The organism is Desulfotomaculum sp. OF05-3 (genome assembly GCF_003435535.1).
In the GTDB taxonomy this organism is placed as follows: Bacteria; Bacillota; Clostridia; order Lachnospirales; family Lachnospiraceae; genus Pilosibacter; species Pilosibacter fragilis.
Map to the genome: position 1 here is coordinate 1 of NZ_QWGO01000027.1, position 47857 is coordinate 47857.

Here is a 47857-nt window from a genome sequence, read left to right on the forward strand (position 1 = left end):
GTATTATAATATCAAATCCCCACGGAAAAGTCAACACTTTTTTCCAGTTTTTTTGAAGTTTTTTCTTTTGTTTGTGCAATTACAACATATTGCGGTTCATAATCGTTTTACATACAACATATGCAATTCAGTATTCAAGCCATCATTTGAGCAATTTCAAATTGCTCTTTTACACTATAAAAACAGGGATTGCAGCTCAACGTTTTCTCCTGCTGCAATCCCTATTATCAAACTAACTTGTCCTTTTTAAATATGAATACCATATAAGTCCGCATACTTCTCTTTCATGTAGTCAAGGAATGGCACAGCGTCCAATGTTTTTCCTGTCAATCGCTTCAACATTTCTCCCGATGTATAACAGCACCCATACTGCCAGATATGTTCCTTCATCCACATGTTCAGCCTGTCAAACTCTCCGTGGCGTATCTGCTCATACAAATCCGGAATCTCTGATAACAATGCCTTTCGAATCTGTCCATCATAAATATTTCCCAAAGCATAACTTTGGAAATATCCAATATAGTCTCCAGCCCAATGCATATCCTGTAAAATTCCTTCAGTATCGTTTTCAGGACAAACTCCCAGATATTTTTTATATTTATCATTCCATGCAATGTTCAGATCTTCCGTTCCTATTTTTCCGCTGAAATAATCGCGTTCCAGCTCATATCGCAAGATAACATGAAGGCTATATGTAACTTCATCTGCTCCAATTCTGCGCAGACTTGGATGGACTGCATTCATGGCTCGATAAAATTCATCCATTTTTATATCTTTGAAGAACGGGAATGCTTTCTGAAATTGTGGATAATAAAACTCCCAGTATTCCCTGCTTCTTCCCACGATATTTTCATAGAATCTGGCATTTGCTTCGTGAAAGCTGCCTTCTATTCCTCCCCACATGTTTGCTGCATTGACCTGGTCGTTTCCGCCGCTGGAAAACATTGCATGTCCCGCTTCATGAAGACAGGTGAAGATCAGATGTGGACTTCCGCTTCTCTGTGTTGATACGCGGGCATCCTGCGGTCCAAGAAATGACGTAAATCCGTGAATAACCTTGTCATTAAATCCACCCTTTCGCTGATCATATCCGGCTTCCGCTGCTAATCGTCTTCCAAATGCAGACATTTCATCCGGATCCTCTTCTCTGAGAAATATTTCTTCATTTACTCCAAGATCTGCTTTTGTAATCTTGTCAAGAATTTCTCCGATTCCCCGTTTTAATACATCGAATTCTCTGCTTACGTCTGCACTTTTCAAACCTTCATCCACAGCTCCGATCATCGTGTCAAACGCAGGGGCATCCGGATCTATCGCCAGGGCAATCTTCTTTTTCAGATCAAATACCTGTTTCAGCCACGGTTCAAACACATGATAATCTTTCCGCTCCCGTGCATGTTTCCATGCCGACATCACATCCGCACGCAGAAGATTATACTGTTTCATCGTTTCTTCCGGTACACGGACAGCATTCCGGTACCTGCTTTTAAATGTCCGGATCAGTCCATGTTCTATTGGGTCCTCTATTTGTCCTTCATCTACATTTGCAAAATATTCAAAGGCCTTTTTCGCATCTTCTGTTTGAAACAGCCCCGCCTTCTGTGTCCCGACAAAAGCGCTCATCTGCTGGCGATACGCGCCTCCAAGCTCCGGAAGACCGGACCATTGATCCAGTTCAAACAGGGATTCTATACTCTTATAATAGCGAAAACGGTCATTTACCGTCCGGATTATATCCATATATTCCTGACATCGCATATCTACTCTCCCCTTTCCTCCTTTTTCTCTGTTTTCAGATAATCCATTACCGCGACCGCTGCTGACACGGCAATCACAATCAACATATAATATGCACTTGCCACTTTTGTACAGTAGCAGAAGAACAGGCAGACTGCCAGTGGAATCAGATAGTGAAAGATTTCTTTTTTCCCTTTTATCACAGTCTGAGCCACAAGTCCTCCAAATAGCGCCGGAACTACATAGTCAAATGCAGGTTGGAGAACAGGTGCCTGGATAATCGGGGTAAGCGGTCCTGATACAACGACCCCGAGTGCAACAATCACTATAGATGTGATCACAGAAGCGCCGCAAGCAATAATTGCCAGCGTATGACACTCATCCGTATTCGGTTTGATTCCCAGTGCATTGATTGTGCCAATCGTAGCAGGCATTCTAAGATTGGTGACATTGCCGGTAATGTAAGAAAGGTATAATGCTCCTGGTCCCATAACCGACATATAGCCGATCGTTTCCGATGGAAGATATGGTGCCATAAATAAAACAACTGCAACAAATCCAGGCCATAGTTCTCCAAAGTCCGGCCAAATTCCGTAAATAAGACTGGCTGCTACCGGAAGCCCTATCATTGCCGCAAGAAGAAGGAGGCTTGTCGAAATTCCGAACTTATGGATCCATTTTTGATAATTGCTTTTCATTTTTCCTGCCCCCTAAAAAATAACACAGGCTGCCGCCATTGCCGCAAGCATGCTGATCGTCATAATATAATCTGTGAGCCATTTTGCCTTTTCTACTTTGTTCGCAACGAGCATAAGAAATGCTCCTACAGCAAAGCTGATGCAGAATACAACGCCTTTCGTCGACATGGCGCTGAAACCATATGACACTGATACATAGGCCATAACACCTACCAGGCATCCGCTTCCTACCGCCAGAACAAGTTTAATATTGATCTTTTCTGCTTTTTCATAAAGCATCGAAATCGGTTTAATGGCAAATGCCGACCATAAAATACACACGCTTCCTCCAATCGTCATTACCCACAAGGCCGCGATCCATCCATTCGCGCTGTACCCGTTGATCTGGAATGTCTCTCCCAGGCACGATAACGCAGTTGTTGCTGCATATGTTTCATAATAAGCAGAGCCGATAACCGAAAGACGCAGCCACGGAAGCGGGATTCCCAGGAGTGGTGTGAGCGAAAACAACACCAGTAAAACCGGAAGTGTTGGCATGATACTGATCGTGATCCCTGTCTTTAAACCCTTTTTTAGCTGCGATTGTTTCAGACCGATCTCCATGCCGTGTTTCCATGCTTTGCTCATGAAGAGCATACATTGAGCTATTACCGCAAAGAGCAACAGTCCGACCCATATAAACAGCCATTTATCATTACATATCTCTGTATATTTCATTTCAAAATCTATTGCGTAACTTGCAACATTCCTTTCCTACATAAATACATATGCCCCTGGTCCAATTGGAAGATTTAATGTTACCCAAATCACCAGCTGAACGATCCATCCCAGCAAGAATGCAACTGAATACGGGAGCATCATGGAAATCAAAGATCCCATTCCAAAGTTTTTATCATATTTCTTAGCCATTGCGATCGCAATCGGAATATATGGATAGATCGGAGTGATCGCATTCGTTGTGGAATCTCCGATTCTGTATACAACCTGGGCAAATTCCGGGCTATATCCAAGCATCATCATCATTGGCACAAGAATCGGCGCAAAGATATACCATTTTGCTGTACCACTTGTCATAAACAGGTTAACCACACAGCACAGGAGAATAAAGAAGAGCATTAACGGGATCCCTGTGAATCCTGCCGCCTGCAATGCACCCGCACTCTTGACCGCAATGATCATTCCCAGATTCGTGTAATTGAACATGTTGATAAACTGTGCGATTACAAATACCAGCACAATATATCCTGTGGTTCCCTCCAGCGACTTCGCCATGATCGTTGGCACATCACTGCTGCTTTTGATCGTTCCTGCTTTTAATCCGTAGACAATACCTACCAGAATAAAATAGATGATCAGGATCGCTACCAGTCCCGTAATCAAAGGTCCATTTAAAACAGAGCCGTCTTCGCCCCTGAAAAAGCCGTTTTTCGGAACTGTAAGTATGGCAAGGAGAGCAATATAGGCGATGCTGAAAATACCAGCCGCTCTCAGCGCGCCAGCCTGAACCGGTGTGATCTCCCCCGATGCATCGGCTGCCCCAGCCTCTCCATTTGCCGGATCATATTTGCCAAGACGCGGAACAATGAAATATTTGTTTACAACAACACCAACTGCGGTAAGCATGAACACGGAAACGATCATAAAATACCAGTTGGCAGTTGCATTAACTGTAATCGACGGATCTACAAGCTGCGCTGCCAGTTCAGTAACGCCGCAAAGGAGTACGTCTGTTCCTGATACGATCAGGCAGGCTGTGAATCCTGCATTTGTTGCCGCATAACCAGCCAGAAGTCCTGCGATCGGGTGCATTCCAACAGCCTGGAATGCTGCGGCTGCCAGTGCCGGAACAACAATGATTGCTGCCTCCGAAGCAATACTTCCATTAATTCCAAGGAATAACACGGTTGCAGTTAATGCCCAGAGTGGTACTCCAAGAATCGCTTTTCTCATAGCTGCAGTCAGTAATCCGACTCCTTCAGCAAATCCAATTGCCATCTGCATCGCGAGTACCAGACCAAGTGCTGAGAAGCCCTGAAAATTTTTTAGTAAATTTTCGAGCAGCCATACAATTCCATCTCTGCTGAAAATTGCTTTTGCCAGAACAGTTTCTCCAGTTGTCGGATTGATCACCTGAACTCCTGCCAGGCTGCACACTGTACTGATTCCAGCAAGAATCAGGCAGAGCCACAGGAACATAATATACGGATGCGGCAGCTTATTGCCGACCGTTTCGATCACATCCAGGATCTTTCCTCCTTTTTTCTTCTCCACAGTGTTGTTCATACAAACATCCTCCTCGTATTTTTAAAAATGACTACAGTCATTTTTATCTATCATACCTTCTCTGCATGAACTTGTCAATCATTTTATGACCATGGTCATTTATAGCAACCTGCCTTTTAATATAAATGCTCATTGTTAGTACGTCAGTGCCTTTTTGTTTGGCAGTATCCCCCGCAGAATTTCCTGTCAAATAAAAAGCTGAGTACAGAATCTCTTTCTATACCCAGCTCCTCTTGTTATTCATTATTTAGACTCGATATTCTTACTTTCCCTGCGGATTGCGCGGCAAAACATCCTCGCAAAGTTTTCACATTCTTGTTTTAGAACAAACTCATCTCCCTGTATACACCACTCAAAAAAGATTCCCCTGATACAGGTGACAAATCGATTTGTCAGCACAATACTGTTTTCCTCTGCCGAAAAAATTCCCACATTCTGTCCTTCTTCAATTAATTCGTGCACAACCCGGTACAATGCACGCTTTGTATAAAGATCTCCATTTCCCTGTTCCATCAGCTGGTTACTATACAAGACCCGTATAACATCCCGCCCCATCACATTTTCCGTAAACTCACTGGAACTTTGGGTAATGACGAGAAGTCGCTCTTCAACTCCCATCTCCGGCAAGAAACCTGAAGCAACTTTGTCATAGTAATCATCATATGCTTTCAGCATGTAAATGAGAACATCCGCTTTTGTCTCAAAATAGATATAAAAGGTTCCTTTTGCCGTTCCTGCACACTTAACAATCTCATCTACAGAAACCTTGTCATATCCTTTGGTTCGGAATAATTCGATCGCACATTCATAAATATGCCGTTTGGTTTTTTCTCCTTTTTTCATGGCATTCCTCCGTTTAATCTACTCCCGTTACAGGACAGACTTTACCAGACCGACTACAAGGTAGGAAAGTATATTGTGGTCATACAGCCACGTCAGCCAGATACTTCCATTGATCTGGGTGATCATGCTCTTTCCGATCTCACTGCCTGAAAACAGGGTAAGGACCAGGGCGCCCACCCATATAAAGATCAATGCTTCCGCGAGTCCCAGAACCGCACCGGCGATCTTGTTAAGCCCATACAGGATCGGCAGTCTGGAGATCAGGTTCAGCCAGACTATGATGATATGAAGGAACGCATAGAATACTATAAACAGCACCGTAAATATGATCACGCGGATCACACGGTCTGCAAGGTATTTTCCCACATAGTCCTCAAAGATCTGGACGCCCATCTCCTGATATATTTCTCCGTTGTTATTCTCGATCAGAAGCTTTTTGATCTGGTCCGGGATCTCCAGGCTCTCTATGACCGCGCGTTCCCCGGCTTTTCCCGCGAGACCGGCTGTCTGAGCCATCTCTTCCATCTTCTCATCAAGGCCGCTGGCCTTCAAAGCACTCTCCTTCATCGTTTCGTATACAGCCGTATTATGTTCCAGCCAGGCTGCCGCCTGTGGAATCGCTACACGCGCTGCAAACAGCGTGATGAAAAGGGACATTGCGGAAACTGCTATTTTTATAAAACCTCTGTAATGACCGTAGAGCATCATCCCGATGAGATATACCGCTACAGCCACTTCCAGCCAGCGGCTGGATAGAATCTCCATTATTTCCATTATTACTCCTGTCACATATGTGCATAGTTCTTCCGTAAAACAGACAAAGCCTGGATGATCCAGATACCCCGCCGCGTCTATTACCTGAAAGTCCTCATATGCCCATCATTCCTGTTATATCTGAATTCCTGTAAAATGGCAGATCGCCTTCGCGACACCTGCCTCATTGTTGGTCTTCGTGATATAATCTGCTGCCTCCTTTACGGATTCATGGCCATTTTCCATGGCAACGCCAATTCCAGCCATGCGGATCATGCTGAGGTCATTCTCCCCGTCTCCAAAGCCCATGGTGGACTCTCTGGCGATTCCCAGACGTGCGGCAAGACGGAGCAGCGCTCCGCCCTTATCAGCTCCCTCCGCGTTGATCTCGAGGTTATTCGGGATCGATGAGGACACAAGGATCCCCGGGAGCTTCGAGAGTTCCTCTCTCATCCGCTTTCTGGCATCCATGTCACGGAAGAACATGTTGATCTTCTCCGCGTCCTGTCCCCGCTCTTTTAAGTAAGCGATATTATCGGGAACCGTGTCCCTGGTTCTGCGCACCAGCTCCGCCAGTCCCTCCGATGAGACATATTTATATACATCATTGTAGAACTCCGGCATGGTGTAGCCGATTCCGCCCACATATACATCATACATGATCTCATCCGGACTTGTCCGGGCCATCATCATGATCTTTTCTGCCAGAGCCACCGGGATCCGGCAGGAGTCGATGATCTCGTTTTTCGCAAGGTCTACCACCTGTGCCCCGTTCGTGAGGATCGCATAGTGTACGCCCGGCAGATTCCGAAGCTCATCCGGCAGTCCGCGCATCGTGCGGCCTGTCGCCGGGACGATCTCGATCCCCTGTGCCGCGCATGCGCGGAAAGCGCGCAGGTTCTCCTCCGGGATCCCTTTTTCGTCATCAAGCAGCGTTCCATCCATGTCCGCCGCGATCAGCCTGATCTCCATATCTTTTCTCCTATAAGAAATCTAGCGCACATGCAAAACATTGTTTACGGCGATACTCCGGAATTGAAAATATCTGTTGCAAAAGGGCCGCATGCGCATTCGTCTTGTCTGTGTTCAGCAAACATTAGTTCGTGTGTATTGGTGAAAAATTTGCGCACCCACTCATCGCAAAAACAATGAGCTTATGGTGCGCATATATTCAGTTCCTATAAGCATGTCACGGAATTCCTGTGTGCCGTCTGAGCTTGCCCAGAACAGTGCGCAGGGATCCCATCACACTCTTTATCAGTCAAAGAAATCCTTTTCATGAAGGATCAGAAGACCTTCTTTTGTATAAGTCGGAGAGAAAAGTCCCGAGATCTTCTTTCCAAGAGACTTTTTCTCTGCCTTGTCAGCAGCTTCCTCGATCAGATCTACGGCTGCTGCCTTTGTCAGGCGGACTTCATCCTCCTCCATCATCTCGATGCGCTCATAGAGGGCGAGAAGGCTCTTTCCGGTGATGCTGCAATCGATCTCCGTCGCATACTTGCACGCGTACTGGGCGAACTCATCCGGATCCATCTCTTCTTTGTCATCGTAGTCTTCCGGAACAACTTCCTCTTCCGCTGCGGACGCAGCCTCCTCCGGGAGTTCCGGCTCTTCTTCAGTCACTGGCGCCTTTTTCTGAGGTTTCTCCTGCTTTGCGAAGAGTTTTGCCTTCTTCGGCGGTACGTATTCCTCTGGCTCCGGTTCTTCCTCGTCCTCTTCATCTGTTTCCGGCTCGGATGATTCTTCCAGGATGTCCGTTTCCTCTTTTTCGTACTCCGGTTCTTCCTGCAGTGCTTCAGCGTCTTCCTGTTCCGGCTCCTCTTCTGTCTCCTGCTCCGCGTTTACCACATCACGGGCGATCTGTTCCTGCTTTTCTGTGGAGCGCTTCAGCGCAGCTTCCATCTCGGTATCTGCCTCTTTCTGCGCAGACGCGTTCTCATCGCTTCCGATATACTGGAACTTGCTTGCAAGGGATGTATTATGGGCATGGAGTGCCTCAAGGTTTTCCGGTGTATCGATCAGGACAACGATCATTCCGGAGCGGTCTTTCTCCATCAGATCATCCAGTTCGTTCTGGACAGCATCAGTGAGTCCTGCCGCATGCTGGATGATCAGGTCTTTTCCTGCCAGCATATCGGCTACCGCGCTGATTCCGCGTTTATTTAACTTTTCACTGCTGATCTTTGCAACCGGATTCTTGATGCCGAGCTCACGGTGGATCTCCTTTAAGGAGTTGACAGCCATGGAAAGCCCTTCCTCGTCCGTCTCCGCCTCGATCATCAGGTTGTTGGTATCCAGCATGTCATCCAGGGATTCCAGCTCCAGCTCTCCATCGTCGTCCTCCTCTTCCGGAGCCGGGATGTTGCGGACCTGGTTTCGGCGGGCACGTTCGCGGTCGATCTCCGCCTGCTTCTTCGCACGGCGTTCCTCTTCCTCGCGTCTGGCGGCTTCCCGCTCTTCCTCAGCACGGCGGAGAGCTTCCTCTTCCATCTCTTCCCGCTCTTTTGCGGCGCGGATCGCCAGCTTCTGGCGCTCGATCTCACGCTCTTCCCCGGTCGGGATCGTGTTTTCTTCCTCCTGTACTTCCGGTGCAGCCGCCTGTCCGCCTCTGCGGACCTGGCTTAAGTCAGCGATGGTTCTTGTGGCACCCATGTCATCGTCTTCCTCGACAACAGCAGTCCGTCCCTCTTCCTCAGAGAGTCTGGACATCTCGTCTGCCAGCTTTTTCGCCTGGGCATCCTCATGAATCTGCATGGCAACCTGCTTGGAAGCTTCGGAATCCGGGGTTCCCTCATCATAATCATCCAGCTCCGGGGCATTTCCGCTGTACTCTTCCTCAACAGCGCGCAGCTTTGCCTCGTATTTGTCCCTGTTTTCCACAAGGTCCATCTGGTATTTGTTCAGCGGCGCGTACTGGAGCTTCAGATCCATTGCCTTATCCACATATTTGCCGAGACCAAATAAGAGCATGATGCGGTCACATGTGGCTACACACTTGTCCTCGATCCCGGCTTTGTGGTAGAGGTCAGCCAGTTCGTAGAGCCATTTTTCATCCACCTCGGATGCTGTATACACTTCCAACGCGCGGATCAGCTGATCCACCGGCGCTTTCTTCGCTTTTAAGATCTTGTAGCGGAGCAGATACTGGCGCGGATCATCCTGCGCGAGATCACAAAATTCTCTGTAGTATGCCTCCGCTTCGGCGGTACTTCCGTCCTTTAAGGCGAGATCCGCCAACTTATAGAGCAGGCGCTTTCCTACCGGCGCGCGCTCGAATGCCAGGAGCAGAATATCCTTCGCCTCCTGGTACTCTTCATTTTTCTCATAGATCTGAGCGATCATGGACAGCAAGCTTGCGTTGCGGACACGGTGCCAGTCAATGGTATCTGCGATCTTCATCGCAGTTCCGTAGTCTCCGCGGCTGACCATCTTTTTGATCTGCTCAACTTTAATATTAAACTCGTATTTATCCATTTCTTTCGCATCTCCTGAAACCGCCCAGCTGTCCAGCTGCCGGTTTTATAACTCCACCCGGCCTTCTAACGCCCGAAGAAGTGTGACTTCGTCAATATATTCCAGATCGCCGCCGACCGGAACGCCGCTGGCGATCCTCGTCACCTTGATCCCTGTCGGTTTGATCAGTTTACTTATGTACATTGCGGTCGTCTCACCCTCAAGGCTTGAGTTTGTGGCGATAATGACTTCCTTTACTTCCTCTGTCTGAAGACGCATCATCAACTCTTTTAATTTGATATCTCCCGGGCCGATTCCAAGCATCGGGGAGATCGCGCCGTGAAGCACATGGTACACCCCGTCGAATTTGCCCGTTTTCTCGTACGCCGCCAGATCGCGCGGGTTCTCCACGACCATGATCACGCTGTGGTCCCTCGTCTGACTCCGGCAGATCGGGCAGAGTTCCTGATCCGTCAAGGTAAAGCACTCCTTACAGTAATGAACATTGTGCTTCGCGTCGCGGATCGAGCTGGAGAGACGTTCTACCTGTTCCTCCGGCATGTTGATGATATGGAATGCCAGACGCTGGGCTGTCTTGTTTCCGATCCCCGGAAGCTTCGACAGCTCCTCGATCAATTTTGATATCTGACTGCTGTAGTAATCCATAATTAGAAGGAAAGTCCTCCCAGGTTTCCGAGACCGCCTGTGAGCTCAGACATCACTGCGCTGGATTCAGCTTCCATCTGGTGGAAGGCCTCGTTTGTAGCGGCAACGATAAGGTCCTCAAGCATCTCAACGTCATCCGGATCTACTGCCTCCGGTGAGATCTTTACAGCGACAACTTCTTTTTTACCGGATACGGTAACGGATACAGCTCCGCCGCCTGCTGTTGCTGTGTACTGCTTCTCCTCAAGCTCTTTTGTCTTCTCTTCCATCTGGCGCTGCATTCTCTGCGCCTGTTTCATAAGATTTGTCATATTGCCCGGCATACCGCCCGGGAAACCGCCACGTCTTGCCATGGTGTAATTCCTCCTGAATATTCATTATTTTCTATGTGGCTGTCTTACAGCCATTTTTCACTCCCGTCAGGCGGGAGTAACGGGTCCTGCTTTCAGCTTTCGACCCGGATATTTTATTATTAATCGCAGCATGCTGCTGCGGCTAATCTTCGATCGTGATATCCATATGGATGTTTTCCCTCAGCTCATCATCGCTGATGTAGCGTGTATCCATCCGTTCCCCGCTCTCCCGGACACGGGATTTAAAATACAGGGATTTTCCGTATTTCTGTTCCACATACCGTTCCAGGTCCCCGAGAACACTCGGGCGGCTTCCGATGGCAAAGTTCATCGGATCATTGAATACGATGCAGAGACAGCTGTCGCCCGCCGGTTCCACAACCGTCTCCCGGAAACTGGGGCGGATGGACATGCCCATATCACGGACGATCTTTCCCCACTCGTTGCGGATCATGTTGAGATCTTCCAGCTGGGCTTTCGGCAGGGATACGGTCCTCGGCTCATAATTCTGGCCCGCACCTTGCTGGTTCTGCATATCTGCCGTATTCTGTGCAGGCTGCCCTGAGGGGACCATGCCGTTTCCCGGCGCACCAGCGCCGCTGTAGACCGGCTGCGCGTATGCCTGCGGCGGGATCTGCTGCCCGGCATTTATCATGGGATCGCCGTCCATTCCGGCAGTCTGTACCGGAACATAACCGCCCGCGGACATTTCCTCCACCATGCGCTCCAGCTTCTCCAGCCGTTCCAGAACAGAATCCATGCTCTGTTCCATCTCCGGCTTTGTGAGCTTGATGAACGCGAGTTCGATCAGCACACGTTTCTGGTTCGCGAAGCGGATCTGGTTCGACAATTCTGAGAACACGCGGATATACCGCATCAATGTATTCTCATCTACAAGCGCCGCATCTTCCCGCAGCTGTGTCAGATTATCCTCTGACATATCTAAAAGGTCTTCCGCGTCATCTGCTGTCCTTAAAAGCAGCAGATTGCGGAGGAACCAGATAAAATCCACTACAAACTGGGACAGTTCCCGGCCCTGGACTACCATCTCCTCGAGTTTCAGGATGCAGTCCTTCGTCCGGTTCTCCCGGATCGCATGGAACAGGTCCCGGAATACGCTGTTGTCCACAGCGCCGAGAACATCCAGCACATGCTCATAGGTCAGTGTCTCGCCGAAATGGAACGCCGCGCACTGGTCCAGGAGACTTAAGGCGTCTCGCATGGAACCGTCTCCGGCTTTTGCCACGTAGCGGAGTGCTTTGTCCTCCACCGGCATGTTTTCTGCTTCTGTCAATTCCTTCAGCCGGGCCGTGATCGTGTCCAGCGTGATGCGCCGGAAATCATATCTCTGGCATCTGGAAAGCACCGTGATCGGGATCTTATGAACCTCCGTGGTCGCAAGGATAAAGATCACATAGGACGGCGGCTCCTCAAGTGTCTTTAACAGGGCATTGAACGCGCCTGTGGACAGCATATGAACCTCGTCGATGATGTATACACGATATTTTCCTTCCGTCGGCGGGTACTGGACCTGTTCCCGGATCTCACGGATATTCTCAACGCCGTTGTTGGACGCAGCATCGATCTCTACCACATTTAAAGATGTTCCAGCTAAGATCTGCTTACAGCTTGGACATTCCCCACAGGGGCTTCCGTCCACCGGGTGTTCACAGTTTACCGCCCGGGCCAGGATTTTTGCCACCGTCGTTTTACCTGTTCCGCGGGTTCCGCAGAAGAGATAGGCGTGACCGATTCTGCCGGAACCGATCTGATTCTGTAAAGTTTTAACGATATGGTCCTGGCCTTTTACATCCGCAAAGACCTGCGGACGCCATTTCCTGTATAACGCTTGATATGACATGTTCTATCAGTCTCCGAAACTGATTCCGATAAGCTTCGCTTCTTTTACAATATCGGACTGCGGATCCACATATTTCAGTTTGCCGGCAGATTCTGCCAGCGGGATATCCGTGATCACATTGTTTTTTACAACGACCAGCTTGCCGAATTCATTATTTTTGATCATGTCGGCCGCATGTGCGCCGATTCTTGTGGAGAGCACACGGTCATACGGAACCGGAGTGCCGCCGCGCTGCATATGACCCGGAACCGTCACTCGGATCTCCTGGCCTGTCATCTCCTGGATCTTCGCGCCGATCTCATACGCAACGGATTGGTATTTTGTGGCGCGTTCTTCCAGATATTTCTTATATTCTTTCTTGGAAAGGGCTGCCTGCTCTTTTGAGATTGCGCCCTCTGCCACCGCGAGGATCGAGAAGCGGCTTCCATTCTTTGTGCGCTCTTTGATCTTCTTTACGACCTTGTTTAAGTCATACGGGATCTCCGGGATCAGGATGATATCCGCGCCGCCGGCAATTCCCGCGTGAAGGGTGAGCCAGCCGACCTTATGTCCCATGACTTCCACAATGAAAACACGTCCATGGGAGGACGCGGTGGTGTGAATGCAGTCGATGGCGTTTGTGGCGATATCCACAGCGCTCTGGAATCCGAAAGTCATGTCCGTTCCCCAGAGGTCGTTATCGATGGTCTTCGGGAGACCGATCACATTGAGTCCTTCCTGGCTTAAGAGGTTCGCCGTTTTCTGGCTTCCATTTCCGCCGAGGACCACAAGTGCATCCAGCTTCAATTTATAGTAGGTGTGCTTCATAAGCTCCACCTTGTCGAGTCCGTTCTCGTCCGGCACACGCATCAGCTTGAACGGCTGTCTGGAGGTACCGAGCATCGTTCCGCCTTTTGTGAGGACACCTGAAAAATCTGACTGTTTCATCATCAGGTAGTTTGCGTACATCAGACCTTTATAGCCGTCTTCAAATCCGATAATTTCCACTTCATCTTTGTAGATCTGGTACAGACCTTTCGCGACTCCGCGCATCGTTGCGTTTAACGCCTGGCAGTCGCCGCCGCTCGTAAGGAATCCAACTCTCTTCATCGTCTTGTCCTTTCTCCGATTTCTTTCAGTCGAAATATGAATGCATGTATCCAAGATAAGATTATAATACAAAGAAAAGAGAGGGGCAAGGAAAAAATCTTTGTACGGAATTTTCTGAACTGAAAATTCCGTACAATACAGTGGTGGTAGTGGATTTTGCCGATTTGGAATGCGAAGCATCGGCAAAATCAGTTACTGTTTGCGCAAAGTGTGAACAGTAACCAGAAAATCCCTACCCTGGGCAGTAATAACTTGCTGCATCTCTCTTTTCTTACGGTAATATTATGGCCGCTTCAAGTGGATCGGATTCGGGATCTCCGCGTGATTGTTCGCCGAGATCGAGTCGCGCATCATTCCGTCGAGCTGGCGGAACTCAGTGCTGGGATCCATATAGCGGACCCAGAGTCCGTAGCCGAACTCATTTTTCTTCTCCGAGTAGCTGATCGGCACACCGGCATAGTAGTCTTTATACAGATCCGTATAAAAATCGACCATGACTTCCCTTAATTCTTTCGGAACATCTTCCAGCTTCCGGGCTATCTGGTTTTTGAGGACCGTCTGCAGATAATTTTCTGTGTAGGACGAGAAGTCGAGAAGATTCTCATCGGTCTCCCCATTCGCAGCCGCCCAGCTGGAAACATCCACGGTCTTTGCCATGTAGTCGATGCTGCCGTCCGTATTTAATGTCACTGTTCCGTACTGGCACGGCGGCAGGATCAGGGAATTGCTGACGATCTCCCATATTCCGTATGTATCTGAATCCATTCCCGGCTCCGTCAGGTGTTTCATGACCTTCTGTGTATGCAGATGGCCGCTGAAGTACACCGGTGTCAGGTAGCGCTCGAAGAGTTCTAAAACCTCGTCACAGTTTTCGATCACACATTCTTCCACGTAGACACGGCTCAGGCGCTGGAGATTATGGTGGCCCACAGGAATCACGGTGATTCCCTCGGCGTACGCCTCCTTCAGGCATTCTTCCATCCACTCGAGCGTGCCCTCTTTGATCTCGCCGTAGACCTCATTTTCCGGCTCGCAGACCGTTGTGTCCAGCATCATGAGCCAGGTGGTATCGTTTAACTCCACCAGGTAACTTAAGGAATCCGGCGCCCCGCTCTTCGCCTCGTTATAGCCGAAGTCCGCGTAGATCTCCCGGAATTCTTCCGATGTCACACTCTCCACATCGGTTCTCTGATCCCCGAAGTATTCTCCGGCGTCTGGCTTATTGATATCGTGGTTTCCGGGGATCACATAGACCGGAACTCCCGCTTCTTCGATCTCATGGAGCTTTTCGGAAAATTCCAGGTGGTTTGCCTTTTCACCGTTTAAGCTCAGGTCTCCGCTTAAGATCAGGGCGTCAGGGTTGGCTGCGAGGACTTCCGATTTAAACGCCTGCCATAACTGTGGCTGATAGCGGATCACTTTTCCATCATTGCTATTTACGAGACTGTCAAACGCCGCGCCGTAATCCGTCATGGATGGTGACATATAGTGCGTGTCAGAGGCAATAATCAGATGAGTCTCCACCTTTTCACGGTCCACCGGGTCTCCGGGACCTTCCGTCTCCTCCTCAGTCGTTTCTTCTGTCTCGGTCTCAGATTCTGTTTCCGTCTCTGTGGGCGTTTCTGATTCTGTCTCCGTTGTTGATTCTGTCTCTTCTGTGGCACTCTCTTTCGTCTGATCCGGGGCATGATCCCGCACCGCGGGCAGGACAAAGATCACTCCGGCCAATAAAAAAAGAAGCGCCAGCAATAACAGAAATTTCTTTCTCATTAGCTGTCACCTCTTAAACTTTCCTTTTTTGTCCGCACGTTCTGCTTTGAATACGTCTCATGAACGTTACCCTGGCAGCCAGCTCGGTCCCGGCTCCCTCGCGGCACATGGAAGGTTCTCTTTAATGCTGCTGCATTCCTGCCCTGACATGGTTCAGAGAGTCCCATTGCGCGAGACCAAAACGTCAGCGCCGCTTACCCGGGGCAGCTTCACAAGGAAGTACCCGAGGCAGAACAACACCCCTGCTGTAGCGGATTGCAGGTACAGGGCACCGCTATCTCCCCGGCTGTGCGGACCAGTTAAGTATACATGGATGGGAGCATTTTGTCAAGTTTGGAAAAATTGCGTGTATCCAATGTAAAGTATTTATTTTTGCTGAAATAAAGGCATTTTTGCGATCGGAAATGTCTGGTTCTCCAGCGGTGCATGCCAGATTCCGTACCAGATGTCTTCCAGCTTGTCACCGTCCGCTGCCAGGAAGCCGTAGACCTCGCTGTCAAACTCCGGGATCGCCACCGGGCCGTACAGCAGTGTGCTGCCATATTCGTTGTAGATATCCGATGCCATCTGATTCAGACGGTCGTCCGTCAGATATGCATCCTTGAAGCTGCCGTTTTCTTTATTCTCTCTGAGGATCTTGCAGACTTTTTCCGGAAGCTCCGTCACATCTCTATAGGTGTTGGAGTAGAGGTACATCGGATTCTTTTCCTTCATATACGCCTTCGGTGCCACCACGCAGCCATCCGCGCTTCCGAGAACTTCCGTATACTCATCGCCCTGTGTCACGATGGGACCGGCTTCTTCCAGGGTGTAGGCTGCCACCGGCTCCATTGTCGCAGAATCATCGGAGCCATTTATGTCGAAAGCAATGTATCCGAAGGAGCCGTGGAGGGAGATCCTGTCGATACTCACATAGTCGAGCTCCACTACCTGACCATAGGGCTGTTTTTTTGCGGTCCCGAGGTCCAAAATTGCGGCTTTTGTTCCTTCATCGGCGGAATTGTCAAGTTTACCGGCAAGAAAAATCGATGTCGGTCCGTCCGCACCGCCGATAATGCTTACTGATGTCGCCACCTGAGTTTTATTTTTCTTCCATATATAAAATGCCATCGCGGTAGCTCCTGAGAGAATCAGGATGCCTGCTGCCGCCAAAATTTTCTTTTTATTATTCATTGTTTCCCCACCTTTTATTTTACTCGTCGTGTTATCGGGCAGAACCGCTTGTTCCCCAGCTGATTATATGGTCTATATTACCACATACTTTTTACTCCCATATATAAATTCCCTTAACATTTCCTGTCTATTTTCTTCCCGTCTTACAACAGCCTTTTAACATGGTCACACTTCACTACATGTTCTTGCACTTCATGTACATCCAGTATATACTTGAACCGAAAATTATAGCTGTGGGAAAGACATAACGCATAATGCTCACAGCAGATCACCAAATCACAAATGGGAAAGGGTTCTGTATTATGAACAACAAGGGATTGATCAAAGAAATTTTTGTCATGACCCTGGCTGACGCAATCACGGCCATAGCGGTTTTCTTTTTTCTGGTACCAAGCCACACATCGATCAGCAGTATTTCCGGTCTCGGAATTATTCTGACCCACTTTATCCCGCTTCCGCTTTCTGTGATCACGATGGCGCTCAACATCCTCCTACTGATCATCGGATTTATTTTCTGCGGTAAGGAGTTCGGCGCAAAAACTGTGTACACGAGTGTCATGCTGCCGGTCTTCTTAGGTATTTTCGAGAAAATCTTTCCGGATTTTACGTCCCTCACTGGAAGTCAGGAGCTGGATGCGGTCTGCTATGTGCTGGTAGTCAGCATCGGTCTCGCGATGCTCTTTAACATGAATGCATCATCCGGTGGACTGGACATCGTTGCAAAGATCATGAACAAGTATCTGCATATGGATCTCGGAAAAGCAATGTCTCTCTCCGGCATGTGCGTGGCGCTTTCTTCCGCGTTCGTTTATGACAAAAAGACCGTCGTGCTCAGTGTACTCGGTACATATGTGAACGGAATCGTCCTCGATTACTTTATTTTTGACCAGAATGTCAAGAGACGTGTCTGCATTATCACGAAGAAAGAGGAAGAACTCCGCGAGTTCATTATTAACAATCTGCACAGCGGCGCAACGATCTATGAAGCGATCGGTGCGTATAATTTTGAGAAACACAATGAGATCATTACGATCGTGGATAAGCGTGAGTATCAGGCGCTGATGAACTATATCAGTTCCAGTGATCCGGAGGCATTTATCACGGTGTATAAGGTTTCGGATATCCGGTACCGGCCGAAGAAGATCAGTGCGTGATAGAATCAGCACTCTTCTTGGCCTTGGACACTTCTATCGTTTGCTTCTTCCGCTTTCCTTCCTCCCGCAGTGCCTTAAAGAAATCCTTCAGCATCTGTGAGCATTCCTCTCCCAACAGTCCTACTTCCGTCTCCACCTGGTGGTTGAATCCATCCTCGTGGAGCATGTCGAGCACGGATCCGGCACAACCGGCTTTTGGGTTCATGCAGCCGATCACCACCTTCGGAATTCTCGCCTGAACGATGGCTCCGGCGCACATCGGACATGGCTCCAAGGTCACGTACATCGTACAGTCCTCTAATCTCCAATCGCCGAGAATGCGGCAGGCCTTCCGCATCGCGATGATCTCCGCGTGGGCCAGTACGTTTTTATCTACCGTCCGGCGGTTATATCCTCTCGCGATGATCCTTCCGTCATAGACAATCACGCAGCCGATGGGCACTTCCTTAAGCGCAGCCGCCTTTTTCGCCTGACGGATCGCTTCTTTCATATAATGTTCTTCTATCGTCATCTTTCTCATACGTTTCTCCAAATTCATTTCAAATACTCCTGCCTCTTATTTTACCGTATTTTTGATTTCTGGCAAGAGAAAATCACCCGATGTCCGGTCTTCTTCCCTTTTTCATGTGCAGAATGTCTAATAAATATCAATCTCGATTACAGCTTCTGTTTGATTCGTCAACAAACATACAACTTTATCCAGAAAATGGTAAAAGTTGTTGAAAATCACATTTCCAGTATGTTAATCTTGTATCACAAGATACGAGAAAAGCACTCATGAATCATCAATTTTTAACAAAGGAGAGGTAGTATGAAGAAAAAATTATTAGCACTCGGTCTCGCCGTTATGACGGTGGCTATGTCACTCGTGGGATGTTCGGAAAAGGCGGTTACATGGACGGTCACATGTCCCTGGGCTCCTTCCGGAGTCGCTGCTATGGTAAGCCAGAAGGCAGCAAGTCTTTCAAATACTTATTCTGATAAGATCATTCTCGTCGCTGACGCAGTAAAGGGTGACGCGGCAACGGTAAATAGCTGGGTTGCTGAAACGAAAGCAAACGATCCGGAACTCGTTTTCGCAGGTGAGGGACTTTTCTCCATCACCTCCATTCTTGATCCGGCAAAGATGCAGTTCACTTACGATGATTTCGAGTTTGTTGAAAACCTGTATTCTTCCGTTTTCGTTATGTCTGCTGATTCCAAGCTCAATATCAAGAATATTGATGATTTGAAGACATACATGGAGACAGGAAATCAGATCTCCATCGCCGCAAACGGCGCAACCGGTTCTGAAGCATTCCTCGCAGCCGCGTTATTCGGCTCAATGGGATACGGTGATCAGATCAAGATCGTTGCCTATAGCTCTGCTGCTGAGGCTGCACAGGCAGTTGCAAAGGGCGAGACAAACTTCGCAGTCTCCCACCAGTCCCAGATCCTTGAAACCTATCAGCAGGGCGGCGTTACCATCGTGTGCGCGTTCGACGGTGAAGACATTGCCGATGGTCCGTTCGCAGGAGTTGAGGGTGTTGGCAAATACGGTTATCCATACTTCAGAAACCGCTGCCTGATCCTCGCGAGAAAAGGTACTGACGCGAAGAAAGTTGCCGAGTTAAAAGAACTCTATGACAAGATTCTCGCAGATAAGAGCGTTACCGAGTGGCTTTCCGACACGATGCTTCTTGAAGTTGATACGATGACAAATGATCAGGTTCTTGAACATATCCAGAATGTACAGGATATCGTAAATGAGTACAAAGACCTGGTTGTCCAGTAAGTAACTTTTCAAAACCGGGATGCTGCAAAAGCGGCATCCCTCTTTTATTCTATGATGCCGGATATCCTGCGGCACGTTCCGCGGAAAGGAGAAAATCTTATGTTTAACGAGAAAAAATTAGATGAGCTCGCAACACGCATGAAGGAAAAAGAGATTTCGATCCCAACCGACCTCGCCGGATCCATCCTGTTCTTTCTCCTGGGCGCTGTCCTGTTTTTCATGCTGCCATCTCAGGTGCCGATTTCCGAAAATGATGTCATAAACGGGCGCGTCTTCCCAAAGCTTCTTTTTTCACTCATGATGATCTGCAGTGCAGTCCTCATCATCCAGAATATCATTAAAATTTCAAAAAAACAGCCGGTTCAAGTCAGCACCTTTAATCTTCTGACTGAGGTGAAGGCACTCATGATCCTGACGATCCTTTTTATCACTTATTTCATCTGCCGGATCACGGATCTGTTTGTTCTGGGAGCAATTTTCTGCTCCATTGCGTTCCTTGTCTATTTCCGCTGCAAAAAACGGTCCTACTATGCGATCACCATCGGAATGGCCGTGCTCATCTGGGCGGCATTCCGTTTCGGTCTGAACGTAAAATTTTAGAAAGGAGGAACAGAATATGCTCCAATATATCATCCCTGCTATGAAAATGCTGTTTACCGTTGAGAATTTCATCTGGATCAACCTGGGTGTCTTCATCGGTTCCGTCTTCGCGGCGATTCCCGGTCTGACCGTTATTCTCTGCATCATCCTGTTCCTGCCGTTTACCTACAAGATGACGGCGATCCCCGGCATGATGTTTCTTCTTGGAATCTACTGTGCCGGCGGATACGGCGGCAGCGTATCTGCAATTCTGATCAATACACCGGGTACTCCCCACGCGGCGACCACCATGCTGGATGGTCATCCGATGTCAGAAAAAGGCCGTACCAAGGCAGCGTTGAAGATTGCCCTTTACGCGTCCACCTTCGGCGGGATCTTCTCCGCACTGACTCTTTTATTTCTGGCTCCCCAGGTTGCAAAGGTCGCAGCAAACATCGGAACTGCCGAGTACTTCCTTGTCTGTGTCTTTGGGCTCACGATCATCGCCGGAATCTCCGGTAAAAGCATGATCAAAGGGATCATCTCAGCCTGCCTGGGCTTATTTATCTCCTGCATCGGCGCTGACCCGCAGACAAGCTATGACCGGTTTACCTTCGGAATTTCCAGACTTTATCTCGGACTTGATCTGGCGATCTGCCTCATCGGTCTCTTTGCCCTGATCGAGATCCTGAAAAAGGCGGAGTTAAAACCGGACCGTCTGAAGCTTGACACCTCAAAGATCATGGATGACGGAAAGATCACAAAGGACGAGTACAAGCGCATGGCCCGCCCGGCGCTGCTCTCTTCCATCATCGGTGTCATCATCGGAATCATTCCGGGTACCGGCGCTTCCATGGCATCCTGGTTCAGCTATGATGTAGCGAAAAATATGTCCAGACATAAAGAAGAATTCGGTCACGGCTCTGTTGAGGGAATCGCAGCGGCAGAAAGCGCCAACAACGCGGTTACCGGCGCTACACTGATCCCGCTTCTTACACTCGGTATCCCGGGCGACGGCTGTGTCGCGATCATGCTTTCCGCGCTTATGATCAATGGACTGAATCCTGGTTTGAGCCTGTTCACGACCCAGGGCGATATCATGTACGCCATCATGCTCGGACTGCTCTTCGTCAACCTGTTTATGTTTTTACAGGGCAAATATCTGACAAAGCTTTTTGCCAAAGTCGTATCGATCCCGCAGGAGATCCTGACTCCGATCATCGTGATCTTCTGCTTTGCAGGCGCTTACTCTGTCAATAAATCTTACTTTGACGTTGCCGTTACCCTGACGTTCGCAGTCATCGCGTGGCTTCTCTATAAGCTCGATTTTCCGACTGTTCCGATCCTGCTCGGTCTTGTTCTCGGAAACATGACAGAAACAAATTTCCGCCGGGCACTCCTGATCTCAGAAGGAAATCCTTCCATTTTTGTCAGCAGTCCATACTGCATCGCATTTATCATCCTGATCATCGGCGCTGTAGCAATGATCATCCGAAGCAAATTACGGGACCGGAACGTTCAGAAAGGGGCTTAACCATGAGAGAAAACATCATCTTCTATTTTACTGACCAGCAGAGGGCAGATACCTGCGGCTGTTTTGGACAGCCGTTAGATATCACTCCGAATCTCGACACACTGGCTGCGGGCGGTGTAAAATTCGACAACGCCTTTTCCCCGCAGCCGGTATGCGGTCCCTGCCGGGCATTATTCCAGACCGGAAAGTATCCGACAGAAACAGGCTGTTTCCGCAACAATATCATGCTTCCAAAGAACGTAAAAACTCTCGCGAATTATATCGAGGAAGCCGGTTACGAGACAGCTTACATCGGAAAATGGCATCTCGCAAGCGACGGTGAGCTTGAAAAACCGCCGACCATCGATCACACGATCACCGCTGTGCCGAAGGAACTCCGCGGCGGATATACCGGATTCTGGCGGGCGGCCGATGTGCTGGAATTCACCTCCCACGGATATGATGGATATGTGTTTGATGAGAACAATAACCAGATCGATTTTAAGGGCTATCGTCCAGACTGCATCACAGATCTGGCTCTTCAGTTCTTTGATCAGTATGACCGGAAAAAACCATTTTTCATGACGGTTTCCCAGATTGAACCGCATCATCAGAACGACCACAATCATTACGAAGGACCTGCCGGTTCCAAAGAAAAATATAAGGATTTCGTTCTTCCGGGCGATCTCGCCGCTTTAAAGGGAAATGCTGCCGAAGAATATCCTGATTACCTCGGTCAATGCGCAAGTCTTGATGAAAATCTCGGGAGACTTGTAAATCGCCTGAAAGAAGAGGGACTTTACGATAATACAGTGATCATCTTTGCCTCCGATCATGGTTCCCACTTTAAGACCAGAAACACCGATGAGCATTTAAACGGCTATGACGATTATAAGCGGAGCTGTCACGATGCCGCCACCCATGTCCCACTCGTGATCTCCGGCGGTGCGTTCAAAGGCGGAAAAGAAATCACGGAACTCGTCAGCACGGAAAGTCTTCCAAAAACGATCTTAGCCATCGCCGGGGTCGATGTCGGCGATGCCATGATCGGTGAGAATCTTCTTGACGTAGTTCAGGGAAAGAACGATAATAGAGCTAACGAAGTTTATTCACAGATCTCCGAAAGCCGTGTCGGCCGTTCGATTCGCACCGAGGACTACATGTACGCGGTATATGCGCCGGGAAAGAACGGCGGGGAATACGCGTCCGCAGACCTCTACGCAGACGATTTTCTCTACGATCTGAAAAAGGATCCATATGAACTTACAAATCTGATCCATGACCATGCTTATGACTCTGTTCGTCTGAAAATGAGAGAGAAGCTGCTCGCATGGATCGAAAAAGCGGAGCATACGCGGCCAGTAATCGTTGATCAGGCGTAATGCCGCAAAACAACTGGGATGTATCATCCGGCAGGACATGCTGTCAGTGTGTTTTGCCGGATTTTTGTCAGGGGGGACTCCATATGCTTGATTCTGGTATACAGCCAGGCCGGAAAAAGGCCGATAAAATTTACAACTGGCTTCGGGCTTACATCGATGAAAATAAATTTTCTTCCAACCAGAGGCTTCCATCTGAAAATGAACTCTGCCGCAGACTGGATGTAAGCCGCGAAACAGTACGTGCCGCCATGGCACGGCTCGTCGAGGAAAATCTCGTTACCCGTGTCAAGGGAAGTGGAACCTACATCAATAAAGATGCCGCCGTTTCCGGACCCGCCAGAAGTTTAAACGCTGAATATAAGATCGGACTGATCCTTCAAGGGCAGGACTCTCACGCAAATTCCCGCCTGATCGATGGGATCCGTGATGTGATGTCTGACACAGACGTAGATCTTCAGATCTTTTTTACAGACAATAAATTTTCCAACGAGAGAAACTGTCTCGATGTGGTAGCACATCAGGGATTCGACGGGTTTATTGTGGACGGGGTAAAGGCAAGTCTCTTAAATCCCAATCTTGACTGCTATCGGAACATCTTTGCGAAAAAGATCCCGGTCATCTTTTACAACAACTACTATAAAGAATTAAATTATCCCCGCGTGATTAACAATGACTACAAATGCGCCAGAGAATTGATCGGTCTTTTAACCAGAGCGGGGCACAAAAAAATTGCCGGGATCTTCGTCTACGACAATTATCAGAGCATTGAAAAGTTCCGTGGTTATGTAGGCTCTCTCCGCAGCGCAGGACTGAAATTCGAGGATGATTACATCAAATGGTGTATTTCCAACGAAGCCCATGCCGATGGATTCTACAAGGAAATCGGCAAGTTCTTAAAGGGACTTCCGAAGTGTACCGCCATTGTCTGCTGCAACTACATGATCCTGCAGTCTGTCCTGCATTTTCTTCAGGAAAACGGTAAATCCGTCCCAAACGATTATTCTCTTGTCTGCTTTGACTATTCCGGTCAAGACTGGGAACGCAGTGGAATTACCTGTTCCATTCATCCGGGTTATGATATGGGAATTCAGGTTGGCAAACGCCTGCTAAAGATGATTCAGAATCATGAATACTGCGGAAACGGATACTCATATCTCATGGATCTGCGGATCTATGAGGGGCGTTCCATCCGGAAATTATGACATAATGAGCCCAAAAGGAAAATGTTTTTGAGGAGAGCAAAACCATGAAACACCTGACCATCATGCTGAAACCGGCATCTTCACTCTGCAATCTACGCTGTAAATACTGTTTTTATGCGGATATTACGAGTCTCAGAGAGGTTTCCTCTTTCGGAGTCATGAAAGAGTCCGCAATGACCGCTGTCATGGATCATATATTTATAGATCTTGATGATGGGGACTATCTAACACTGTCATTTCAGGGCGGTGAACCGATGCTTGCGGGACTTCCTTTTTACCGGAATCTGGTACAGTATATTGCGGGAAAAAAACGAAATATCCATATAAACTATACCCTTCAGACCAACGGAATTCTTCTGGATGATGACTGGTGCAAGTTTCTTGCCAAATACGGGTTTCTCATCGGAATCTCCCTGGATATTCTCCCGGAAAGCCACGACGCGGTCCGGGTCGACACAGCCGGACAGGGAACATACGAACAGGTTCTTCGTTCCATCTCCCTGTTGAAGAAATATCACATCGAGCATAACGTGCTCTGCACCTTGACGCGGCAGACAGCAAGACATCCCGCGAAGGTCTGGGCACAAATCAAAAAGCTGGATCTGTCTTATATCCAGTTTACCCCCTGCCTTGGGGATCTCAATTCTCCCGGCTCTTCCGCATATGCCCTGACCCCGGAACGCTTTTTTCACTTTTATTCTGATCTTTTTGATCTCTGGTACCGGGATTTCGCCACGGGAAATTACCGGAGCATCAAGCTATTTGACGATCTTCTTCAGTTGCTTGCAAAGGGGCTCGTGACTTCCTGCGGAATCAGCGGGTACTGCCAGCCCCAGATCGTCGTGGAAGCGGACGGAAGCGCTTATCCCTGCGATTTCTACTGTCTCGACCAGTTCCGGCTCGGCAGCCTGGTTTCTGACTCTCTGCGGACGATCTATGAAAAGTCCGCAGTGTCTCCATGTAAGGTCAGAGATCTGCTTCCGGAATTATGTTCCGCCTGTCAGTATCGAAAATTTTGTGGCGGCGGATGTAAACGCATGCAGCGGGAAACTGCATGTATGCCTGGTGATACATTCTGTGGTTATCAGGCGTTCCTGGACCACGCGCTCCGCCCGCTCATGCAGATTGCTGCCGGAATACCCGGCTAAAAGGAAGGATTATGGAAAATAGAAAGAAAATTCTTATGAAGCTTTTCGTCTCGACCCTGTATCTCAGCGCTTTTACGTTCGGCGGGGGATATGTGATCGTGACCTTGATGAAGAAAAAATTTGTAGATGAATACCACTGGATCGAGGAGAACGAGATGCTGGACCTTGTTGCGATCGCGCAGTCAGCTCCGGGGCCAATCGCCGTCAATGGGGCGATCGTGGTCGGTTATAAACTGGCCGGGATGACCGGCGTGGTCACAGCGATCATCGGCACGATCATCCCTCCGTTCCTCGTTATCTCCCTGATCTCGGTCTGCTACAACGCGTTCCGTGACAACTTTATCGTCAGCCAGATGCTTTCCGGCATGCAGGCCGGTGTCGGGGCTGTGATCGCCTCTGTGACATATGAGATGGGGGCGGGAATTGTCCACGGGAAGAATGCCGTCTCCATGTGCATCATGGCTGCCGCTTTTCTTGCTTCCTGCGTTTTTCATGTCAACGTCGTCTTCGTTGTCATCGCCTGCGGGCTGATCGGCGCGCTGCGGACACTTGCGGCGGAAAGGAGAGCACAAAAATGATCTATCTACAGCTTTTCTTGAGTTTTCTGCAGATCGGCATGTTCAGCTTCGGCGGCGGGTATGCGGCAATGCCGCTGATCCAGGGACAGGTCGTGACTGCCCATCACTGGCTTTCGATGGAGGAATTCACGGATCTGATCACGATCTCCCAGATGACACCGGGACCCATCGCCATCAATTCCGCAACCTTTGTCGGAACAAAGATTGCGGGAACCGGGGGCGCCCTCGCGGCCACCTTCGGATGCATCCTGCCGTCCTGCATCATCGTGACCTGTATCGCCAGACTATACTTAAAATACAGAAATCTGGCACTCTTACAGGGGATCTTAAACTCCCTGCGTCCCGCGGTCGTCGCTTTGATCGCCTCTGCCGGGATCTCGATCCTCATCACCGCGTTCTGGGGCAGTCAGGCAGCGGTCGCCCTCGCGAACACAAACTGGCTTCTTGTTGTGATCTTCGCTGTCTGCGTTGTCCTGCTTCAGAAGTTTAAAATGAACCCGATCTGGGTGATGGTGCTGGCCGGAGTCATAAAGACCGTCGTTTCCCTGATCGTCAACGTATTCTAAGGTCCGTATACCAGTACCCAAACCGTCCGTCTCCCACGGGCTGGCGTCTGGAGAGGACGAAATTCGGGAAGCCGAACATCGTTGCCATATATTTTTCACTGCTGTAATAGTGGCCCGGAACCCCTAAGAGGTATCGGGCTTTCTTTTTGTTTCCGCCGAGTTTTACGAGGATCAGGTAGCGGAAATTGTAGTAACCGTGGAGAAGAAAGCTGTTGTTTCCGTGGATCCAGCACTCCCGCGGAAGTTTTCCGATGTCCTGGGGGCGGATCGTTAAGATATCGCATCCGTCCTCATACTCGAATGGCTGGATCTTCGGGTATGATTTTTTTAGTTCTTCCCAGAGTTTTTCCGGGTCCGCTGCAAGATCCTCAGTCTCCTGTAAATAACGCAGGACTTCCGGATTTTCGAGTTCCGGGGAGACCATGGGGGCTGGGGCGGCATTTGTCCGCGCTGTCTGGCTGTTTTGCGGCCGGGAGGGACATGGTGCAGCCGATGCAGGGGCAGTTATCTGAGTTTGAGTCTCCGCTGATGAAGCAGACTTGGACATTACCGGCTGCCCACCCACAGGATTTTGCGTTGCATTCTTCATCGACCGCATCGGATCCTGACGCGATTCTTCTGGTTGTTCTGTTATTTCTGCCCGATCTGTCTTTTCCTCTGCCTGGTCGATCTCTTCGGTTTCCTCCGACAGGTATACCATCCCATGCTCTTCACTATTCTCTTCCTGCTTCGGCTTCTCATCCTTTTCTGCATCATCCTGCACCGTTGTCTCACCCTGTGCCGATGAAGCTTCTTCCGTCTCCTGCGCTTCATCCCGCAGCTCCGCCGCATGCGCAGTCTTTTCCTCCTGTTCCCGGCGTTCCTCCTCTTTGGCGATCTCGGCCTCGATCTCTTTTACTACTTTTGAGACTGCCTGCGGTGTCATCTCTTTTTCTGCTTCCGGCAACATCTCCGCAGTAAATTTCGGCACAGAAAGAACTGGATTCTCCCCGGTATTTCCCTCTTCTGCTGCCAGCGCGTCCTCCCAGATCGTCTTGTAGCACCGCCAGGAATTTTTCACGTCATGGACCGAGAGTCCGAAATATGTATCAAGACCTGTTCCTGTTCCTTCCACGTTCTTCGTGTCCACATTCGCACGGAATTCCCCGTTTCCGCCCCGCACGAACACATTCCCTAGAAATGTCTCGCGACCGCCTGTCCCCAAAAGGTACACTCCGATGGCGTTTCCGCCCATATAGATCCGCTTCACGTTCACATTGATCCTGCACTGCCCGTTCCGCGCCTCCAGCTTCGCGAATCCCACATTTTTTCCTTTTTGTTTTCCTTCGTACTCGTAAATATAAGAAATCAGTCTGCGATAATCTGCCATAATCAAAAACACTCCTTCTGCACTTATGTATATGCGGAAGGAGTATTCTTCATGATCATTCTATGAAATTTATCATTTGATATTTTTTATTACTTACGGATCGCGCCGGACTTCACAGCCGCCTCAGCCACACGCTTTGCGACATGCTCCGCAACGCCTTCTTCGAGGGCACCTGGGATAATGTACTCTGCGGAGAGTTTATCCGGTGTTACGAGTTCTGCGATGGCCTGGGCTGCAGCTACTTTCATATCATAGTTGATGTCTCTTGCGCCGCAGTCTAACGCGCCGCGGAAGATTCCCGGGAACGCGAGGACGTTGTTGATCTGGTTCGGGAAATCGGAACGGCCGGTTCCCATAACTTTTACACCTGCTGCCATCGCCTCATCGTACATGATCTCCGGGTTCGGGTTTGCCATTGCGAATACGATCGGATCCTTCGCCATTGTTTTGATCATTTCCGGTTTCAGTGCGCCTGCTACGGACACACCGATAAATACGTCCGCACCGACGAGGGCATCAGCCAGTGTTCCGCGCTTATCCTCAAGGTTTGTGATATCGCAGAGCATCTTCTTGTGATCTTTAATGCCGACTCCGCGGTCTTTGTAGAGGATTCCGTTCTCATCACATGCGATGATATTCTTTACGCCTGTCGCAAGCAGCATCTTGATGATCGCGGTTCCGGCAGATCCCGGTCCGTTTAATACGACATGGATCTCATCGATCTTCTTTCCGACAACCTTTAATGCATTTAAGAGGGCTGCCGTAACGACAACAGCGGTACCGTGCTGGTCATCGTGGAATACCGGGATATCGAGCTCTTTCTCCAGGCGCGCCTCTACCTCGAAGCACTTCGGGGAAGCAATATCTTCCAGGTTGATTCCGCCGAAGCACGGAGCGATGTATTTTACTGCTTTGATGATCTCTTCTGTGTCTGTGGTGTCAAGGCAGATCGGGAACGCGTCAACGCCGCCGAACTCTTTAAAGAGGACTGCCTTTCCTTCCATAACCGGCATAGCGGCTTCCGGTCCGATGTTTCCGAGGCCTAAAACTGCGGTTCCGTCGGAGACAACCGCTACCAGATTGCCCTTTGCGGTGTATTTGTAAACGTCTTTCTTATTATCATGGATCTTTCTGCACGGCTCCGCAACGCCTGGTGTATAGGCTGTGCTTAAGTCATCTCTCGTCTTTACCGGAACCTTGCTGACAACTTCGATCTTTCCATGATGTTCCTCATGGAGCTTTAACGCTGCTTCATTGAAATTCATTGCGCTTCCTCCTGCGAATTCGTTTTCGTTGCTGAACTGTCTTTCCGTTTCATATCCAGAATGGCTTACATTTTGCCATTTCTGACAGCCATATTCTTTCATGCTATTTCAATGTATCTTTTCCTAACAGTTCTTTATCTGCTTAATTTCGAGTTTACCACAATCACTTTAAAAAGGAAACTGCTTTTTACTGTGTTTTCCCACTCGCTCTTTCTTGGCAGAGATGCTGTATTACCACACCGCCACCGCACCGTCCGCCCGCGGCTCCGTCGCCCCACAGAGCACGCCGTTCTCATCCCGCCAGATGATCTGTCCACGGCCAAAGGTCAGGGAACTCTCCAGAACTTCCATCTCATGTCCGCGGCGCTTCAGTTCTTCCACGATCTCCGCCGGGAATGTTTTCTCCACCTGGATCTTCTTTCCGCCGACCCACTGCCATCTGGGCGCATCTAAAGTCTCTTGCGGATTCATCATGAAATCCAGCGTGTTCATGATTACCTGCACATGTCCCTGGGGCTGCATGAAACCACCCATGACGCCAAATGGACCTACTGCTTTTCCATCCTTCATCAGAAATCCCGGAATGATCGTATGCAGGGACTTTTTTCCCGGTCCCAGACAGTTTTCCATTGTCTCGTCTAATGTAAAGTTCGCCCCTCGGTTCTGCAGCGCGATTCCTGTCCCCGGGATCACGATGCCGGAGCCAAATCCCATATAGTTGCTCTGGATGTAGGAGACCATGTTTCCTTCCCCATCCGCCGTGCAGAGATAGATCGTTCCGCCGCGGAACGGATCGCCTGGCTCCGGATCTTTCGCCATTTCCCCGATCAGGGATCTCCGCTCTGCCGCGTATTCATCCGACAGAAGCGTCTCCACCGGCGCGCGCATATACTCCGGATCCGCCACATACCGGTTGCCGTCCGCGAATGCCAGCTTCATCGCCTCCAGCTGCTTGTGCACCGTGTCCACACAGCTTCGGTCCGTGAAGGAATATCCTTTCAGGATATTTAACGCCATCAGCGCAATGATTCCGTCCCCGTTCGGCGGGATCTCGCAGACATCATATCCCCGGTAATTGACATGGATCGGCTTTACCCACTCACACCAGTAGTTCTCCAAGTCCGATTTTCGGAGATAACCGCCGGTCTTTCTCGAATATGCGTCGATCTGATCCCCAAGTTCTCCCTGATAGAACGCCTTTGCGTGAGTTTTCGCGATCTTTTCTAACGTCTTCGCATGAGCTTCCGATTTCCAAATCTCTCCCGGCTGTGGGGCATGTCCGTCCCGGGCGAACGTGTCGAACCAGGGCTTAAAGCACTCGTCCTTGAGTGTCCCGGAAAATTCCTTGTATGCATTGTTCCAAAGCTTTGAGATCACCGGACTCACCGGATATCCCTCTCTCGCGTATGTAACTGCCGGCTCCATCACCTTCTCAAGCGTCAGTCTTCCAAACTTTTCCGAGAGCTCTGCCCAGGCCGAAGGAGCGCCTGGGACCATCACCGGAATCCAGCCACGCTTCGGCATCGCGGTGTATCCCTGCTTTTTTACCTTCTCTGCCGTGATCGCCATGGGCGCTCTTCCACTGGCATTGAGGCCGTGAAGCTCCCCTTTCGTCCAGACCAGGGCAAAGGCATCGCTTCCGATCCCGTTGGAGGTCGGCTCCAGCACGGTCATACAGGCCGCTGTGGCGATCGCCGCGTCAATGGCATTTCCTCCCTGTTTTATGATATCAAGCCCCGCCTGTGCCGCCAGCGGCTGGCTCGTGCAGACCATGCCTTTCCGGCCGTATATCACGCTTCTTCGCGATGGATAGTCGTTTTTCAGCGTGTCAAATTTCAGCATAGTTTTCTCCTCCAGGTCTATTATTTTCTGCAAACAGGTCATCGCCTGTTCCAACTGCGTGGATTATAGATCTATATGTCGAAATCGTACCACTTTAACGTATTAAATGTCAATCTGTAAAAAGATAATGTGCCCCAACATATTTTCATGTCACAGGCAGACTTTTCACGATCTTCTGCTTTGTCTCGTCATACAAAAACGGTGCAGGAACTTTTTCCCGCACCGCAGCTTCTACTCTAATATAAAACTCTCCACCAGCTTCTTCGTAAATTCCGCCTTTGGATGCCCGATCACATCTTCCGTCCGGCCGGTCTCCACGAATTTTCCTTCTTCCATGACCGCAACCTCATCGCAGAACCAACGGACCACATCGAGATCGTGGGAGATAAACAGGTAGCTGAGACCCAGTTTTTCCTGAAGTTCTTTTAGGAGTGTCATGACCTGTGCCTGTACGGAGACGTCGAGCATACTCGTTGGCTCGTCTAAGATCAGGATCTTTGGATCCAAAGAGAGCGCCCTGGCGATCATGATGCGCTGTGCCTCGCCTCCGCTGATCTGGTGCGGATAGCGGTCCAGAAGTTCTTCCCCGAGGTCTACCAGGTCCAAAAGCTCTTTTACACGTTTCTTTCTTCCGGCTTTGTCATACATTTTATGGATGATCATCGGCTCTTCCAAACTGTAACCGATCTTTTTGGCCGGATCTAAGGATGTTTCCGGGTGCTGGAAGATGATCTGGATCGTCCCGTCGATCTCGATGGTGCCGGAATCCGGCTTGATCAGGGAGAGCAGCATGTTGGCGATCGTGGACTTTCCACAGCCGGAATTCCCGACAATTCCGAATGTCTCCCCGTTGCAAATCGTAAAGGACACATCTTTTACCGCATCCACACGGGTCTTCCTGATGATTCCGCCCGTAAATGTCTTGCAGATATGGCTGACCTTAAGCATACAGGACACACCTCACTTTCCGTCCATCCGGAAGCTCCGCCTCCGGGACCGGCCCGTTTTTGCAGGCGTCCGCCGCATACGGACATCGCGGATAAAAACTGCAGCCGGAGTTTCCTTCGTTCTTTCTCACCGCGCGCCCGATGGGGTTCATCCCTTTCGCCGGAAGCGACGCGACCAGTCCTTTCGTGTACGGGTGAGCCGGATGTTCCAGGATCGTCCTCGTGTCCCCGACCTCCATAATACTTCCTTTATAGAGCACCATCAGCCGGTCGCAGAGCACGCCCGCCAGGGCGATATCGTGGGTGATCACGATCATTCCTTCGGTGTCCGTCTCGGAGATCTCCTTCAGTACCTGGTAGACCTGCCGTCTTAAGATGGCGTCCAGACCTTTTGTCGGCTCATCGGCGATGGCCCACTTCGGCCGGTTCATGAGTCCCATGGCGGAAATCACACGCTGGTTCATGCCGCCGCTGAGCTGAAAGGAGTAGGCGCGGCTGATCCGGTCCGGGTCAGCGAATCCAAACCGGCGCAGGAACTCATCCCGCCGGGAATTTGCAAGTTCTTTATCCTTGTTTCCATGGACAGTCATGCACTCCGTGAGCTGTTTTCCGATTCTTCGGATCGGGTTTAACGACTCCGTGGGATTCTGTGGGATCAGGGTGATCTCTTTTCCGCGGATCTCCTGCATCTCCTTTTCCGGCAGCCGGTACAGATCCATGCCCTTATACATGCAGGTTCCTTCCACCTTCGCCTGACCGGAGAGAAGTCCTAAAATGGACATGCCGAGAAGTGATTTTCCGCTGCCGCTCTCCCCGATGAGTCCGGTGACACTGCCCGCCGGGAAGTACGCGTTGACGCCCTCCATGGCATGTACCGTCTCGCCGCCGTCCTGGAAGGAGACGGAGAGATTCCGGATCTCAATGTCGCTTTTTTCTCCTGTTTTCCATTCTTTTCTATCTTCCATTTAATCTTCCCCATTCTCTGTGCTCTGTATCTGCTATCAGCCCCTGTACTTTGCACGCTCACGCTGCTCATAAATTTTCGTGATCCGAGCTTCCTTCAACAACGTTAAGCGTTAAATTTCTCAGGCGGGCTTACAGCGGATCATTTCCCTGGCACTACATGTTCTTCATGACATCTTTCCTCACATCCAGCCGGTCACGCAGCTCATCCGCGAGAAGGTTGATGCTCAGGGAAAGCAGTAAAATACATAGCCCCGGCGCGACGACGAGCAGCGGTTCCTGGCGGAAATACTGCCTCGCGTCGTTGATCATAACGCCCCAGTCCGGTGTCGGCGGCTGGAGTCCCAGACCCAGATAGCTCATGGATGCCACGGAGATCACGTTTCCGGCAATTCTTGTGGCAAAGAGCACACATAAGGTTCCAAGGATATTGGGCGAAATGTGGAGAAACAGGATCCTGAGATCACTGGCTCCGATGGTCTTAAGTCCCTTGATAAAGCTCTCCTGCTTTAATTTCATGACCTCGCCACGGGCGATCCTGGAAAAACCTACCCAGGAGTTGATCACGATGGCGATCAGCATGCTCTTTACGCCCTGTCCCAGGAGACCTGCCACAGCGATCATAAGTGTCAGGCCCGGAAGTCCCTGGAAGATGCTGGAGATCGTCGTGATGACTCCGTCGATCCAGCCGCCGAAATATCCCGCGAAGAGTCCAAGAGCAAAGCCGAGCAGCATGGAGAGCACCGTCGCAGCCAGTGCGAGAAGAATGGACTGTCTTCCGCCGTAGAGAACACGGCTCAGGGTATCCCTGCCGATATTATCGGTGCCTAAAAGGTGCGCAGCCGACGGTTTCTGAAGCGCCTCTGACAGGTTCGATACCAACGGATCATAAGGCGCGAGAACCGGTGCCAGGACGCTGGTGAGAAGAATGATAAATAAGAGCACAAGACCGGTCTTCGCCTTCACGGTCAGACGGGGTTCTTTTAATTTTCTCATGATTCCACCGCCTCTCCCGCACGGATCTTTGGATCCAGCGCGATGTAGATCAGATCGATCAGGATATTTGTCAGCACATAGATGCATCCGGAGAACAGGACGTAGGCCTGCACCACATAGTAGTCTTTCGACTGCACGCCCGCGATAGCGTAGCTTCCGATTCCGGGGATCGCGAAGATCGTCTCCACGATGGACGCGCCGCCAATAATGCCCGCCATATGGTTTCCCAGGTAGGTGATGATCGGGATCAGGGCGTTTCCGAAGGCGTGGCGGATCACCGCGCGGCGGCGGCTCATGCCTTTCGCGTCAGCCACGGTCATATACTGGCGTCCGATCTCATCAAGGATCGCGCTCCGTGTCAGTCTCGCGCAGACTCCGATACTCGGGAGTGCCAGCGTGATTGCCGGGAGAATAAATCCGGAGCCGTCAGAGATTCCGCTGCTGGGCAGGATCTTCCACTGTTCGGCAAAGATAAAGATCAGGACAATGGCGATCCAGAAGCCGGGGACGGACAGGGCCACTGTGGAAAATGTCCCCAGAACATGGTCCAGCAGCCGATCTTTTTTCACCGCCATCAGGACACCAGATCCCACGCCGAAGACGATCGTTAAGATCATGCTGAAACCGGCCAGCTTTAACGAGATCGGGATCCGCTTCGCGAGCTGGTCCATGACACTTTTATTCGTGAAAAATGAGCGGCCCAGGTCGCCGTGCACCAGACCGTCGACCCAGTTGAAATACTGGACTACCGCCGGCTGGTCCAGGCCCATTTTTGCCGCCATGGCATCATACTCCGCCTGCGTGTAGGATTCATTTCCATTTGGATTCAGCACCTGGTCCACCGGATCCCCCGGCGACATGATCCCAAGCGCAAAGGCAATGATACTGATCCCGACGAGTACCGGCAAGAGCATCAGCATTTTTTTCAGAATGTACTTTAAAAGTGCCATATGTGTTCCTTTCAAAAACAGCAGAACTGCCTTTTTCAGACAGTCCTGCCAAATTCATGTCTTATCTGCCTGACCGGCGGATATCTGACCCGCCGGATCGCTCTCAGATATTATTTTACCCAGGAAATTGTCGGAAGGCCGACACCGAAGGTCTTTCCTGCGTAGTGTGTGATCGCTTTGTTATGGATGTTAACGTTGATCTGGTAGCAGATCGGAACGCATGCGCTGTCATCGAAGAGTTCCTGCTGGATCTCATCATAGATCTTGCTGCGCTCTTCTACGTCAGCGATCGTCGGAGCTTTTGCAACGAGCTCATCGATCTTCTCGTTATAATAGTTGTAATTTAATGTCTTGTTGCTGTTTCCTTCGCTTGCGAAGTACTGCTTAAATGTGGAAGTCGGATCTGCGTTGTTGATTCCGAATACGGTGAGTGTCATGTCGTAGGTGCCTTCCTGCTGTCTCTCTTTATAGAGGGAGGAATCTACGATCTCGATGTTGATGTTGACGCCGAGTTCAGCGTAAACCTGCTTTAAATACTCTGCAACCGCCTTGCAGTTGTAGTCAGATGCAGTGCTGGAACGGATGATCATGGTCATGTCCACAGTTTTGTCGCCGAGAACCTCTTTTGCGAGGGCTTTTGCCTGCTCCATGTCATAAGTTCCCTGAATATCCAGATGGAATGTAGACTGGGTGCTCAAGAAGGAGTATGCCGGCTGTAAAAGTCCGCCATAGATCACGCTGCAGATGCTGTCGCGGTCTGTTGCGAGGTTGAATGCCTCTCTCATCCGCTTGTCCGCAAGGTACTCATTTTTATCGTTGAACATGATATACTCGGTCATATGGCTCGGAGTGCTGTCCATCTCGAAGCTGGAGTCTGTGTCGCAGAGGTTCTTTGCAGCGTCCATGGTGATCGCGCCGTTGTCCGCAAGTCCCATAACTTCACCGGATTTTAATGCGGATACACGTGTCTCTGCATCCGGGATGCAGCGGATCTTGAAGGTCTTTACCTTGCCGTTTTCACCGTAGTAATTGTCGTTTCTTTCAAGTGTCACATACTCGGACTCTACATGGTCAACGATCTTGTACGGGCCTGTACCGATCGCGTAGTCGGAGATCACGCCTGTCTCCTCGTCGAAGCAGTTCGGGCTGTACATCGGGCTGCCATAGTCGGAAAGGACATACTCAAGCGTTGTGATCGGCTGTGTGAAGGTGAATTTTACGGTGAAATCATCGACTTTTTCCATCTTATCGAGGTTCGGGAGAGATTTCTCGATACTGAGTGTCGTATATGTGGAGGTAATTCCATGACCCCAACGCTCGATATTCTTTAAGCATACATCAGCATCAAACTGGACACCGTCTGTAAAATACGCGTCATCCCGCAGGTTGAATGTCCACTCAGTACAGTCATCGTTGTGCTCCCAGGATTTTGCGAGCCACGGATCGATCACGCCGCCGTTGTTTGCCGTGAGCGCTTCCCATACATAAGCGCCTTCCCAACAGTAGTAAGCGTCTCCGCTTCCCTGTACAGCGTCACGCGGAGTCGCAATAACGACCTCATCTGTCTCGTTTTTCTCTGTGTCTTCCGCTGCCTCGGCTGCTGTTGTTTCCTCCGCTGCACTTGTCGCTGCCGCTGCAATTGTCTCTGTCTTTTCTGTCTCTGCCGCACTGTTGTTCGCGCTGTTTCCGCATCCTGAGATTACGGATGCCGCCATTGCTGCCGCTAAGAGCAGACTTGCATGTTTCTTCTTCATGTTCTCCTCCAGGTTGTGTAAATATTGAATTGTTTTGCCTCCCGGCCTATCCTTATCTGTAACGGACCCGGTAACTGTACAGGGCTGATGGATAGCTGTATTTTATTTATAACTTCGGAGTTGGTATGGAGATGTTCCATCTGAGAATTTTCAAATACCGAAATGCATATGCATCAGAAAAAGATGTCCGTTGGAATCAGCCGACATATAAACGGTACGATCAATGCCTCGTGACCTGGAAATTTTCTTCCTGTACCAGCAGTCCGGCAGGTTTCCTGACTTACAGATCATCACACAAAACCGCCTTCCCAAAGCTTTCACGACAGTTTATCCAACTGTCCTTCTTCCTCAGTGACCGCGCTTTCGCGCATGGTCTTGTATTCCCTGCTCACAGTGACGAGATCGTACAGGTCTTCCACCTGTTTCCCTTTTACCTGCTGTCCGCCTGTTCTCATGAACTTTTTCACAGCGGCAGCAGCACCGGATGCCTCTTCGATTGTTATGGGAGATATTTTAACATCCTGGTAATTATAATGCAAGGGAGCAATTTAAAATAAAGAATGACGCTGGCCGCTTTCGGTTACTGTTTGCGTAAAGCATGAACAGTAACCGCTTTCGGAAAAATATAAGAAAAACAGGAGTAGAATCCTCATAATCCTACTCCTGCCTCATATATCGCCTATTCTTTTGTCAGATACTCCAACGCTGTCATCGCCATTGCTCTTGTACAGAGCTTGATATAGCGCTCGTCGATACAGAATCCCGGACTGTGTTTTGGAGAATTTCCACCGACACCGACCCATATCATGCAGGACGGAGCTTTCTGGGAATAGAATCCAAAATCCTCAGCACCTAAAAGCGGATGTTCTCCGGTAATCAGCCAATCTTCCGGTTTTCCGTCCCCGAGATCCACATGGATAATGTCCTCATATTTGCGGAAGGTGGCCGCTACAAAATCAGAGAACTTCTCATCGTTGTAGACTGCCGCGTAACCGGCACGGAATGCCAGATCACAGCTTCCCCCCATAGACTCGGCGATTCCATTGGAGATCGTCTCAATTTTTTTCATCATCGCTTCTCTGGACTCCTTTGAGAGATTTCTCAGCATGACGCCCAGCGTCACTTCATCCGCAATGATGTTCGGCGCTGTTCCACCGTGGATCATTCCCACATTTAAGGTCGCCCGATCCATCGGAGAAAGATTTCTGGAAATGATTCCATGGAGCGCTGTGACAATGGACGCGGCAATGTATACAGCATCCACACCCTCTTCCGGGGTGGAGGAATGAGCGGCTTTTCCATGGACTGTGATCTTATAGCTGTCGGAATATGCAGTCAGATAACGGCTTCCAACGACTATCTTTCCCGGGACCCCATTTTCCACATGAAGCGCAAAGCACGCATCCGGAATCTCATCCATGAGTCCGGCTTTGATCATCTCTCTTCCGCCGCCGCCATTTTCTTCCGCCGGCTGGAATACCAGCTTCACCTTTCCTTTCCACTGATCCTTTGTCCGGTTTAAGATCTCTGCTACTGTCAGAAGATTGGAGGTGTGGATATCATGGCCGCAGGCATGCATCACTCCCGGTACCTTTGATTCGAAGGGAAGTCCAGTCTTTTCCTGAATTGGCAGTGCATCCATATCGGCCCGCAGCATCAGGAATTTACCCGGCTTTCCACTGTCGATGGTTGCGATAATGCCCGGTTTACATGGACTTTCCTCATAAGGAACGCCAATACGGTCCAGTTCCCGGCATACGATCCTGCTTGTCGCAAATTCGTGAAACGAGAGTTCCGGATTTGCATGGATCTCATGCCTGATCTCAATCGTATGCTGTTCCAGTTCATCTGTTAAGCTTCTGATAAGTTCCCCTGTGTCCATCTGATTTCCTCCTTTAGAAGCCGATCGCTGTACCTACAAAGATCGATGCGATCATGATCACAAACAGCATACCGTAACACGGTATCAGGAATTTATACCACTGTTTTAAATCTACCTTTGCCATCGCAAGGCATGCCATTAAGTTTACGCTGGTCGGAGCGAAGAGGTTTGTGAAGCCATCACCGTACTGTAAAGTTAAAACTGCCATCTGACGGGTAACACCTACAACGTCGGAAAGCGGGGCCATGATCGGCATCATAACAGCTGTCTGTCCGGAACCGGAGTTGATCACAAAGTTGATCAGACCATTCGCAATGAACATTCCGATCGCTGCGAAAGCACTGCTCATATGGTTTAACGGAACTGAAATATAATAGACGATCGTGTCAAGGATACCGGAATTATTGAGAATAACGCTCATAACGCTGGCAAGGACCATAAATACCATAACGCCGCACATATCCTGTGTTCCTTTTACGAAGCGTCTCATGGTCTCATCAATATCGTAATGCGCAAGGAAACCTTCGATGAAGGCAACCGGCAGCATGATGGAGCCTAACTGTGTCATGCCAAGTCCGAGAGTCGGTCCGCCTGCCGCGAAGAAAATGAATGCTCCGAAAAAGATCACGAGGATCGCGATCTCACGGACAGTCATGGGACGGTACTCACCTGCGCCCGGAACATCTCCCTCTTCTACCGTGTTTTCTCCGCCAAAGTTTTTCGCATAGATTTCCGGATTCTTCTGGCATCGTTTTACCCAGAAGATCAGATATGCAGAAACCACCGTCAGATTCAAGATCGTAACAATTGTTCGGAGACCGGAACCGGAGTACGGAGCCAGACCCGCAATCTCCTGTCCGAGAAGGCCTGTTAACGGGTTGATCGGAGATGTCATAAATCCGGTAAAGGATCCAAGAATCACAAGACCGACTGCAAAAATACGGTCTGCTTTTAACTGCTTTGCGATCGTGATTCCAAGCGGAATAAAGAGCACAACTGTGGAAATCATGGATCCAACACAGCCTAAAAGCGCCGTTGCAAAAATATAGATCGGAATGATGATCAGGGCTTTATCTTTTAAGCGATGGATCAGGTTACTGAGCGCCCGGTCCAGAACACCTGTGGAATTTACGATTCCCATCATACCACCCATGATGATCAACGTTACAAATAATTTGCCGAACGTACTGTAAACAAGATCGCCGACTGCCAGAATTACCTGTGCCGGATTCAGATAGATCTTATCGATAATCTGGTATGTACCCGGAATTGCCATCTTTCCATCGCGTTCATAGGCGCCGGAAGGAATGATGAAGGACATCACGTAGACTACCGCGATAACAATGAGGATAACTTTCCACATGCTCAACGGTGCTTTTTTCTTCTTTGCTTGTGTTTCACCCATAGTGTCTCTCCTTTTTTGTCTACAAATGTTTTTTGTTTGAATTTTTTTACAAATCCCCACAATGAATACTATACTCTGACTTTATCGGACACGCAAGCAATATTTTATTTGCCACGAATATTCCTTGTTATTTATGTTTTCAGGGTGTGTTTGCTATACATTTTTATGACATGTATAGTGACGGAGTTAACTTCCGGAACATGAAGTATCTATCATTTACCTGCCCGCATTCGCTGTTGTTTTGCAAATATGTTTACATAATTCGCTCACATTTTTTAGTACCTCACCGTTATGATCCATTTTTAATTGCCATTAAATTTTACAGCTTAATACTGTGGAATATCTCTCCCTCCAGAGTTTTCCAGACAGCTTCTCCGGCCTTCAGGATCATATAACTATGCTCACTTCCCTCCTTCGGAATCGACACAGAACCCGGATTCAGGTACAGATTTCCATCGCCGAATGGTTCCCACGCCGGGATATGGGTGTGGCCATGAAGAAGAATGTCCCCTGGCTGCATCGGCGGAAGTGCGTTTAAGTTAAAATGATGACCGTGAGTGGCGTAGATCAGGCGGTCCGCCGTTGGGATCACTGCGTAATCCGCGAGGATCGGAAATTCCAGAACCATCTGGTCTACCTCTGTATCACAGTTTCCGCGAACGCAGAAAATCCTGTTTTTCCGCTCATTTAACATTTTGATGACTTCCTTTGGGTCGTACTCTTTCGGGAGGTCGTTTCTCGGTCCGTGGTATAAAATATCGCCCAGAAGCAGGAGACGTTCCGCCTGCTCCCGGTCGAATGCCTCCAGCATCTTTTTGCAGTAGTACGCGGAGCCGTGGATGTCGGACGCGACCATAAGTTTTATCATTTCAGCAAATTCCTTTCCTTTTACAGATCAGCACATCTATCTCCATGCTGCTCTTGCCTTCTTTAGATTTCATCGTTCCTGCGGTTTTTTTCAAGCACATAGACATGTTCTGTCACAGTTTTATTTAACAATTTCCACTCCAGATCCCTGTTCGTATGATGATACCGGAAGCCGCATTTTTCTGCCACGCGCTTCGATTTTTCATTCCCGTCAAAATATGCGTACCAGATTCGTTTCAGCCCCAGTTCTTCAAATCCGTACCGAATCAGCTCCTTTACCGCCTCCGGGATGATTCCCTGCCCCCAGTACGGAGTTCCCAGCCAGCAGCCGATCTCTCCTTCATCTTCTGGTACTGGCATATTGCATGCCTCGCCCACTGTAAGGCCTGCACAGCCCACCGGCTTTCCGGTACTCTTTAAAACCACCGCATACGTTCCATCCGCCGATAAAACTTCCCGGATGATCTCTCTGCTGTTCTCCACACTCATATGCATCGGCCATCCTGCTTCCGGACCGACCTGCGGGTCTTTTGCATATTCGTAGCAGCTCTCCGCATCGCTCTCCTTCCATGGTCTTAAAATCAGGCGTTCTGTCTGTAATTCCATCTTTATTTACCTCTCTTCCATTTTTTATACAGGTGATTCTCCGTTAATACTACCAGATCACCTTCATCAATTCCCTGCTCATAAAGCCAGTCATCTTCCTGACGGATCATCCTCTCGTTTTCCTTAGCATCTTTCAGCCGGACGAAAACTGTTCTCTTTGCCCCTACAGGGCGTTCCTCACAGCCATAGTCATCCTCCTGAATCTGGAGAATGATGTATTCCTGTTCGTTTTTCATTTTACACACTTCCCTCATAATCTGGCTTTTCACTTAACTTTTTTATAAAACAATATTTTCCTTTTCCATGCCCTTTGACCGTTTCAATGATCTCTGCGCTTATCAATAACTTTATTACTTCTGATGCTCTGGTTGCTTTTAATCCTGTCAACAGCATTATATCTTTTCTTCCAAACGCTTCTGCTGTTCCGTATGCTTCATATATACGCAGAATATGGTCCACTGTTTTATCTGATAATCCAGGAATTATTTTTCCAATCTGTTTACGAATGTTCGCTTTTATACTCTTATCGTTCACTTTTTGCATTTCAATGTCCGCTTTTATACTCTCATCGTTCGCTTTTGGAGGAAACACAAACTTTCCGCTGATATGCATGACCCGATTATGCAGTTCATTTTCTTCATTCAATAACAGATTTCGCAGAAATAGCTCTAAATACTCTGTTGTTTCATGAATCCCAATTTTAAAATTATTATAATTTGCCCGCACCAATGCATTTCTAAAATACCATGCATTCTCGGCAAATATATCATTGGTGGCATCAAATCCCAGCGTTCTTAAATACTTGATAAAAAATACTGCCGTCGTTCTGGTATTTCCTTCCTCAAAAATATGGATTTGCCATAACCTTGAGACAAACACTGCCAGATGATGAATTATTTCATTGATCGACAGACCTTTATAGCTGAATGTTCTTTCTTCGGAGAAGTCATATTCCAACGTATCACGGAGTTCAGATGCATTTCCATAAAGAACTGTTTCTCCGTCTAATACCCACTCTTTTTTTGTGATGTTATAATCCCTGATCTTTCCGGCGTGTCTGTAGATTCCAGTAAATAGTTTTTTATGAATCGAGATATATTCATTTGGAGTAAAACTAAAACCCGTTTCTGACAAGACCTTTACGATCCGGACAGAAACCTTATCCGCTTCCTCCGTTCTGTCTCCAGGATCCTGTTTTGGGTTTTCTTCATAGTAGCTATTTAAAAGCGAATTTGCCTCATCAATTGAAATATCACCTTCGATATTCCGAATCGCAGTATCGATCAGATATTTTGACGTTTTCAGCCCATCTACTGCCTGCAGCCCAATTGCTGTCTGCCATGCATAGCCTTTTTCACGTTTATTCGGCTCTGATTCTCTTATATATTCTTTGAAAGGATCCTGATTCATTTACATCTCCTAAATATCATATGAGGACTCTATAGAAATTAATAGGCCGTGACCGACTACTGCCAAACAAGAGTTTGATATTTTTACAGCACAAGCTATGTTCTAATAATTCATAAAAAATATCGTGTGACTGATGTCCAATTTAAAGGAAATCCCATTATTGTAAGCAACTCCTTTTCAGCTAGTTGACTACTTTGTCTATGATATGTATGTAACACCTTAATCAGCGAACTCTTAAAATCAAGAAAGCTCTCTTTTGGTAATAAATAACGAAAAGCAATAACCACACCAAACAAATCTCTTTTTCCATAAACATACTGAATTCCTTTTTTCGGAATACCAAGTTTGTCATGAAGTTTGGTGTCCGGAAAATCTATTTGTGTTCGGAAAGAGTATAAGCGTTCATTGTGAGCACATACATTTCTAAACAGAGTAAGTATTTTTAAATATTGTTCCAATGTTTTTTCTTTTACATGCGGAAAATTTTTGCTAATGCTGCTCTGTATTTGAGATGGAAGCAATGTATACAGTTTTGAAATTTGTCCGTAAGTAAGTGTATTTATCAGCACCCATAACGGAACATTGTGATACACCTTACGTTGGTGAACCACATATGTATGATCCTGATTCTTATTTGCCTGATAATCAAGAAGATTTATAAGGCGATTGATATCATTCATTTTTTTCAGGCTGGGATTATAATTATGAGGATCAAGATACTCCGATTGTTGTTCACCATGAACTGAACAGAAATGATAAGATATCAGTTGACGCATTCGACATTCAATTTCACATAGATATTTAAATATAAGTTCGCGTAGAGATAAATCAAAATGATACAAAGCTAAAATATCATTGAAAGACGCACCATTCTGATAAATGCGTGTCATCGGATCAATAAACGGAGTTTTGTATCCTCCAATCAGTGAAAAATATCCAATATTTTTAAGAACTTCTTTCGCCGACTCTGAATCATTTATTATAAGCTTCTTTTCATTGATAAGCTTTTCTATCTGCTCATCATATGTAAGAAATGGCTTTGCCAACTGATCCGCCTCCTTTCTGTACAAAAAAAGGAGGGCCCTCAGGTCCTCCCCCGGTCCCAGTCCTCGCGAGTATCTGGAACCTGATCACTGCCTACACTCTACCACAAAATATGCCAAAAAACAAGTAGAAATCGAAGGATTTCAACTTGCTATGCATGAATAATAGAATAGGCACAAGTATATTCTATGCATAGTATATTGCAAGTATACTTTCCAATACTTCATTTGCCAAATTTTATATGGTCACTCAGGATATTTATGGCATGGTCTTGCTCTGCTGACTGCGTTTTGTCTTCAGCTTATAACCTTCAAAAGATACCTGAGGTACCGTTTCTTGCCTGTACCCATTTCCATACGCAGCGCCACACCGTTGCTTCTAAAATCGAGTGAGAAGAACCCAAACCTCATACAAACAAAATCAAAGGCCTGCTGCTGATGCTGGTACGACTTGACCATGATCGGTATCGGAAGCAATTTATTAGGAATTATCAGTTCACCCCCAATCCAAGTGATACACGCACAGCTACATCGACCCTTGCCATGTCTTCTAATCGAAGTTTTTCCACTACAGATAAAATGTCTCTCTTATCAATCGTTGCCATCTGCTCTGTCTTCACAACAGAAACTCGAAGATTGTCATAGTTTTGAAGAACAACATGTGTCTTCATGTCTAATCGTTTCACTTTTGATGTGAGAAAAGCAACGATGACTGTCGGACTGTATTTGTTTCCTATATCGTTCTGAATCACAACTGCCGGATGTATCCCATTAACAACATGACCGCTCGCATTTTCATTACGGACATAAACAACCGTTCCTCTGGTCAGTTCTAACGTTCCATCTTTTAACTCAACCATTTACTCGTTCCTCCCGTACCTCATGAATTTCAATGTTTCTTACACTTGTGCCAAGTATTAACACCAGAACCTCACAAAAATCGCTGAAAAACCGTTTTAAAAGACTCTGTAACAGGCAAAACCTTTTCGTCCATCGGTGCATCTTCCGGGGACAGGACAATAAACGGGGCGGATTTGGTATCCTCCATTTCATCCCATGGATTTTCCACTTTCTCACCGCTTTTTTCAGAACATTCAAAGCGGAAAAGTCCGTCGGAGAAGACCTTATCAGCATGGCGCTTATACTCTTCTTGCACCACATCCTCTGTATAGTCGATGTTGTCGAGAAGAATCCGAATCTCATAGTCAATCGTTCCAGTCGTACCGGCATCTTTTTGGAATGCATCTCCGAGGATGATATTCACCTGTGTCTCTTTCTTTAAATCCTCATCCCAGCGGTAGTATGCGTACCCGCTGTTAGTGAGGTAATTCTTGCGATCCGCGCGATAGGTGCTTCGGATTTTTTACAATTTTCTTTGTGACAAATTTCTTATGCATCTCGCCACCCTAATGCGCATCTCAGGCTTTGAGATATTTGAGTTTTAACTCACGAATATTTTATGTCCGTAGAATAAATAATTGAAGATATCAAGTTTTAACATAACTTTTAATATAAGATAATGGTAAATATGTTGATATTTAAGTGTATTTTATGTAAAATAGATATGATATATATGATTTACTATTATGCTTTGAAGATAAAAAATCAAGCCATGCTATTTCTCATGACTTTTGCTGGCAGAAAGGAGCCATGAATGCCCCAAATTATAGAGAATTTTTTTGAAAATATCTTATTTAGATATGAAAGTTGTTCCTGTGACTGTGTGGAAGATATCGAACATATCACTCCTGGCAAAGAACCAGTGCACAGCTATAAACTGCAAGCGCTCCCAAATGAAAAGAAGCTATTTGGATATGCCGCAAAGAAAGGCTTGGTTCGTATTGCCATCAACGGTACAATTGAAGATGCCAATGTTCTCGGAACACTGATTGCTTTGCCAAATAAGCCACAGTGGGAACTCACCAATTTCCTGAAAAACAATGGCTTTCTGTTTCCGGTGAACACAGAAACCTATGAAGCATTTGATGAAACATCCTTATATGGTATCATTGATCGTCTCAGAATGACTGTTGAACTGATGACTGCCGCCAATGAGGTAAGAAAAGATTACCAGAAAATATTGAAGTTAACTCTTTCACTACTGTTTGCACCGGACGTGACATTAAAAACCGATTCTATGTCAAAGAAATACCATAGCTGCCACCATTCCTACATTGATCTCCTTAAGAATCCTCCTGTACAGCTGTCACAGGAACACCGCGAACAGGAATTCAACGGAAATATCTTTACTGTTATAGATTCTATCCATAGTAACTCACAGTTGATTGTGTCGGAATACAACGATATCATCGGTGGATACTCTTCTGTTCCCGGTTTCGATGATCACATTTTTAAGAATATCACCCTAATGTATATGAACGGGAATGATAGCGGAACAAACCGCCTGATTACCGAATTTCTGTTTCATTACTTCCATGATGTAGGAATGCTTAATTTCAGCAATGACTTTTCATATTATGCAGAACCCAATATGGCAAACTTCACGCCCGAAATGAAAGATGCCCTGATTAAAATTGCCAAGTTCATTATTGGAGAGGAAATTAATGCCAATCTGGACGGTATCCATCCTGTATATGATTCAAAAACAATGACTCCATCATGGAAAGTGGATTCTTTACTATGTGCCGCATATTTTTCCATTTTCTATCTCAAGCCTGACCTTGAACTATACCGTCCTTGTGATAATCCGCGATGCGGTAGATACTTCCTTGTAAAAACCACTTCCACAAGGAACCGATTCTGTAGCCAAGAATGCTGTAACCGAGTGACACAGGACAGATACCGCAAACGAAAAAGAGAAAAAGAAGAAAACAAATAAAAAGACCACTGACTATAATGCAAAAGTGCATCATAGTCAATGATCTTTCTTATTCATTTTCTGTCCCGTAAGGAATAGATGTTTCGGCAACCCTGGATAATTTCGGCTCTGGTCGTGTATAGGTAACAGGCTCCGGCAGATACGTAGCAGGTTCTTCACCCGTTGTGGTTATTGCAACTCGTTCTAGTACTGTCTCGATACACTTAGCAAGCGCGACTTTTTCTTTGATTGGTTTACCGGAATAATGATACATCAAATACCTCGTATCCATTACAACGCCTTGAATGCGTTCGTAGTACTTCCGATTATATCGCCAATCACCGATTGCTTCACCAATGTTTCCAACGAAGGACGTCAGTTTGAACGGATTATCAGCCATGTTATACGGCATAATAAAAGCATTGAACAAGGAACCTGTATCCACGCCTTTGTATTTCTCAAGGTACTCGCCATATGTAATCTGCTTGTTAATGGACGAGCCATTCGGCAAGTGATCTGGTATTCCTGTTCTGCCATACTTATAGCACTTGGCATCCAAAATGTAGTATTTACCGTTGTAAATCATAATTGTATCCGGCATAAGTGGATGCTTTTCTTTGTACTTGCCGTAGTCAAGCAACCATCTGGATCTTGGGAAGTGTTTCTCCTTGTCCCACTCACCGAATGCACGATCAATCAGTTTTTCCCATACATGATCGAAATCGTCCGTACCAAAGTAAAATTGCTTATCGGATGTCTTTTCATCTATGTACTCAAGCATATCCTTCATGCCTTGGAACAACGACTTTTTCTTATCATCGTTGGTCGCATATAATTTGGCCCGGACAATTGCAATCGAGGTTTTAACATCCGGATGGGGACCTGGGTCTTCTGGCATATACGGAACATATAACCAGCCTAAACGCTTAAATGCTTCATATACGCAGAAACGATTGATCTGTGTGATTAGCTTTGTGTCGTTCGGAGTCGATGATCTCACTTCAAACTGGGTAAAAATAAAAGAACTGATACCATTCTTATTCTGAACAAGCGGCATCTGTTTTCTTGCAGTTCTTGCCCAATCCTGCTTACCTGTAGGAGCAGTCTTATAGGTCTGCTCTGTTTCCACATTGAATATTACGGGTACTTTTACACCACTTGTCCG

43 protein-coding genes, 1 other RNA gene and 1 riboswitch are annotated in these 47857 nt (G+C 48.1%); of the genes, 10 read left to right on the plus strand and 34 right to left on the minus strand.

Annotated features, from left to right (window positions below):
• Positions 1–246: 246 nt before the first annotated feature.
• From DXA87_RS13085 to DXA87_RS18650, 15 genes are all read right to left on the minus strand, one after another.
• On the minus strand, positions 247–1758 hold the full coding sequence (locus DXA87_RS13085) for a carboxypeptidase M32 (protein WP_117504779.1): 1512 nt from the start codon (positions 1756–1758) through the stop codon (positions 247–249).
• Positions 1759–1760: 2 nt separating this feature from the next.
• Positions 1761–2435, minus strand: a complete 675-nt coding sequence (locus tag DXA87_RS13090) for a hypothetical protein (protein ID WP_021903991.1) — start codon at positions 2433–2435, stop codon at positions 1761–1763.
• Positions 2436–2447: 12 nt separating this feature from the next.
• Positions 2448–3152, minus strand: coding sequence for a DUF5058 family protein (locus DXA87_RS13095; RefSeq protein WP_117470017.1), 705 nt, complete (start codon positions 3150–3152; stop codon positions 2448–2450).
• 36 nt (positions 3153–3188) lie between these two features.
• A complete protein-coding gene (locus DXA87_RS13100; protein ID WP_117504781.1) occupies positions 3189–4718 on the minus strand; it encodes an AbgT family transporter in 1530 nt (509 codons plus the stop codon).
• Between the two features lie 243 nt (positions 4719–4961).
• Complete coding sequence (locus DXA87_RS13105; RefSeq protein ID WP_117470015.1) at positions 4962–5561, minus strand: TetR/AcrR family transcriptional regulator; 600 nt, start codon at positions 5559–5561, stop codon at positions 4962–4964.
• 27 nt (positions 5562–5588) lie between these two features.
• Complete coding sequence (locus tag DXA87_RS13110) at positions 5589–6335, minus strand: CvpA family protein (protein WP_242998075.1); 747 nt, start codon at positions 6333–6335, stop codon at positions 5589–5591.
• 114 nt (positions 6336–6449) lie between these two features.
• A complete protein-coding gene (locus tag DXA87_RS13115) occupies positions 6450–7286 on the minus strand; it encodes an HAD family hydrolase (RefSeq protein ID WP_117483939.1) in 837 nt (278 codons plus the stop codon).
• Between the two features lie 285 nt (positions 7287–7571).
• Positions 7572–9788 carry a tetratricopeptide repeat protein gene (locus DXA87_RS13120; RefSeq protein WP_117504785.1) on the minus strand — a complete coding sequence of 739 codons (2217 nt, stop codon included), beginning with the start codon at positions 9786–9788 and terminating at the stop codon, positions 7572–7574.
• Between the two features lie 45 nt (positions 9789–9833).
• Positions 9834–10433 carry a recombination mediator RecR gene (recR, locus tag DXA87_RS13125; RefSeq protein WP_015554029.1) on the minus strand — a complete coding sequence of 200 codons (600 nt, stop codon included), beginning with the start codon at positions 10431–10433 and terminating at the stop codon, positions 9834–9836.
• A gap of 2 nt (positions 10434–10435) precedes the next feature.
• On the minus strand, positions 10436–10786 hold the full coding sequence (locus tag DXA87_RS13130) for a YbaB/EbfC family nucleoid-associated protein (protein WP_021903984.1): 351 nt from the start codon (positions 10784–10786) through the stop codon (positions 10436–10438).
• Between the two features lie 142 nt (positions 10787–10928).
• Positions 10929–12647: a DNA polymerase III subunit gamma/tau gene (gene dnaX, locus DXA87_RS13135; RefSeq protein ID WP_117504787.1), complete on the minus strand. Its 1719-nt coding sequence runs from the start codon at positions 12645–12647 to the stop codon at positions 10929–10931.
• Positions 12648–12653: 6 nt separating this feature from the next.
• Positions 12654–13736: an ATP-dependent 6-phosphofructokinase gene (locus DXA87_RS13140; protein ID WP_117470010.1), complete on the minus strand. Its 1083-nt coding sequence runs from the start codon at positions 13734–13736 to the stop codon at positions 12654–12656.
• 282 nt (positions 13737–14018) lie between these two features.
• Positions 14019–15506 carry a metallophosphoesterase gene (locus tag DXA87_RS13145; RefSeq protein WP_117504789.1) on the minus strand — a complete coding sequence of 496 codons (1488 nt, stop codon included), beginning with the start codon at positions 15504–15506 and terminating at the stop codon, positions 14019–14021.
• A gap of 32 nt (positions 15507–15538) precedes the next feature.
• Positions 15539–15800, minus strand: an RNA gene (gene ffs / locus DXA87_RS13150) — signal recognition particle sRNA large type.
• A 72-nt stretch (positions 15801–15872) separates the two neighbouring features.
• Positions 15873–16679 carry a hypothetical protein gene (locus tag DXA87_RS18650; RefSeq protein WP_117504791.1) on the minus strand — a complete coding sequence of 269 codons (807 nt, stop codon included), beginning with the start codon at positions 16677–16679 and terminating at the stop codon, positions 15873–15875.
• Between the two features lie 302 nt (positions 16680–16981).
• On the opposite strand from DXA87_RS18650, the gene DXA87_RS13160 reads away from it, so the two are divergent.
• Complete coding sequence (locus tag DXA87_RS13160; RefSeq protein ID WP_117470007.1) at positions 16982–17833, plus strand: YitT family protein; 852 nt, start codon at positions 16982–16984, stop codon at positions 17831–17833.
• Here the strand turns inward: DXA87_RS13160 and tadA are convergent.
• Positions 17823–18344 carry a tRNA adenosine(34) deaminase TadA gene (gene tadA / locus DXA87_RS13165; RefSeq protein WP_207658695.1) on the minus strand — a complete coding sequence of 174 codons (522 nt, stop codon included), beginning with the start codon at positions 18342–18344 and terminating at the stop codon, positions 17823–17825. The two genes, DXA87_RS13160 and tadA, sit on opposite strands and share 11 nt — an antisense overlap.
• Positions 18345–18644: 300 nt before the next feature.
• On the opposite strand from tadA, the gene DXA87_RS13170 reads away from it, so the two are divergent.
• The 8 genes from DXA87_RS13170 (at position 18645) to DXA87_RS13205 (ending at position 26575) form a co-directional block, all read left to right on the plus strand.
• Complete coding sequence (locus DXA87_RS13170; protein ID WP_117470006.1) at positions 18645–19607, plus strand: hypothetical protein; 963 nt, start codon at positions 18645–18647, stop codon at positions 19605–19607.
• 99 nt (positions 19608–19706) lie between these two features.
• Positions 19707–20207: a tripartite tricarboxylate transporter TctB family protein gene (locus DXA87_RS13175; protein ID WP_117504793.1), complete on the plus strand. Its 501-nt coding sequence runs from the start codon at positions 19707–19709 to the stop codon at positions 20205–20207.
• Between the two features lie 16 nt (positions 20208–20223).
• Positions 20224–21720, plus strand: coding sequence for a tripartite tricarboxylate transporter permease (locus tag DXA87_RS13180; RefSeq protein WP_117504795.1), 1497 nt, complete (start codon positions 20224–20226; stop codon positions 21718–21720).
• Between the two features lie 2 nt (positions 21721–21722).
• The gene (locus tag DXA87_RS13185) at positions 21723–23081 is read left to right on the plus strand and encodes a sulfatase-like hydrolase/transferase (protein WP_117504798.1); all 1359 of its coding nucleotides are present in this window, start codon (positions 21723–21725) and stop codon (positions 23079–23081) included.
• A gap of 83 nt (positions 23082–23164) precedes the next feature.
• The gene (locus DXA87_RS13190; RefSeq protein ID WP_021903973.1) at positions 23165–24283 is read left to right on the plus strand and encodes a GntR family transcriptional regulator; all 1119 of its coding nucleotides are present in this window, start codon (positions 23165–23167) and stop codon (positions 24281–24283) included.
• Positions 24284–24327: 44 nt separating this feature from the next.
• Positions 24328–25431, plus strand: a complete 1104-nt coding sequence (locus DXA87_RS13195; protein ID WP_117483934.1) for a radical SAM protein — start codon at positions 24328–24330, stop codon at positions 25429–25431.
• An 11-nt stretch (positions 25432–25442) separates the two neighbouring features.
• Positions 25443–26009 carry a chromate transporter gene (locus DXA87_RS13200; protein ID WP_117483933.1) on the plus strand — a complete coding sequence of 189 codons (567 nt, stop codon included), beginning with the start codon at positions 25443–25445 and terminating at the stop codon, positions 26007–26009.
• The gene (locus DXA87_RS13205; protein WP_117470001.1) at positions 26006–26575 is read left to right on the plus strand and encodes a chromate transporter; all 570 of its coding nucleotides are present in this window, start codon (positions 26006–26008) and stop codon (positions 26573–26575) included. The genes DXA87_RS13200 and DXA87_RS13205 overlap by 4 nt, the downstream gene beginning before the upstream one ends.
• Here the strand turns inward: DXA87_RS13205 and DXA87_RS13210 are convergent.
• The 17 genes from DXA87_RS13210 to DXA87_RS13290 all read right to left on the minus strand — a co-directional run bounded on the left by DXA87_RS13210 (position 26562) and on the right by DXA87_RS13290 (position 45138).
• Complete coding sequence (locus DXA87_RS13210; RefSeq protein ID WP_117504800.1) at positions 26562–27944, minus strand: DUF6128 domain-containing protein; 1383 nt, start codon at positions 27942–27944, stop codon at positions 26562–26564. The genes DXA87_RS13205 and DXA87_RS13210 overlap by 14 nt on opposite strands.
• A gap of 89 nt (positions 27945–28033) precedes the next feature.
• Complete coding sequence (locus tag DXA87_RS13215) at positions 28034–29209, minus strand: malic enzyme-like NAD(P)-binding protein (protein ID WP_117470029.1); 1176 nt, start codon at positions 29207–29209, stop codon at positions 28034–28036.
• Positions 29210–29440: 231 nt separating this feature from the next.
• Positions 29441–31051: a gamma-glutamyltransferase family protein gene (locus DXA87_RS13220; RefSeq protein ID WP_117504802.1), complete on the minus strand. Its 1611-nt coding sequence runs from the start codon at positions 31049–31051 to the stop codon at positions 29441–29443.
• A 231-nt stretch (positions 31052–31282) separates the two neighbouring features.
• Complete coding sequence (locus DXA87_RS13225; protein ID WP_117504804.1) at positions 31283–31999, minus strand: ATP-binding cassette domain-containing protein; 717 nt, start codon at positions 31997–31999, stop codon at positions 31283–31285.
• Positions 31992–32963 carry an ABC transporter ATP-binding protein gene (locus DXA87_RS13230; protein WP_117504806.1) on the minus strand — a complete coding sequence of 324 codons (972 nt, stop codon included), beginning with the start codon at positions 32961–32963 and terminating at the stop codon, positions 31992–31994. The genes DXA87_RS13225 and DXA87_RS13230 overlap by 8 nt, the downstream gene beginning before the upstream one ends.
• Before the next feature lie 154 nt (positions 32964–33117).
• The gene (locus tag DXA87_RS13235; RefSeq protein ID WP_117504808.1) at positions 33118–33957 is read right to left on the minus strand and encodes an ABC transporter permease; all 840 of its coding nucleotides are present in this window, start codon (positions 33955–33957) and stop codon (positions 33118–33120) included.
• The gene (locus DXA87_RS13240; protein WP_117504810.1) at positions 33954–34907 is read right to left on the minus strand and encodes an ABC transporter permease; all 954 of its coding nucleotides are present in this window, start codon (positions 34905–34907) and stop codon (positions 33954–33956) included. The genes DXA87_RS13235 and DXA87_RS13240 overlap by 4 nt, the downstream gene beginning before the upstream one ends.
• Before the next feature lie 110 nt (positions 34908–35017).
• Positions 35018–36661 (minus strand): ABC transporter substrate-binding protein, encoded by a 1644-nt coding sequence (locus DXA87_RS13245; protein WP_117504812.1) that lies wholly within the window; start codon positions 36659–36661, stop codon positions 35018–35020.
• Positions 36662–36908: 247 nt separating this feature from the next.
• Positions 36909–37161: riboswitch (cobalamin riboswitch) on the minus strand.
• Between the two features lie 179 nt (positions 37162–37340).
• Entirely contained in the window at positions 37341–38543 is a 1203-nt protein-coding gene (locus tag DXA87_RS13250; protein ID WP_117504814.1) for a M20 family metallopeptidase, read from the minus strand.
• A 13-nt stretch (positions 38544–38556) separates the two neighbouring features.
• Positions 38557–39948, minus strand: coding sequence for a Na+/H+ antiporter NhaC family protein (locus DXA87_RS13255; protein WP_117504816.1), 1392 nt, complete (start codon positions 39946–39948; stop codon positions 38557–38559).
• 319 nt (positions 39949–40267) lie between these two features.
• Complete coding sequence (gene yfcE, locus DXA87_RS13260) at positions 40268–40813, minus strand: phosphodiesterase (RefSeq protein WP_117504831.1); 546 nt, start codon at positions 40811–40813, stop codon at positions 40268–40270.
• Between the two features lie 65 nt (positions 40814–40878).
• Positions 40879–41421, minus strand: coding sequence for a GNAT family N-acetyltransferase (locus DXA87_RS13265; RefSeq protein ID WP_117504818.1), 543 nt, complete (start codon positions 41419–41421; stop codon positions 40879–40881).
• Positions 41422–41423: 2 nt separating this feature from the next.
• A complete protein-coding gene (locus DXA87_RS13270; protein ID WP_117504819.1) occupies positions 41424–41657 on the minus strand; it encodes a hypothetical protein in 234 nt (77 codons plus the stop codon).
• Between the two features lies 1 nt (position 41658).
• Positions 41659–42831 (minus strand): Fic family protein, encoded by a 1173-nt coding sequence (locus DXA87_RS13275; RefSeq protein ID WP_117504821.1) that lies wholly within the window; start codon positions 42829–42831, stop codon positions 41659–41661.
• Positions 42832–42941: 110 nt separating this feature from the next.
• Positions 42942–43877 (minus strand): Abi family protein, encoded by a 936-nt coding sequence (locus tag DXA87_RS13280; RefSeq protein WP_117504823.1) that lies wholly within the window; start codon positions 43875–43877, stop codon positions 42942–42944.
• 488 nt (positions 43878–44365) lie between these two features.
• Complete coding sequence (locus DXA87_RS13285; protein WP_117504825.1) at positions 44366–44734, minus strand: type II toxin-antitoxin system PemK/MazF family toxin; 369 nt, start codon at positions 44732–44734, stop codon at positions 44366–44368.
• 71 nt (positions 44735–44805) lie between these two features.
• Entirely contained in the window at positions 44806–45138 is a 333-nt protein-coding gene (locus DXA87_RS13290) for a hypothetical protein (RefSeq protein WP_117504827.1), read from the minus strand.
• Between the two features lie 390 nt (positions 45139–45528).
• Here DXA87_RS13290 and DXA87_RS13295 point away from each other — a divergent pair, with 390 nt between their 5' ends.
• The gene (locus DXA87_RS13295; protein WP_117504829.1) at positions 45529–46713 is read left to right on the plus strand and encodes a CGNR zinc finger domain-containing protein; all 1185 of its coding nucleotides are present in this window, start codon (positions 45529–45531) and stop codon (positions 46711–46713) included.
• 49 nt (positions 46714–46762) lie between these two features.
• On the opposite strand, the gene DXA87_RS13300 is transcribed toward DXA87_RS13295, so the two are convergent.
• A partial coding sequence (locus DXA87_RS13300; RefSeq protein ID WP_117504833.1) for an LlaJI family restriction endonuclease occupies positions 46763–47857 on the minus strand: 1095 nt, incomplete at its 5' end.

Excerpts from the sequence above, each read along its gene's own strand:
- DXA87_RS13130 (WP_021903984.1), bottom strand. The coding sequence starts at position 10,786 with ATGGCAAGACGTGGCGGTTTCCCGGGCGGTATGCCGGGCAATATGACA.
- DXA87_RS13105 (WP_117470015.1), bottom strand. The coding sequence starts at position 5,561 with ATGAAAAAAGGAGAAAAAACCAAACGGCATATTTATGAATGTGCGATC.
- DXA87_RS13145 (WP_117504789.1), bottom strand. The coding sequence starts at position 15,506 with ATGAGAAAGAAATTTCTGTTATTGCTGGCGCTTCTTTTTTTATTGGCC.
- DXA87_RS13200 (WP_117483933.1), top strand. The coding sequence starts at position 25,443 with ATGGAAAATAGAAAGAAAATTCTTATGAAGCTTTTCGTCTCGACCCTG.
- dnaX (WP_117504787.1), bottom strand. The coding sequence starts at position 12,647 with ATGTCATATCAAGCGTTATACAGGAAATGGCGTCCGCAGGTCTTTGCG.
- DXA87_RS13240 (WP_117504810.1), bottom strand. The coding sequence starts at position 34,907 with ATGGCACTTTTAAAGTACATTCTGAAAAAAATGCTGATGCTCTTGCCG.
- DXA87_RS13175 (WP_117504793.1), top strand. The coding sequence starts at position 19,707 with ATGTTTAACGAGAAAAAATTAGATGAGCTCGCAACACGCATGAAGGAA.
- DXA87_RS13285 (WP_117504825.1), bottom strand. The coding sequence starts at position 44,734 with ATGGTTGAGTTAAAAGATGGAACGTTAGAACTGACCAGAGGAACGGTT.
- DXA87_RS13090 (WP_021903991.1), bottom strand. The coding sequence starts at position 2,435 with ATGAAAAGCAATTATCAAAAATGGATCCATAAGTTCGGAATTTCGACA.
- DXA87_RS13120 (WP_117504785.1), bottom strand. The coding sequence starts at position 9,788 with ATGGATAAATACGAGTTTAATATTAAAGTTGAGCAGATCAAAAAGATG.
- DXA87_RS13215 (WP_117470029.1), bottom strand. The coding sequence starts at position 29,209 with ATGAATTTCAATGAAGCAGCGTTAAAGCTCCATGAGGAACATCATGGA.
- DXA87_RS18650 (WP_117504791.1), bottom strand. The coding sequence starts at position 16,679 with ATGAATAATAAAAAGAAAATTTTGGCGGCAGCAGGCATCCTGATTCTC.
- DXA87_RS13255 (WP_117504816.1), bottom strand. The coding sequence starts at position 39,948 with ATGGGTGAAACACAAGCAAAGAAGAAAAAAGCACCGTTGAGCATGTGG.
- DXA87_RS13295 (WP_117504829.1), top strand. The coding sequence starts at position 45,529 with ATGCCCCAAATTATAGAGAATTTTTTTGAAAATATCTTATTTAGATAT.
- DXA87_RS13110 (WP_242998075.1), bottom strand. The coding sequence starts at position 6,335 with ATGGAAATAATGGAGATTCTATCCAGCCGCTGGCTGGAAGTGGCTGTA.
- DXA87_RS13100 (WP_117504781.1), bottom strand. The coding sequence starts at position 4,718 with ATGAACAACACTGTGGAGAAGAAAAAAGGAGGAAAGATCCTGGATGTG.
- DXA87_RS13170 (WP_117470006.1), top strand. The coding sequence starts at position 18,645 with ATGAAGAAAAAATTATTAGCACTCGGTCTCGCCGTTATGACGGTGGCT.
- DXA87_RS13115 (WP_117483939.1), bottom strand. The coding sequence starts at position 7,286 with ATGGAGATCAGGCTGATCGCGGCGGACATGGATGGAACGCTGCTTGAT.
- DXA87_RS13265 (WP_117504818.1), bottom strand. The coding sequence starts at position 41,421 with ATGGAATTACAGACAGAACGCCTGATTTTAAGACCATGGAAGGAGAGC.
- DXA87_RS13220 (WP_117504802.1), bottom strand. The coding sequence starts at position 31,051 with ATGCTGAAATTTGACACGCTGAAAAACGACTATCCATCGCGAAGAAGC.
- recR (WP_015554029.1), bottom strand. The coding sequence starts at position 10,433 with ATGGATTACTACAGCAGTCAGATATCAAAATTGATCGAGGAGCTGTCG.
- DXA87_RS13180 (WP_117504795.1), top strand. The coding sequence starts at position 20,224 with ATGCTCCAATATATCATCCCTGCTATGAAAATGCTGTTTACCGTTGAG.
- DXA87_RS13185 (WP_117504798.1), top strand. The coding sequence starts at position 21,723 with ATGAGAGAAAACATCATCTTCTATTTTACTGACCAGCAGAGGGCAGAT.
- DXA87_RS13230 (WP_117504806.1), bottom strand. The coding sequence starts at position 32,963 with ATGGAAGATAGAAAAGAATGGAAAACAGGAGAAAAAAGCGACATTGAG.
- tadA (WP_207658695.1), bottom strand. The coding sequence starts at position 18,344 with ATGACGATAGAAGAACATTATATGAAAGAAGCGATCCGTCAGGCGAAA.
- DXA87_RS13275 (WP_117504821.1), bottom strand. The coding sequence starts at position 42,831 with ATGAATCAGGATCCTTTCAAAGAATATATAAGAGAATCAGAGCCGAAT.
- DXA87_RS13210 (WP_117504800.1), bottom strand. The coding sequence starts at position 27,944 with ATGGCAGATTATCGCAGACTGATTTCTTATATTTACGAGTACGAAGGA.
- DXA87_RS13225 (WP_117504804.1), bottom strand. The coding sequence starts at position 31,999 with ATGCTTAAGGTCAGCCATATCTGCAAGACATTTACGGGCGGAATCATC.
- DXA87_RS13250 (WP_117504814.1), bottom strand. The coding sequence starts at position 38,543 with ATGGACACAGGGGAACTTATCAGAAGCTTAACAGATGAACTGGAACAG.
- DXA87_RS13270 (WP_117504819.1), bottom strand. The coding sequence starts at position 41,657 with ATGAAAAACGAACAGGAATACATCATTCTCCAGATTCAGGAGGATGAC.
- DXA87_RS13235 (WP_117504808.1), bottom strand. The coding sequence starts at position 33,957 with ATGAGAAAATTAAAAGAACCCCGTCTGACCGTGAAGGCGAAGACCGGT.
- DXA87_RS13140 (WP_117470010.1), bottom strand. The coding sequence starts at position 13,736 with ATGAAGAGAGTTGGATTCCTTACGAGCGGCGGCGACTGCCAGGCGTTA.
- DXA87_RS13095 (WP_117470017.1), bottom strand. The coding sequence starts at position 3,152 with ATGAAATATACAGAGATATGTAATGATAAATGGCTGTTTATATGGGTC.
- DXA87_RS13245 (WP_117504812.1), bottom strand. The coding sequence starts at position 36,661 with ATGAAGAAGAAACATGCAAGTCTGCTCTTAGCGGCAGCAATGGCGGCA.
- DXA87_RS13190 (WP_021903973.1), top strand. The coding sequence starts at position 23,165 with ATGCTTGATTCTGGTATACAGCCAGGCCGGAAAAAGGCCGATAAAATT.
- DXA87_RS13085 (WP_117504779.1), bottom strand. The coding sequence starts at position 1,758 with ATGCGATGTCAGGAATATATGGATATAATCCGGACGGTAAATGACCGT.
- DXA87_RS13195 (WP_117483934.1), top strand. The coding sequence starts at position 24,328 with ATGAAACACCTGACCATCATGCTGAAACCGGCATCTTCACTCTGCAAT.
- DXA87_RS13205 (WP_117470001.1), top strand. The coding sequence starts at position 26,006 with ATGATCTATCTACAGCTTTTCTTGAGTTTTCTGCAGATCGGCATGTTC.
- DXA87_RS13160 (WP_117470007.1), top strand. The coding sequence starts at position 16,982 with ATGAACAACAAGGGATTGATCAAAGAAATTTTTGTCATGACCCTGGCT.